Annotated in this window: 46 protein-coding genes (1 of these 46 only partly in view); 29 read left to right on the plus strand and 17 right to left on the minus strand. The window is 71.1% G+C overall.

The features are described from left to right. Positions 1-217: 217 nt before the first annotated feature. From ACWDEW_RS31670 to ACWDEW_RS31685, 4 genes are all read right to left on the minus strand, one after another. Positions 218-475 carry a HypC/HybG/HupF family hydrogenase formation chaperone gene (locus tag ACWDEW_RS31670; protein ID WP_399122826.1) on the minus strand — a complete coding sequence of 86 codons (258 nt, stop codon included), beginning with the start codon at positions 473-475 and terminating at the stop codon, positions 218-220. A gap of 6 nt (positions 476-481) precedes the next feature. Next, positions 482-2,770, minus strand: coding sequence for a carbamoyltransferase HypF (gene hypF, locus ACWDEW_RS31675; RefSeq protein ID WP_450517264.1), 2,289 nt, complete (start codon positions 2,768-2,770; stop codon positions 482-484). Then, complete coding sequence (locus tag ACWDEW_RS31680; protein WP_450517266.1) at positions 2,767-3,276, minus strand: hydrogenase maturation protease; 510 nt, start codon at positions 3,274-3,276, stop codon at positions 2,767-2,769. Before ACWDEW_RS31680 ends, hypF begins: the two co-directional genes overlap by 4 nt. 72 nt (positions 3,277-3,348) lie before the next feature. Further along, positions 3,349-4,179, minus strand: coding sequence for a universal stress protein (locus tag ACWDEW_RS31685; RefSeq protein WP_450517268.1), 831 nt, complete (start codon positions 4,177-4,179; stop codon positions 3,349-3,351). A gap of 166 nt (positions 4,180-4,345) precedes the next feature. Here ACWDEW_RS31685 and ACWDEW_RS31690 point away from each other — a divergent pair, with 166 nt between their 5' ends. After that, positions 4,346-5,248, plus strand: coding sequence for a universal stress protein (locus ACWDEW_RS31690; RefSeq protein ID WP_450517270.1), 903 nt, complete (start codon positions 4,346-4,348; stop codon positions 5,246-5,248). Positions 5,249-5,263: 15 nt separating this feature from the next. Beyond that, positions 5,264-7,951 carry a pyruvate, phosphate dikinase gene (ppdK, locus tag ACWDEW_RS31695; protein ID WP_450517272.1) on the plus strand — a complete coding sequence of 896 codons (2,688 nt, stop codon included), beginning with the start codon at positions 5,264-5,266 and terminating at the stop codon, positions 7,949-7,951. Between the two features lie 105 nt (positions 7,952-8,056). Here the strand turns inward: ppdK and ACWDEW_RS31700 are convergent, their stop codons facing one another. The 5 genes from ACWDEW_RS31700 to ACWDEW_RS31720 form a co-directional block, all read right to left on the minus strand. Beyond that, on the minus strand, positions 8,057-9,580 hold the full coding sequence (locus ACWDEW_RS31700) for a pyridoxal phosphate-dependent decarboxylase family protein (protein WP_450517274.1): 1,524 nt from the start codon (positions 9,578-9,580) through the stop codon (positions 8,057-8,059). A 123-nt stretch (positions 9,581-9,703) separates the two neighbouring features. Then, positions 9,704-11,290 carry an acetolactate synthase large subunit gene (locus ACWDEW_RS31705; protein ID WP_450517276.1) on the minus strand — a complete coding sequence of 529 codons (1,587 nt, stop codon included), beginning with the start codon at positions 11,288-11,290 and terminating at the stop codon, positions 9,704-9,706. Between the two features lie 4 nt (positions 11,291-11,294). Continuing rightward, on the minus strand, positions 11,295-12,668 hold the full coding sequence (locus ACWDEW_RS31710; protein WP_450517278.1) for an FAD-binding oxidoreductase: 1,374 nt from the start codon (positions 12,666-12,668) through the stop codon (positions 11,295-11,297). Between the two features lie 143 nt (positions 12,669-12,811). Continuing rightward, entirely contained in the window at positions 12,812-14,404 is a 1,593-nt protein-coding gene (locus ACWDEW_RS31715) for an oleate hydratase (RefSeq protein ID WP_450517279.1), read from the minus strand. 241 nt (positions 14,405-14,645) lie between these two features. Beyond that, positions 14,646-16,130, minus strand: a complete 1,485-nt coding sequence (locus ACWDEW_RS31720) for an anion permease (protein WP_450517281.1) — start codon at positions 16,128-16,130, stop codon at positions 14,646-14,648. Positions 16,131-16,443: 313 nt separating this feature from the next. Between ACWDEW_RS31720 and ACWDEW_RS31725 the strand changes: the two genes are divergently transcribed. The 8 genes from ACWDEW_RS31725 (at position 16,444) to ACWDEW_RS31760 (ending at position 25,399) form a co-directional block, all read left to right on the plus strand. Next, positions 16,444-17,922 carry an APC family permease gene (locus ACWDEW_RS31725; RefSeq protein ID WP_450517283.1) on the plus strand — a complete coding sequence of 493 codons (1,479 nt, stop codon included), beginning with the start codon at positions 16,444-16,446 and terminating at the stop codon, positions 17,920-17,922. Positions 17,923-17,976: 54 nt separating this feature from the next. Beyond that, positions 17,977-19,197 (plus strand): arginine deiminase, encoded by a 1,221-nt coding sequence (locus ACWDEW_RS31730; protein WP_450517284.1) that lies wholly within the window; start codon positions 17,977-17,979, stop codon positions 19,195-19,197. Between the two features lie 21 nt (positions 19,198-19,218). Then, positions 19,219-20,220, plus strand: coding sequence for an ornithine carbamoyltransferase (gene argF, locus ACWDEW_RS31735; protein ID WP_450517286.1), 1,002 nt, complete (start codon positions 19,219-19,221; stop codon positions 20,218-20,220). A 3-nt stretch (positions 20,221-20,223) separates the two neighbouring features. Beyond that, positions 20,224-21,147, plus strand: coding sequence for a carbamate kinase (locus ACWDEW_RS31740; protein ID WP_450517288.1), 924 nt, complete (start codon positions 20,224-20,226; stop codon positions 21,145-21,147). Between the two features lie 148 nt (positions 21,148-21,295). Beyond that, positions 21,296-23,554: a formate C-acetyltransferase gene (gene pflB, locus ACWDEW_RS31745; protein WP_450517289.1), complete on the plus strand. Its 2,259-nt coding sequence runs from the start codon at positions 21,296-21,298 to the stop codon at positions 23,552-23,554. Next, entirely contained in the window at positions 23,551-24,297 is a 747-nt protein-coding gene (pflA, locus tag ACWDEW_RS31750) for a pyruvate formate-lyase-activating protein (RefSeq protein ID WP_450517291.1), read from the plus strand. Before pflB ends, pflA begins: the two co-directional genes overlap by 4 nt. A 389-nt stretch (positions 24,298-24,686) precedes the next feature. After that, positions 24,687-24,860, plus strand: coding sequence for a hypothetical protein (locus tag ACWDEW_RS31755; protein WP_019068289.1), 174 nt, complete (start codon positions 24,687-24,689; stop codon positions 24,858-24,860). Between the two features lie 56 nt (positions 24,861-24,916). Further along, positions 24,917-25,399: an N-acetyltransferase family protein gene (locus tag ACWDEW_RS31760; protein WP_450517293.1), complete on the plus strand. Its 483-nt coding sequence runs from the start codon at positions 24,917-24,919 to the stop codon at positions 25,397-25,399. Between the two features lie 17 nt (positions 25,400-25,416). Here ACWDEW_RS31760 and ACWDEW_RS31765 read toward each other — a convergent pair whose 3' ends face one another. Further along, positions 25,417-26,760: an amidase gene (locus ACWDEW_RS31765; RefSeq protein ID WP_450517295.1), complete on the minus strand. Its 1,344-nt coding sequence runs from the start codon at positions 26,758-26,760 to the stop codon at positions 25,417-25,419. A 257-nt stretch (positions 26,761-27,017) separates the two neighbouring features. Here ACWDEW_RS31765 and ACWDEW_RS31770 point away from each other — a divergent pair, with 257 nt between their 5' ends. After that, positions 27,018-28,874, plus strand: a complete 1,857-nt coding sequence (locus tag ACWDEW_RS31770; protein ID WP_450517297.1) for a family 20 glycosylhydrolase — start codon at positions 27,018-27,020, stop codon at positions 28,872-28,874. 18 nt (positions 28,875-28,892) lie between these two features. Next, positions 28,893-30,440 (plus strand): alpha-L-fucosidase, encoded by a 1,548-nt coding sequence (locus tag ACWDEW_RS31775; RefSeq protein WP_450517299.1) that lies wholly within the window; start codon positions 28,893-28,895, stop codon positions 30,438-30,440. 10 nt (positions 30,441-30,450) lie between these two features. Here the strand turns inward: ACWDEW_RS31775 and ACWDEW_RS31780 are convergent, their stop codons facing one another. Continuing rightward, entirely contained in the window at positions 30,451-31,356 is a 906-nt protein-coding gene (locus tag ACWDEW_RS31780; RefSeq protein WP_450517301.1) for a helix-turn-helix domain-containing protein, read from the minus strand. 159 nt (positions 31,357-31,515) lie between these two features. Then, a complete protein-coding gene (locus ACWDEW_RS31785; RefSeq protein WP_043259451.1) occupies positions 31,516-31,767 on the minus strand; it encodes a DUF397 domain-containing protein in 252 nt (83 codons plus the stop codon). 210 nt (positions 31,768-31,977) lie between these two features. On the opposite strand from ACWDEW_RS31785, the gene ACWDEW_RS31790 reads away from it, so the two are divergent. Beyond that, entirely contained in the window at positions 31,978-32,526 is a 549-nt protein-coding gene (locus ACWDEW_RS31790; RefSeq protein WP_450517303.1) for an ATP-binding protein, read from the plus strand. 65 nt (positions 32,527-32,591) lie between these two features. On the opposite strand, the gene ACWDEW_RS31795 is transcribed toward ACWDEW_RS31790, so the two are convergent. Beyond that, positions 32,592-33,395 carry an SAM-dependent methyltransferase gene (locus ACWDEW_RS31795; RefSeq protein ID WP_450517305.1) on the minus strand — a complete coding sequence of 268 codons (804 nt, stop codon included), beginning with the start codon at positions 33,393-33,395 and terminating at the stop codon, positions 32,592-32,594. A gap of 70 nt (positions 33,396-33,465) precedes the next feature. Then, positions 33,466-34,473 carry a LacI family DNA-binding transcriptional regulator gene (locus ACWDEW_RS31800; RefSeq protein WP_450517430.1) on the minus strand — a complete coding sequence of 336 codons (1,008 nt, stop codon included), beginning with the start codon at positions 34,471-34,473 and terminating at the stop codon, positions 33,466-33,468. Positions 34,474-34,743: 270 nt separating this feature from the next. Between ACWDEW_RS31800 and ACWDEW_RS31805 the strand changes: the two genes are divergently transcribed. The 6 genes from ACWDEW_RS31805 to ACWDEW_RS31830 all read left to right on the plus strand — a co-directional run bounded on the left by ACWDEW_RS31805 (position 34,744) and on the right by ACWDEW_RS31830 (position 44,216). Beyond that, positions 34,744-36,036: an ABC transporter substrate-binding protein gene (locus tag ACWDEW_RS31805; RefSeq protein WP_450517306.1), complete on the plus strand. Its 1,293-nt coding sequence runs from the start codon at positions 34,744-34,746 to the stop codon at positions 36,034-36,036. Between the two features lie 6 nt (positions 36,037-36,042). Then, entirely contained in the window at positions 36,043-36,936 is an 894-nt protein-coding gene (locus tag ACWDEW_RS31810; protein ID WP_450517308.1) for a carbohydrate ABC transporter permease, read from the plus strand. Next, on the plus strand, positions 36,933-37,835 hold the full coding sequence (locus ACWDEW_RS31815; protein WP_450517310.1) for a carbohydrate ABC transporter permease: 903 nt from the start codon (positions 36,933-36,935) through the stop codon (positions 37,833-37,835). Before ACWDEW_RS31810 ends, ACWDEW_RS31815 begins: the two co-directional genes overlap by 4 nt. 64 nt (positions 37,836-37,899) lie before the next feature. After that, on the plus strand, positions 37,900-39,144 hold the full coding sequence (locus tag ACWDEW_RS31820; RefSeq protein ID WP_450517432.1) for a glycoside hydrolase 5 family protein: 1,245 nt from the start codon (positions 37,900-37,902) through the stop codon (positions 39,142-39,144). Beyond that, positions 39,141-41,159, plus strand: coding sequence for an endo-beta-N-acetylglucosaminidase (locus ACWDEW_RS31825; RefSeq protein ID WP_450517312.1), 2,019 nt, complete (start codon positions 39,141-39,143; stop codon positions 41,157-41,159). The genes ACWDEW_RS31820 and ACWDEW_RS31825 overlap by 4 nt, the downstream gene beginning before the upstream one ends. A gap of 42 nt (positions 41,160-41,201) precedes the next feature. Continuing rightward, on the plus strand, positions 41,202-44,216 hold the full coding sequence (locus ACWDEW_RS31830; RefSeq protein WP_450517314.1) for an alpha-mannosidase: 3,015 nt from the start codon (positions 41,202-41,204) through the stop codon (positions 44,214-44,216). A gap of 156 nt (positions 44,217-44,372) precedes the next feature. Here ACWDEW_RS31830 and ACWDEW_RS31835 read toward each other — a convergent pair whose 3' ends face one another. Next, a complete protein-coding gene (locus tag ACWDEW_RS31835) occupies positions 44,373-45,131 on the minus strand; it encodes a nuclear transport factor 2 family protein (RefSeq protein ID WP_450517316.1) in 759 nt (252 codons plus the stop codon). 96 nt (positions 45,132-45,227) lie between these two features. Here ACWDEW_RS31835 and ACWDEW_RS31840 point away from each other — a divergent pair, with 96 nt between their 5' ends. After that, positions 45,228-46,121, plus strand: a complete 894-nt coding sequence (locus ACWDEW_RS31840) for a helix-turn-helix domain-containing protein (protein ID WP_450517318.1) — start codon at positions 45,228-45,230, stop codon at positions 46,119-46,121. A 79-nt stretch (positions 46,122-46,200) separates the two neighbouring features. Here the strand turns inward: ACWDEW_RS31840 and ACWDEW_RS31845 are convergent, their stop codons facing one another. Next, entirely contained in the window at positions 46,201-46,902 is a 702-nt protein-coding gene (locus tag ACWDEW_RS31845; protein WP_093623645.1) for a FadR/GntR family transcriptional regulator, read from the minus strand. 163 nt (positions 46,903-47,065) lie between these two features. On the opposite strand from ACWDEW_RS31845, the gene ACWDEW_RS31850 reads away from it, so the two are divergent. The 8 genes from ACWDEW_RS31850 to ACWDEW_RS31885 are packed head-to-tail and all read left to right on the plus strand — an operon-like array spanning position 47,066 to position 54,957. After that, entirely contained in the window at positions 47,066-48,139 is a 1,074-nt protein-coding gene (locus ACWDEW_RS31850; RefSeq protein WP_450517320.1) for a sugar ABC transporter substrate-binding protein, read from the plus strand. After that, the gene (locus tag ACWDEW_RS31855) at positions 48,136-49,641 is read left to right on the plus strand and encodes a sugar ABC transporter ATP-binding protein (protein WP_450517322.1); all 1,506 of its coding nucleotides are present in this window, start codon (positions 48,136-48,138) and stop codon (positions 49,639-49,641) included. The genes ACWDEW_RS31850 and ACWDEW_RS31855 overlap by 4 nt, the downstream gene beginning before the upstream one ends. Beyond that, entirely contained in the window at positions 49,634-50,662 is a 1,029-nt protein-coding gene (locus tag ACWDEW_RS31860; protein ID WP_262057082.1) for an ABC transporter permease, read from the plus strand. Before ACWDEW_RS31855 ends, ACWDEW_RS31860 begins: the two co-directional genes overlap by 8 nt. A 60-nt stretch (positions 50,663-50,722) precedes the next feature. Continuing rightward, entirely contained in the window at positions 50,723-52,072 is a 1,350-nt protein-coding gene (locus ACWDEW_RS31865) for an L-fuconate dehydratase (protein WP_450517324.1), read from the plus strand. Then, entirely contained in the window at positions 52,069-52,824 is a 756-nt protein-coding gene (locus tag ACWDEW_RS31870) for an SDR family NAD(P)-dependent oxidoreductase (RefSeq protein WP_450517326.1), read from the plus strand. Before ACWDEW_RS31865 ends, ACWDEW_RS31870 begins: the two co-directional genes overlap by 4 nt. Then, positions 52,821-53,810, plus strand: a complete 990-nt coding sequence (locus ACWDEW_RS31875) for an aldo/keto reductase (RefSeq protein ID WP_450517328.1) — start codon at positions 52,821-52,823, stop codon at positions 53,808-53,810. The genes ACWDEW_RS31870 and ACWDEW_RS31875 overlap by 4 nt, the downstream gene beginning before the upstream one ends. Next, entirely contained in the window at positions 53,807-54,121 is a 315-nt protein-coding gene (locus ACWDEW_RS31880) for an L-rhamnose mutarotase (RefSeq protein ID WP_450517330.1), read from the plus strand. Before ACWDEW_RS31875 ends, ACWDEW_RS31880 begins: the two co-directional genes overlap by 4 nt. Further along, positions 54,118-54,957 carry an amidohydrolase family protein gene (locus ACWDEW_RS31885; protein WP_450517331.1) on the plus strand — a complete coding sequence of 280 codons (840 nt, stop codon included), beginning with the start codon at positions 54,118-54,120 and terminating at the stop codon, positions 54,955-54,957. The genes ACWDEW_RS31880 and ACWDEW_RS31885 overlap by 4 nt, the downstream gene beginning before the upstream one ends. Here the strand turns inward: ACWDEW_RS31885 and ACWDEW_RS31890 are convergent. Then, positions 54,945-56,372 (minus strand): lipase maturation factor family protein, encoded by a 1,428-nt coding sequence (locus ACWDEW_RS31890; protein WP_450517333.1) that lies wholly within the window; start codon positions 56,370-56,372, stop codon positions 54,945-54,947. The two genes, ACWDEW_RS31885 and ACWDEW_RS31890, sit on opposite strands and share 13 nt — an antisense overlap. Positions 56,373-56,507: 135 nt before the next feature. On the opposite strand from ACWDEW_RS31890, the gene ACWDEW_RS31895 reads away from it, so the two are divergent. Continuing rightward, a protein-coding gene (locus ACWDEW_RS31895) for a DUF6777 domain-containing protein (RefSeq protein WP_450517334.1) crosses the window boundary here: on the plus strand, positions 56,508-57,671 show its 5' portion. It continues 198 nt past the right edge of the window; 1,164 of the gene's 1,362 nt are visible here — the first part of the coding sequence; its start codon is at positions 56,508-56,510; the stop codon falls past the right edge of the window.

A 57,671-nucleotide genomic window follows, 5' to 3' on the forward strand; every position in this document is an offset into this window, starting at 1 on the left:
GCGGGCTCGAAACAACCCGCAGTTCTCCGGCTCCATCCAGCGGAGCGCTGGCGCGCGGAACGGCGCGACCGGCCACGGACGGCCCGCGGGCTCGAAACAACCCGCAGTTCTCCGGCTCCATCCAGCGGAGCGCTGGCGCGGGGAGCGGCGCGACCGGCCACGGACGGCCCGCGGCCTCGAAACGACCCGCAGTTCCCCCGCCGCACCCAGCCGTGCGCTACGGCAGCGGCTCCCCCAGCTCCCCCTCCACCGCCCCCGCCATCGCCCGCAACACATCAAGCGTGCGCCGCGCCTCCACCTCGTCGACCTGCGTGATCGCGAAACCGACATGCACGATGACGTACGACCCCACCTCCGCCTCGGGCGTACAGCTGAGGCACACCTCGCGCCGGATGCCGCCGAAGTCGACCGTGGACATCCGCAGCCCCGCGTCGTCGTGGATCTCCAGGATCCGTCCCGGTATGCCCAGGCACATGCGCGTTCACCTCTCCCCGGCCAGCCGCGCGGCCGCGACCGCCGCCTGGCCGTAGCTGATTCCGCCGTCCCCGACCGGGACCTGACCGCCGACGAGCACGCGCAGTCCCTGCGCGTGCAGCCGGCGTTTCACCTCGGTCAGCAGCCGCCGGTTGACGAAGCAGCCGCCGCCGAGACAGACGGTGTGCGGTGCGCCCTCGGCCACCGCCCGTGCCACCAGCTCCGCGGTGACCAGCCCGAGCGTCACATGGAACGCGGCGGCCAGCCGGGCCACCGGCTCCCCGTCGGCCTGCCGTTCCAGCAGGTCGGTGAGGGTGGGCGCGGGGTCGTACACCCACAGGCCCTGCGCCCGTACGACACGGTGGGCGAGCGGTACGGCGTGCTCGTCGCCCGCCGCCGCTTCGAGCAGGACGGCGGCCTCGCCCTCGTAGCTCACCCGGTCGGACACACCGAGCAGCGCGGCTACCGTGTCGAAGAGCCGACCGGCGCTGGACGTGAGCGGACAGTTGACGTCCCGGGCGACCATGGCCCGCACGATGTCCACCTCCGCCGGATCGAGCCGGTCGGTGAAGGACCGGGTGAGCCACGAGTAGGGGAGCGGGGTGCCCAGGGTCTCCCCGCCGAGGAGCCGCCCGAGGGCCGTGCGGGCGGGACGGCGTACCGCCGCGTCGCCACCGGGCAGCGGCGCGGTCGCGAACCTGCCCACGCGGCGGTAGCCGCTCAGACCGGCGACGAGGATCTCGCCGCCCCACAGCGTGCCGTCGTCGCCGAGCCCGAGCCCGTCGTAGGCGACCCCGAGGAACGGACCCCGCACCCCGTGCTCGGCCGCGCAGGCGGCCACGTGCGCGTGATGGTGCTGCACCGGGACTCGGCGCACCTGCTGTGCCTGCGCCCACTGCGTGGACAGATAGCCGGGATGCAGATCGTGCGCGAGGACGACCGGCTCGATACCGGTGAGCCGCTTGAGGTGCTCGTACGACGCCAGGAACGCCTCGTGGGTCGCCAGGTCCGCCAAGTCGCCCGTGTGCGGCCCGAGATGGGCCCGCCCGTCGGCGGCCAGCGTGAACGTGTGCTTCAGCTGCGCGCCGACCCCGGCGACCGGTTCGCACACGTTCAGCGGCAGCGGGGACGGGGCCAGGCCGCGGGCCCGGCGGACCGTGATGCGGGTGCGGCCGGCGCACTGCACCACCGAGTCGTCGTAGCGGGAGCGGATCGGCCGGTCGTGGGTGAGGAAGCCGTCGGCGACACGGGCCAGGGTGCGCCGGGCCTCGTCGTCCTCGATGGTGATCGGCTCGTCGCCGAGGTTGCCGCTGGTGACCACCAGCGGCCGGTTCAGCTCGTCGAGCAGGAGGTGGTGCAGGCCGGTGGTGGGCAGGAACAGTCCGATGTGGTGGAGCCCGGGATGCACCTCGGGCGCGAGCGGGTCGGCGCCGTTCCGCTCGCGGCGGGCGAGGAGGACCACCGGCCGTTCCGGAGAGGTCAGGATGCCCCGCTCGGTGGCGCCGATCCGCGCCAGCCGGGCCGCCGCGCCGAGGTCCCCGACCATCACGGCGAACGGCTTCGCCGGGCGGTGCTTGCGCCGCCGCAGCTCCGCCACGGCCGCCGGATCGCCCGCGTCGCACACCAGCTGGTAGCCGCCGAGCCCCTTCAGCGCGACGATCCCGCCCCCGGCGACGGTCTTGACCGCCGACCGCAGGGCCGCCTCACCACGCAGTTCCTCCCAGGCCAGTTCGGGACCGCACACGGGACAGGCGATGGGCTCGGCGTGGAAGCGCCGATCCGCCGGGTCGGCGTATTCGGCCGCGCAGTCGGGGCACATCGGGAAGCGGTTCATGGTCGTGCGGATCCGGTCGTACGGCAGGTCCTCGATGATCGTGGCCCGTGGTCCGCAGTCCGTGCAGTTGATGAAGGGGTAGCGGTGCCGGCGGTTCATGGGATCGCGCAGTTCGTGCAGACAGGCCGCGCAGATCGCCGCGTCCGGCGGGACCTCGCGCGCCGTGCGACCGGTGGGCGCGGGCGCGCTGTGCCGGACGTGGAAGCCGGGACGGTACGCCGACTGCCGCGTGGCGTCGGCCAGTTGGACCCTGCGCACCCGTGCCAGGACCGGGGCGGTGGCCCGCAGCCGGGCAGCGAACTCGGCGATGGCGGGTGGCGGTCCGGCGACCTCGCCCTCCACGTGCCCGTCGACGTTGGCGACCCAGCCGTCGAGGCCGAGTTCGGCCGCCGTGCGGTACACGAACGGCCGGAAGCCGACGCCCTGGACGGTGCCGTCCACGCGGAATCGCCGCATCATCATGACCGCCGCCCCTCGGCCGTCGCGTTCCGCTGCCGTACGAGCTCGTCCCCCACGGCTGTCACGAGCGGGTCCACGGCGGCCTCGACGGCGGGGGAGAGACCGGTGCCGAACGAACCGTCGGCGCCCTCCACGGCGTAGACCACCAGGTGGTCCGGCAGGAGGCCGAGGACCCGGGCCAGTTCGACGGCCTCGCCGAGACCCAGCCCGTGCGAACTGGTCGTCTGCGGCCGGTCGAGGCGTCCCGCGTCGAGTTCGAGCCGGTGGACGCGGCCGGGAGTCGCCGGGTGTGCGTGGGCGGCGTCGACGACCACGGCGAGCGCGGCGCCCTCCCACAGCCCGATCAGCCGGCCGGGGTCGCCGTCGCAGGCCGCGAACACGGTGTCCGGCGGAAACGAACCGTCCCCGGCCCGCTCCCGGAGCCGTTCGACCACGGCCCAGCCGACGCCGTCGTCGCGCCGGAACTCGTTCCCGACCCCGATCACGGCGATGCGCGTACGCGTCCTCATGGCTTTCACCGTGCGCCACCGCGGCCCGGCTCCACAGGGGCCGAACGACCCATCCGCCGGGGCCGACCCGCCTTAGGCCGGAACGACGGCGACGGGGCAGCGCGCGTGCCGCAGCAGGGTCAGTGCGGTGGTGCCCGGGGCGATGTGCCGGCCGAGCACCACCAGTCCGGACGTCTCGGAGGCGTGGGCCAGGGCCTCGGCCGGCGGGAACAGCAGCACGTCCGCCCGGACCTCGACGTCCGGGTACTTGCCGCGCCACGGCCGCAGCGCGTCGGACAGCAGGTCCTCCTCGTGGTCCTCGCGGGCGGCCCGCTCCTGCTCCGACAGCGGGAGGAGCGAGGCGGCGGCGCTCGCGGGAAGTGCCCAGGCGTGCACCGCGTGCAGCCGGACACCGTGCAGCCGGGCCGCCTCGAAGGCGAAGGCGAGCGCGCCGCCGGACGGGTCCCGGGCGTCGACCCCCACGGTCACGGCGTCCGTGTGACCGGGCACGTCGAGCCCCGCGAGGGTCCCGGGCACCAGCACGAGGGGTCCGGCGCACCCGGTGGCCAGCTCCGCCGCGGTCGAGCCCAGGGGCATCCGGGCGTGCTGGCTCTCGCCACGCAGACCGAGCACGACCAGTTCCGCCCGCGCGCTCGCCGCCCGCAGCTCGGGGACGGGCGCCCCGGCCAGGCTCACCGCCCGGACGGTCAACGACGGGTGGCGGGCGGTGAGTTCGGCGACCACGTGGTCCGCCACCGTGTCCGGGCGGTAGGGCCAGTGCTCCACCGGGTCGAGGTTCTCCGGCGGTGCCACATGCACCACCCGCAGCGGCAGTCCGCGCCGCAGCGCCTCGCGTGCGGCCCAGTCCGCGGCGACACGGCTGCGTGCCGACCGGTCGACTCCGGCGATGATCACTCGTTCCATGGTGTGCCGCCTTCCAGGTCCGTGGCCCCTCCACCATGACGGTCCGGGGCGGGCGTGTGCTGGGGCCGAACGGACCTCGGGTGGAGACCTGGCGGCCCATACCTGCGGCCGGAGCGCGGGACGACCCTGGAGGGGAGGAGCTGACCGAGCGCAGGAGGTGCGGACCATGCTTCCGCCCGTCATCGCCGGAGTCGACGGTTCCGCGGAGAGTCTCGCCGCGGCCGACTGGGCCGCCCGGGAGGCGGCACGCCGCCACCTGCCGTTGCGGCTCGTGCACGTCTGGAACTGGCATCCGCGCCAGGAGGACGGCGAACCCGTCACGGCCGCCCAGCGGCAGCAGGCGGGCCGCGTCCTGCGACAGGCCAGGGCGAGGTGCCATGCCGTCGCCCCGGAGGTCCGCCCGTACGAGGAGCAGGTGGGGGGTCCCGCGACCGCCGCCCTGCTCAGGGCGGCCGAGGAGGCGGAGCTGCTGGTGCTGGGCTCACGCGGCCTGAGCGGGTTCACCGGGCTCCTTGTGGGCTCGGTCGCGCAGGGCGTGGTGGCTCGCGCCACGCATCCCGTGGTGCTCGTGCGGGCGGACGAGAAGGCCGCCGACGAGCACCTTCCGGCGGGCGACGGACGCGGCTCCGTCCTGACCGGCTACCGGGACGTGGTCCTGGGCGTCGACCTCGGCGATCCCTGCGACGCGGTGATCGAGTTCGCCTTCGAGGCGGCCCGGGTGCGCGGCGCCCGGCTCCGCGCCGTCCACGCCTGGCGGCCGCCGTCCCCGCTGGGGCTCGGCCCCGGCGAGATCGGCCTGGTGAGCGGCCCGCAGCGAGCCGAGGAATGGCACGGCTTCCTGTCCGCCGTACTCCAGGTGTGGAGCGACAAGTACCCCGGCGTCGAGGTCGCCGAGACGGTCGCGGAGGGCCGGGCACAGTCCGCGCTGCTCCGGGCCGCCTCCGAGGCGGGCCTCCTCGTCGTCGGCCGGCACCTCACCGACCGGCCGGCGGGACCGCGCATCGGCCCCGTCACCCATACCGCCATCCATCACGTCGGCTGCCCCGTGGCCGTCGTACCCCACGAGTGAGAGGCCCGAGTCCTGATGACTGCGCCGACCAAGTACGTGTACGAGTTCGCCGAAGGCAGCCGTGAGATGGCCGCCCTGCTGGGCGGCAAGGGCGCCGGCCTGGCCGAGATGACCCGGCTCGGGCTGCCCGTGCCGCCCGGATTCACCGTCACCACCGAGGCCTGCAAGGTCTACCTGAAGACGGGTGAGGAGCCGCCCGAGCTGGCCATCGAGACGGCACGCGCGCTGGCCGGACTGGAACGGACGATGGGCCGCACCCTCGGCGCCCCCGACGATCCGCTGCTGGTGTCCGTCCGCTCGGGCGCCCGCTTCTCCATGCCCGGCATGATGGAGACGATCCTCGACATCGGCCTCAACGACCGTTCCGTCACCGGGATCGCCAAGGCGTCCGGGCAGGAGCGGTTCGCCTGGGACTCCTACCGGCGGCTCATCCAGATGTTCGGCCACACCGTGATGGGCGTCGACGGCGACCTGTTCGAGGAGGCCATCGCCGCGCACAAGGCACGCCGTGAGGTGACCGGCGACCACGACCTCGACACCGCCGAACTCGCCCTGATCACCGAGGAGTTCAAGGCCATCATCCGCAAGGAGACCGGCGAGGACTTCCCGCAGGACCCGGCCGAGCAGCTGACCCGCGCCATCCGCGCGGTCTTCGACTCCTGGAACGGCGAACGCGCCCGCGTCTACCGTCACCGCGAACACATCTCCGAGGACCTCGGCACCGCCGTCAACGTCCAGGCGATGGTCTTCGGCAACCTCGGCGACGACTCCGGCACCGGCGTCACCTTCACCCGCGACCCCGCCACCGGCGAACGCGGCATGTACGGCGACTACCTGCCCGACGCGCAGGGCGAGGACGTCGTCGCGGGAGTCCGCGACGCACTGCCCCTGATCGAACTGAAGCGGCTCAACCCGCGCGGGTACGTCCAGCTCAGCGATCACCTGCGCACCCTGGAGCAGCACTACCGCGACCTGTGCGACGTCGAGTTCACCGTCGAGCGCGGCAAGCTGTGGATCCTGCAGACCCGCGTCGGCAAGCGCACCGCCGAGGCCGCCTTCCGCATCGCCCACGACCTGCGCGAGGAGGGCACGATCGACTCGGACGAGGCCCTGGTCCGCGTCGACGGCACCGAACTGACCCGTCTGATGTTCCCCCGCTTCGACACCACCCCGGCCGACGTGCCCCTGGCCCACGGTGTCCCCGCCTCCCCGGGCGCGGCCGTGGGCGTCGTGGTCTTCGACTCCGCCGAGGCGGTGCGACGCGCCGCGGCCGGCGAGGCCACGGTCCTCGTCCGCCGGGAGACCACCCCCGACGACCTCCCCGGCATGATCGCCGCACAGGCCGTCCTGACCAGCCGCGGCGGCAAGACCAGCCACGCGGCCGTCGTCGCCCGCGGCATGGGCAAGGTCTGCGTGTGCGGCGCCGAAGCCCTCACCGTCGACCCGACGGCCCGTCAGTTCACCACGGAATCCGGCGTGTTGGTGCACGAGGGGGACACCGTCTCCGTCGACGGCACCGCGGGCACCGTCCACCTCGGCGCGCTCCCGCTGACCGCCTCCGACGTCGGCCGCGCCCTGGAGACCGGCACCGCGAGCGGCCCGCTGACGGAAGCCGTCCTGGGCGCCCTCACCCACGCCGACTCCGTACGACGCCTCGAAGTGCGGGCCAACGCCGACACTCCCGAGGACGCGGTACGCGCCCGCAGTCTGGGCGCACAGGGCATCGGACTGTGCCGCACCGAGCACATGTTCCTCGGCGAGCGCAGGGCGCTGGTCGAGGCGATGATCCTGGCCCGCGACGACACTGCCCGCCAGGAGGCCCTGGCCGCTCTGCTGCCGCTCCAGCGCGAGGACTTCACCGGCATCCTCACGGCGATGGACGGACTGCCGGTGACCATCCGGCTCATCGACCCGCCGCTGCACGAATTCCTGCCCGACCGCACCGAGTTGGCCGTACGCCTGGCCCGCGAGGAGCACCCGGACCCGCACGACCGCGAACTCCTCGCCGCCGTCGAGCGGATGCACGAGCAGAACCCGATGCTCGGCCTGCGCGGTGTCCGGCTCGGCCTGGCCGTGCCCGGACTGATGGCCATGCAGGTGCGGGCGATCGCCGAGGCCGTGGTCGCGCGACTGCGGGCCGGCGGCCGGCCGCGCGCCGAGATCATGATCCCGCTCGTCGGGACGGTCGAGGAACTGCGGCTGGCGCGCACCGAGGCGGAAGCGGTCCTCGCCGAGGTCCAGGAGGAGACCGGCACGACCCTCGACTGCCCGATCGGCACGATGATCGAACTGCCGCGCGCCGCGCTCATCGCCGGCCGAATCGCCGAGTACGCGGACTTCTTCTCCTTCGGCACCAACGACCTGACCCAGACCACCTGGGGCCTGTCCCGCGACGACGCCGAGGCCTCCTTCTTCCCGCTGTACCTGGAGAAGGGCGTCTTCACCGTGTCGCCGTTCGACACGATCGACCAGGAGGGCGTGGGCCGACTCGTGGAACTGGCCGTCGAGGCGGGCCGCGGCGTCAACTCCCGCCTGGAGACCGGGGTCTGCGGCGAACACGGCGGTGACCCGGAGTCCATCCACTTCTTCCACCGGGTGGGCCTGGACTACGTCTCCTGCTCGCCGTTCCGCATCCCGGCGGCACGGCTGGAGGCGGGGCGCGCTGCGCTCATGGACATCACCGGGGGCAGCGACAGCAGGTGAGCCGGTGGGTCGGCCAGGAAGGCAGTGCGAGCACAGGTCTCTCCGGTCGGTCGAGGAGCGTCGCAGCTTCACGACCGCGGGGCCTGTGCTCGCCTCGCCATGCGGTCATCGGTGTCGCGGTGGCCGACCGGTCCCGGGGGCGGAGTGCTCGGCCTCGGCGGCGTGGAGGACTTCGCCGATCAGCAGGTCGAGGTCGTCGACGGTGGTGCGGTAGTTGCACAGGGCGGCGCGCAGGACGGTGCGGCCGTGCACGGCGACGGTGGCGAGGTAGGCCCGTCCACCGTCCTGGACGCGCCGGGCGATCCGGGTGTGCAGGCCGTCCGGGTCGCCCCCGTCGGGGTCGGTGACCCGGAAGCAGGCGACCGGCCACGGCCCGCCGGCCAGCAGGTGGAGCCGGGGCTCGGCGGTGATCCGCTCGCGCAACACCCCGGCGAGGGTCAGGTAGTGCTCGATGAGCCCGGTGACGCCGTCGCGGCCCAGGTGGCGCAGGGTGGCCCACAGGCCGAGAGCGCGGGTGCCGGGACGGGTCAGCTCGATCGTCGCGTGCGACAGCCAGGGCAGGGCGTCCGGTTCTCCGGCGGTGAGGTACGAGGCCTGGTGGGCGAAGGCCGTGTGCAGGTGCTCGGGGTCCGGGACGAGCAGCGCTCCGCATCCCACCGGCACGCTGAGCGTCTTGTGCGGGTCCACGGTCAGTGAATCGACACCGCCGACGCCCGTGTACCGGGCTGCCAGGGTGGGCACGGCGGCGCCGAGTCCGCCCCAGGCTCCGTCCGCGTGGTGCCACATCCCCGTGCTCCGGCACAGCTCTGTGACCGGTTCGAGCGGATCCACGGCGCCGGTGGCGGTGGTGCCCAGCGTGGTGACGGTGCAGAAGGGCAGCAGGCCGGCGTCCAGGTCGGCGGCGACCGCGGTGCGCAGCGCGACGGGGTCCAGGCGGTCGTCCGGGTCGGTGGCGACGGGGCGCAGCCGGTGGGCGGGCAGGCCGATGCAGGTGGCCGCCTTGGCGACGGACATGTGTGCCTGGTCGCTGCAGTAGACGGTGAGGCGGGCGTGGTCGCGGTCGAAGGCGGGGCCGTCGGCGGAGCCGCGCCGGGTCAGGAACCAGGTGCGGGCGGTGGCCAGGGCGAGCAGGTTGGCCATCGAGCCGCCGCTGGTCAGGACCCCGCCCGCGCTCTCGGGCAGTCCCGCCAGGCCGGCGAGCATGCGCACGGTGCCGCGTTCCAGGTCCATCAGGGCGTTCTCGCCCATGCCGCAGGTCGCGTTGACGGCACAGGCCAGCAGATCGGCGACGATCCCGGCGGGCGCGGGCGGCGAGTTGACCCAGGCGAAGAACGCGGGGTGTCCGTTCCCGGTCGGGTACGGTGCGATCTCGTCGCGGACGAAGTCCAGCACCTCACCGAACTCGCCGCCCCGCTGCGGCAGTTCTCCGGTACGCAACCGGGACCGCACCTGCGGAGGCAGGGGACGGGTGACCGGTCCCAGCGGCAGTTCGCTCAGATATCGGGCGGCCCACTCGGCCGCCGCGACGAGTTCGTCCCGCAGCACCTTCGCGTGGACCGCGGGCGGCTCCGGGGAGGGGCCGAACCGGCCGAGTCGGGACGGAGCTTGGTCGTGCAAATGCTGAGCCATGGTGGCGTGTGGGGCCTTTCGTTCGTCACAGGACCCCCTGGTCGGCGGAGCGAGGGCCATGATCGTAACGAGCGGACCGTATCGGCCGACACGTGCACCGGGCACGACTTGCCGCCGCTCAGTTCAGAACAGCGCCGGCACAGCCGCCTCGATCAGATGCGGCCCCGGCTCGGCGAGGGCCTCGCGCAACCGGTCCGTGAACTCCTCGGCGGTGGTCGCGCGCGACGCCGGTACGCCCATGCCCCGGGCGAGGGCGACGAAGTCGAGGCCGGGCCGGGTCAGGTCGAGCAGATCGCGGTGGGCGGGCCCGTCGGCACGCGTACCGAGGCGCTGGGACTCCATGCCGAGGATCGCGTAGGAGCCGTTGGCGAAGATCACGGTCGTGATGTCGAGCCCCTCGCGGGCATGGGTCCACAGCGCGGAGAGGGTGTACATGGCGCTGCCGTCGGCCTCCAGACACAGCACCGGCCGGTCCGGGCGGGCGATCGCCGCGCCGGCGGCGAGCGGCAGGCCCTGGCCGATGGCCCCGCCGGTGAGGGTGAGCCAGTCGTGGCGCGGTGCGCCCGCCGTGGCCCCGGGGAGCCAGAGGCCGGAGGTGTTGGCCTCGTCCACCACGATCACCCCCTCGGGCAGCACCGCCCCGAGGGCCGTCGCGGCGGTCTCGGCGGTCAGCGCGCCGGCCGGCGGATCCGGCCGTACGGCGGTCCGGAGTACGGCGGGGGTGTGCGCGGCGAGGGCGTCCGCCAGGTCGCCCAGGGCCGCCGGAATGTCGTCGGCCGTCGTGGCCAGGGTGTGGACCTGGCAGTCGTCCGGCGTCAGCACACCGGGCAGGCCCGGGTGGGCGAAGAACGACACCGGGGCGCGGGCACCCACCAGCACCAGGTGCCGTACGCCGTCGAGTTGGGCCGTCGCGCCCTCGGCGAGGTACCCGAGCCGCTCCACGGCGGGCAGGCCCGCGCCGCGTTCCAGGCGGGCCGGGAACGTCTCGCACAGCAGCCGGGCACCGGTGGCGGCGGCGATCCGGCCTGCCGTGCTGAGCGCCGGTTCACGGGTGGCGGCCCCGCCGAGGAGCAGGGCGGCCGGCTCGCCGGTGCGCAGGACCGCGGCCACGGTGGCGACGGTCCGTTCCGCAACGGCGGCAGGAGGCAACGGCGTGACAGGCGGCGCGAGTCGGGCCCCGTCCGACCAGGACACGTCGGCGGGCAGCAGCAGGGTGGCCACCTGCCCCGGAGCACCGGTCGCGGCGGCCACCGCCTCCGCCGCGTCGCCGCCGGCCGTGGCGGGGTCGGAGCAGCGGCGGACCCAGCCGGAGACGGTGCGGGCCAGCGCGTCGACGTCCGACTCCAGCGGCGCGTCGTACTTCTTGTGGAAGGTCGCGTGGTCCCCGACCAGGTTCACCACCGGGGTGGCGGCCCGGCGGGCGTTGTGGAGGTTGGCCAGGCCGTTGCCGAGCCCCGGGCCGAGATGGAGCAGGGTGGCGGCGGGGCGGCCGGTCATCCGGCCGTAGCCGTCGGCCGCTCCGGTGGCCACGCCTTCGAAGAGACACGGCACGGCGCGCAGGGCGGGCTCGTCGTCCAGGGCGGCGACGAAGTGCAGTTCGGAGGTACCGGGGTTGGCGAAGCACACCTCGACCCCGGAGTCCCGGAGAGTGCGGGCAACGGCATGGGCACCGTTCACGGCGATTCCGCCCTTCATGCGGTCGGTCTTCATACGGTCAGTCGAAGAGGACGCCGGGGTTGAGGATCCCGTCGGGGTCGAAGGCGTGCTTGATCCGGCGCATCAGCTCCACCTTGGCGGGGTCCTCCAGTTCCAGGAAGTGCCGCTTCTTCGCCGTACCGATGCCGTGCTCACCGGAGATCGCCCCGCCGAGGTCCGTGCCCGCCCGGAACAGCCGCCGCAGGACCTCGTCCCGCCGCTTTTCGTCCGGCTGGAAGACCGCGAGGTGCACGTTGCCGTCCCCCGCGTGCCCGCAGCCGGTGATGATCGATCCGCTGTCCCCGGCGATCACGTCCGCCGCGGCGAGCAGCCGGGGCAGGGAAGCGCGGGGTACCACGATGTCCACGATGTCGTCGGCGCCGGCCGCCTTGGAGGCCCAGAACGCCCGCTCCCGGGCCTCGATCAGCTGGCGCGCCGCCGCTGTGGGCAGCACGTAGACGTCGGTCGCGCCCAGGTCGAGCAACTGCCCGCCGAGCGACTCCACGTCGGCTTCGATCCGCTCGGCCGACTGCCCTTCGAGGACCACGACCAGATAGGCGAGTGCCGTGTCGCGGACCTGTTGCGGGATGCCGAGCCCGAGGTCCTGCTGGGCGGTCATCGCCGCCATCGTGAGCATGTCGACGTACTCCAGGGCCAGCGGATCCAGGCCCTGGGCCAGCAGGCGAGGCACCGCACGGGCGATCTCCTCGGCCGTCGCGAAGGGTGCCAGCACCGTCGCGCCGTGCCCGGCGCGGGGTTTCAGGCGCAGCACCGCCTCGGTGACGAGAGCGAGGGTGCCCTCGGAGCCGACGAGGAGTTGGGTCAGGTCGTAGCCGGTGCTCGTCTTGACGTATTTCCCGCCGCTGCGCACGATCGCGCCGGAGGCGAGGACCGCCTCGACACCGAGCACATGGTGGCGGGTGACGCCGTGCCGGACGGCGTGCATGCCGCCGGCGTTGGTGGCGACGGTGCCGCCCACCGACGCGCTCGGCTCACCCGGGCGTACCGGGTAGCAGAGCCCGAACTCGGCTGCGTGGTCGTCGAGTTCGGTCAGGGTGACACCCGGCTGCACCACCGCTACGTGATTGTCGGCGTCGATCTCCACCACGTGGTTCATCCGCTCGAAGGACACGACGATTCCGTCCGTGGCGGGCACGCAGGCACCGCACAGCCCGGTGCCGGAACCCCGTGCCGTCACGGGCACCCGCTGCGTGGCGGCGACCGCCAGGATCTCGGAGACCTCGGCGGTCGCCGCGGGTCGCACCACGTACCTCGGCCGCCGGGCCGCGACGGCCAGCGACTCGTCGTGCCCGTACTCCTCGGGAACGTGGTCCTCCATGAGCAGGTGCTCCGGCCCCACCACCTTCGCCAGGAGCGATCCGGTGTCGGTCATGATCCGGTTCCCTTCGTTGGGTTTCCCGCCCCGGCCTCCGCGCGCGGGCCGACGGCGCGCTCACCAGAATGTGGGCATGGCGGTGGACACGGGGAAAGGTCAACCAGCCCCAATGCAGGGCCAGTTGACCTATCCGCTCGCACTCAGGCCAGCGCGGACCTGAGCACGTCGAAGGCCGTCGTCGGGTCGGCCAGGGCGTGGTAGATGCCGGGTATCCCGCGCTCGTCGAGGCCGAGCAGGCCGTAGACGGCGTGCATGGCGCCGCGCACGGAGTACTCGACGGTGAAGACCACGTCCTCGGGGATCTCCGTGAACTGGCCCAGGAAGGCGAAGTTGGCGGAGCCGCGCGGGATCACCAGGGGCCGGTCGTGGACGGTGCGCGGGGCGAACTGACTGGTGATGTAGGGCATCATCACCGGGATCACGGTCGTGGTCGCCGCGACATGGTCCTCGATGTCCGACATCCCGAGGTGGCCGAGGAGTTCGGTGAGGATCTCCCGGCCCGTGGCCTTCGCCATCGGCTTGCCGACGAAGTCGCCGTCCCGGTCGGTGAACAGGCCGTAGCCCCACAGGGTGCGGACGTTCTCGGGCTGGCCCTCGAAGTGCGGGGCGTGCGGAACGACGACGGACATCAGCCAGTTGGAGTCCTTGAAGGTCATCAGGGCGCCCGTACCGGGGAGGTTGCCGGACAGTTCCTCGATGCGGTGCAGGAGCAGCGGGTCGCGCATGGTGAGGGTGAAGGACTCCCACTTGGCCTCGTCCACGTTGCCGTTGAAGGCGGTGGGACGGCCGAAGTCGTCGGCCTTGGCGGCGATGGTCTCCCAGAGCCGCCAGCCGCCGTCCCGCTTGTCGCGGACGAGTTCCGGCGCGCTGTCGTCGGTGCCGTGGGCGGCGTCGGCGGTCATCGAGCCCAGGGTGAGGAACGCGTAGTCGTCGGCGGTGAGTTCGTACGTCTCCGGTTGCCCGTCGCGTTCGACGTGCAGACGGCGAGCGCGCCGTACGCCCTCTGCGTCGGTGGTGAAGTCGACGTCGGTGACCCGCACGCCGTACTCGAAGACCACGCCGCGGGCCTCAAGCCAGGTGCGCAGTGGCCGGATGATCGAGTCGAACTGGTTGAGGCGTGTGCGGCGCACCCCGGCGAGGGTGTGCATGCGCGGGAACTCCTGCATGAAGCGCAGGAGATAGCGCTTCAGCTCGATGGCGCTGTGCCAGTTCTGGAAGGCGAAGGTGGTGCGCCACATCGTCCAGAAATTGGTGGCGAAGAAGTGCGGGGAGAAGAAGTCCTCGATCCTGCGGGCGCCGATGACCGCTTCGGGCAGCACCAGCAGGCGGGTCAGTTCCAGGCGGTCGCGGGTGTCGAGGCCGTAGTCGGCGGCGTCGAGGATCGTGGTGCCCCGGCCGATCAGGCGGGCCTTGGCGTCGGTGGGCCACTTGGCGTTGAACTCGGTGATCTCCTCGCGCACCGACACCGTCTCGTCGGTGAGGGTGGGAATCGTCTCCAGGAGGTTCCACAGGCAGGTGTAGGCCTCCTCCTCCAGCATCCGTCCGCCCCGGGTGACGTAGCCGGCGGGCTCGCCGCTGCCGTCCATCGAGCCGCCGGCGACGGGGAGTTCCTCCAGGACGTGGATGTGCTCGCCGGGGAAGTCCGCGTCACGGACGAGGAAGGCGGCGGCCGCGAGGGAGGCGATGCCGCCGCCGACGAGGTAGGCGTGGGATGCGTGCGGAGCGTCTGCCATGACGTCCCTCCGTTCTGCCGCCCGGGTTGCACGGGCGGTCGACAGTGTTCAGGACCCTGCGTGCCGGACACGGTGTGGGGCGCAGAGCGGGGCCGGGTCGGTCGGGGCGAGCGTGGCGGCCTTGGTCTTGAGTCAACTCACGGGGTGATCGACCGGGCAGGGGCCGGAGGTCCCTGCCCATCGGCGGATGGTCCCGGTCCTGGTGTTCCTCTGGGGCCGATAGGCGGATGGGGGAGCGGCCTCACCAGCGGCCGAGGACCTTCAGCCACACGGCGCCCACACCCATCCAGATGGCGATGTTGGCGCCCGCGGCGATCAGCCCGGTGCGCCACCATTCGCCGAGGGTGACGTACCCGCCGCCGAAGAGGACGGGCGCCGGGCCGGAGGCGTAGTGGGTCAGGCCGCCGTACAGGGAGCTGATGAAGCCGAGCACCAGGGCGGCCATCACGGGCGGTGCGCCGGTGGCGATCGCGGCCGAGAGGAAGGCGGCGTACATGGCCGCCACGTGCGCGGTGTTGGAGGCGAAGAGGTAGTGGGAGAAGAGGTAGACCAGCGTCAGGATCACGAACGCCGGCTGCCAGCCCACCCCGTCGGTGGCCTTGGTCATGGTGTCGCTGAACCAGCCGATCACCCCGAGCTCCTGGAGCTGACCGGCCATCATGACCAGGACGGAGAACCACACCAGCGTCGTCCAGGCCGACTTTTCCGCGACCAGGTCGCCCCAGGTCAGTACGCCGGTGACGAGCAGCAGGGCCACGCCGGTGAAGGCGGAGACGGTGGCCGACAGGTCCCAGACCTGGCCGCCCACCGACCACAGCAGGAGCAGCAGGACGAAGACCCCTGCCATGGTCCACTCCTGGCGGGACATCAGGCCGAGTTCGGCGAGCTGGGCGCGTGCCTGGTCCGGAGCCTCCGGCGTGGCACGCACGGTGGGCGGGAACACGCGGTACAGCAGCGCCGGGAGCACCAGCAGGGCGACCAGACCCGGAACGATTGCCGCCAGGGCCCAGGAGGTCCAGGTGAGGTGGACGCCGTGGTCCGCGGCGAGCTTCTGCACCAGGGGGTTGGCGGCCATGGAGGTCAGGAACATGGCGCTGGTGACCGTGTTGATCTGCATGGCGGTGACGGTGAGGTAGGCGCCCAGTGTGCGGCGGCTCTCGTCCCCGGGGTGCGAGCCGGCGTTGGTGCTCAGCGAGCGGATGACCGGCTGGATGACACCGCCGGAGCGGGCGGTGTTGCTGGGCGTGGCCGGGGCCAGCACCAGGTCGGTCAGGGTGATGCCGTAGGCGAGTCCCAGGCTGCTGCGGCCCAGGGCGCGGACGAACAGCAGGGCGATACGGCGGCCGAGGCCGGTCTTGGTGAAGCCGAGGGAGATGAAGAACGCGGCGACGATCAGCCAGATCGTCGGCTCGGAGAAGCCGCCGAGCGCGACGTCCGGTTCCAGGGTGCCGGTGATCATCGTGACCGTGAGGCCGACCAGGGCGACCGCGCCCAGCGGCAGCGGCTGCAGGATCAGGCCCAGCACGGTGGCCGTGAAGACGGCCAGGACCGCCCACCCGCCGGACTTGATTCCGTCGGGCTGCGGCAGGAGGTAGACGACCAGGCCCGCCAGGACCGGGACGATCCACTTCAGCGCCGTTCCCACGGTCACTGTCCTGGGCGGGGTGACGCTCTTGCCGGGCGCCGCCCCGGTGGGCGATCCCTCGGAGTCTTTGAAGGGAGCCATCTTCTCCATCCCACGGGTAGGGTCCGGCGCTCCTTGGGGTCCTCGGCCGGAACGGGGTCGATCTTGTGGGTCCACGCTGAGGGAGCCGGGTGCGGCCGGGCATCGGGCGACCGGCCCTGCTCCTGGGGGCCGAACGGCACCTGCCGACTCCAGCAGGCGAATGGCGGGCCGGCCGCTGGGCCGGTCGGGCCGTGCCGGTGGGGACCAATGGTCCCGGGTGGGGATATTCGGCCACTGATCGCCGGCGCCGGGGCCGAGAAGGATCGTGAGTGGATCGACCGGTCCGTAACGACCCCGCACAGGGAGCACAACCATGCCCAGGACCAAGCGAAGTGACGGCGCGTCACTTCCCAAGGCGGCACTCGGCCTCTCCGGTGCGAGCGCGCTCGTGGTCGGCACCATCATCGGGACCGGGGTGTTCGCGCTCCCCTCGGCCCTCGCGCCGTACGGGCCGATCTCGCTCGTGGCGTTCGGCGTCGTCACGCTCGGCGCGCTCGCGCTGGCGGTGACCTTCGGGGCGCTGTCGAAGCGCGTCCCGGCGAGCGGCGGACCGTACGTCTACGCCCGTGAGGCCTTCGGCGAGTTCGCCGGATTCCTCAACGCCTGGTCGTACTGGATCACCGCCTGGGCGGGCAACGCCGCGATCGTGGTGGCCTGGGTCGGCTATGTCGAGGTGTTCGTCAACACCGGCCACAAGACGGCCATTTCGATCCTCATAGCCCTGATCGGGCTCTGGATACCCGCCGCGATCAACCTCACCGGCGTACGGAACATGGGCGCCTTCCAGGTGTTCACCACCGTGCTGAAGTTCGTCCCGCTGTTCTTCATGGCCACCATCGGACTGCTGTTCATCGACCCGCACAACTTCGGTTCGTTCAACGCGAGCGGCCAGTCGGCCATGGGCGCCATCTCGGCCGCCGCACCCATCGCGCTGTTCAGCTACATCGGCCTGGAGGCCGCCTCGGTGGTCGCCGGACGGGTCCGCGAGCCGGGCCGCAACGTGCCGCGCGCCACGGTCTACGGCACCCTCGCCTGCGCCGTCATCTACATCCTCGGCACCCTCGCGGTCTTCGGTACCGTCTCGCACGGCCGACTCGGCGCCTCCACCGCCCCGTTCACCGACGCCGCCAACAACATCCTCGGCGGCACCTGGGCCGGCGACACCGTCGCCGTGGCCGCCATCGTCTCCGGCATCGGCGCCCTCAACGGCTGGACCATGCTGTGCGCCGAGATGCCGTACGCCGCCGCCCGCGACGGACTCTTCCCCGGCGCCTTCGCCAAGCTGCGTGGCGAGAACGGCGTTCCCGTCTTCGGCATCGTCGCCTCGACGGTCCTCGCCTCGCTGATCACCGTGTTCAGCTACACGCGCTTCGAGGACGTGTTCACCAAGATCGTGCTGCTGAGCGTGCTCACGGCCGTGATCCCGTACCTGTTCTCCGCCGCCGCCCAGCTGTACTGGCTGGTCGTGCGCGGACGCGAGAACATCGCCGGCCGACGGCTGGCCCGCGACGTCACCGTCTCGGTCCTGGCGATGGCCTTCTCGTACTGGGCGATCCAGGGGAGTGGCTACCAGACCGTGTACTACGGCCTGTTCGTCCTGCTGCTCGGCCTGCCGGTGTACATCTGGCTGAAGCGCGGCCAAGGGGTCTACGGCGAGGAGCCGACCCGCGAGCCGCTCGCCGGGGGTCGGGCCCCCGAGACCGTCACACCGCCGGTCAAGCGGATCTCCCGTGGACTGCCCACCACCCGCACCGGCGGCCTCCGGAGGAATCCGCTCCGGCACCGCGACTGACCGCGCCACCCCGCATCGGCCCCGCACGGGTACGACCACAGGAGCAGCCCCGCCATGAACACCACCACCTTCCACGTCGACTCCGAGGTCGGCCGCCTCCGCCAGGTGATCCTGCACCGCCCCGGCCTGGAACTCTCCCGGCTGACCCCGCGCAACGTCGACGCCCTGCTCTTCGACGACATCCTGTGGGCCAAGCGTGCCCGCGAGGAGCACGACGCCTTCGCCCAGGTCCTGCGCGACCACGGGGCCCGCGTCCACTACTTCGCCGACCTGCTGGCCCAGGCCCTCGACGTTCCGGAAGCCCGGGACTGGCTGCTGGAGCGGGTCTTCACCCCGGCCACCGTCGGCCCCGCGCTCATGGACCCCCTGCGGGAGCTGTGCGTCGACCTCGACGGAGAGACGCTCGCCGGCCGCCTCATCGGCGGAATCCTCAAGAGCGACCTGCCGCTCGCCACCCCGCACAGCCTGGTCTGGAACGCGCTCGACGCCGAGGACTTCGCGCTGACCCCGCTGCCCAACCACCTCTTCCCGCGCGACAACTCCTGCTGGATGTACGACCGCCTGTCGGTCAACCCGATGGCCAGGACCGCCCGGCGCCGCGAAAGCCTGCACGCCGAGGCCATCTACCGCTTCCACCCGATGTTCGCCGGCACCGTCACCACGCCCCTCCTGGACGGCGAGGTCGGCACCCTGGAGGGCGGCGACGTGCACGTCCTGGGCAATGGCGCCGTCATGGTCGGCATGGGGGAGCGCACCACCGCCCAGGCTGTCGAGAACCTGGCCGCCCGGCTGTTCGCCACCGGCACGGCGAACCGTCTGATCGCCGTGCAACTCCCCGCCGCCCGTGCCTACATGCACCTCGACACCGTGCTCACCATGGTCGACCGCGACGCCTTCACCGTCTATCCGGGCCTCGCGGACTCCCTGCGCTCGTGGACGCTCACGCCCAGCGGCACCCGCGGGACCGGCTTCGAGGTCACCCCGAATTCCGACCTCGCCGGCGCCCTGGCCGAGGCCCTGGACCTGGACAAGGTCCGGATGCTGTCCGCGCCGCAGGACATCCGCGGCGCCGAGCGCGAGCAGTGGGACGACGGCAGCAACTTCCTCGCCCTCGCCCCCGGCGTGATCGTCGGCTACGAGCGCAACGTCACCACCAACACCTACCTCCGCAAGCAGGGCATCGAGATCGTCACCATCGCCGGCGCCGAACTCGGCCGCGGCCGGGGCGGACCGCGCTGCATGAGCTGCCCGGTCGAACGAGACCCGGCCGCTTGACCCGACAGGGGGACCACCACCATGACCGTCGACCTGCGAGGCCGCTCCTACCTGAGCGAACTCGACTTCACCGCCCCCGAGATCCACCACCTTCTCGACCTGGCCGCCGACCTCAAGGCCGCCAGGCGCACCGGCACCGAGCGGCCCCGGCTGACCGGTCGCAAGCTCGCGCTGATCTTCGAGAAGACCTCCACCCGCACCCGCTGCGCCTTCGAGGTCGCCGCCGCCGACCAGGGCGCCCGCACCACCTACCTCGGCCCCGGCGACACCCACATCGGCGCCAAGGAGTCCCTAGCCGACACCGCCCGGGTGCTGGGCCGCATGTTCGACGCCATCGAGTACCGCGGCTCCGACCAGGCCCTCGTCGCCGAGCTCGCCACCTACTCCGGCGTCCCCGTCTACAACGGTCTGACCGACACCGCGCACCCCACCCAGAGCCTGTGCGACGTCCTGACCATGGACGAGCACAGCCCCAAGCCCCTGCCCGACATCGCCTACTGCTATCTCGGCGACGCCCGCAACAACATGGGCAACTCGCTGCTGTCCATGGGCGCGCTGCTCGGCATGGACGTACGGATCGCCGCTCCCAGGGCGTTGTGGCCGACGCCCGAACTGGTCACAGTCTGCCGTGAGTTGGGCGCGAACAGCGGAGCCCGGATCACTCTCACCGAGGATGTCGACACCGCTGTACAGGGGGCCGACTTCCTCCACACGGACGTATGGGTCTCCATGGGCGAACCGGCCGACTCCTGGCGGCAGCGGATCGAGCTGCTCCTCCCGTACCAGGTGAACGAGAAGACGCTGGCCGCCACCGGCAACCCGGACGTCAAGTTCATGCACTGTCTGCCGGCCCTGCACGACCGGCGTACCCACCTCGGCCAGGACCTCTTCGACACCTACGGCCTCGACGGCCTGGAGGTCACCGACGCCGTGTTCTCGTCCCCCGCGTCGATCGTCTTCGACCAGGCGGAGAACCGCCTGCACACCATCAAGGCCGTACTCGTCGCCACCCTGGAGGACTGAGCCATGCGCATCGTCATCGCCCTCGGCGGCAACGCCCTGCTGCACCGCGGCGAACGCCCCGACGCGGCCGTCCAGGAGGCCAACATCGACCGCGTGACCAATGCGATCGCGGCCCTCGCCCACGACCACGAGATCGTCGTCACCCACGGCAACGGCCCCCAGATCGGCCTGCTCGCCGCGGAGACCGCAGCCGACCCCGCCCTCAGCGCCCCCTACCCGCTCGACCTGCTCGGCGCCCAGACCCAGGGCATGATCGGCTCCCTGCTGGCGCGCACCCTGCACGACGCCCTGCCCGGACAGCGGATCGCCGCGCTGGTCACACACACCCTCGTCCGGGCCGACGACCCGGCCTTCGAGCACCCCACGAAGTTCGTCGGCCAGGTGTACCCGCACGACGTCGCGTCCGCGCTCGCCCGCAAACGCGGCTGGCACATCGGCGCCGACTCCACCGGCTGGCGTCGCGTGGTCCCCTCCCCGGCGCCCGAGCGGATCCTGGAGACCGACACGATCTACGACCTGCTGAGCGGCGGCACGCTCGTCATCTGCGCGGGCGGCGGAGGCGTCCCCGTCACCGCGGACAACGACACCGGCGCGCTGACCGGGGCGGAAGCCGTCGTCGACAAGGACCTCACGGCAGCCCTGCTCGCCGAGCATCTGAAGGCCGACTTCCTGCTCATCCTCACGGACGTGCCCTGCGTGTACGAGGGCTACGGCACCCCCGACCAGCGGCCCGTCCTCGGCGCCACCCCCGAGCAGCTGCGCGACGGCGAATTCCCGGACGGCTCCATGGGACCGAAGACCGAGGCCGCCGCCCGCTTCGTGGAACGCACCGGCGGGCTGGCCGCGATCGGGGCCCTGGACGCGGCGTACGAGATCGTCCACGGCAGGTCGGGCACCCTCGTCCGCCCCGACCTGCCCGTCGTCTGAGCGTGTCCCGCCGGAGGAGGGCCGTTCGGCCCCATCTGGGGGTCGGACGGCCAAGGTCAGGCCCCTGACCGGCCCTCCCGTCGGCAGAGGAGCCACACGAGTATCGGTGGTGAGGCATTCCAGTGCGAAGCAAGGGAGAGAACCGGCGATGACCATCACAGCGACAGCCCGAACACGCGTGTCCGAGGCATGGCGCGGCTTCGCCGGCACATCCTGGCGCGAGCGGGTCGACGTGCGCGACTTCATCCAGGCCAACTACACCCCGTACGAAGGCGACGCCACGTTCCTCGCCGGCGCCACCGACCGCACGCGGGCGGTCTGGGAGAAGGTCAGCGCCCTGTTCCCGGAGGAGCGCAGCCGGGGCATCCTCGACGTCGACACCAGGACCCCCTCCACGATCACCTCGCACGCCCCCGGATACATCGACCGCGAACGGGAGCTGATCGTCGGCCTGCAGACCGACGCCCCGCTGAAGCGCGCGATCATGCCCAACGGCGGCCTGCGCATGGTCGAGAACGGCCTCAGGGCGTACGGCTACGAGGCCGACCCCTTCGTCACGAGCGTCTTCGGCACCTACCGCAAGACCCACAACGAGGGTGTCTTCGACGCCTACACCCCCGAAATGCGCGCCGCCCGCAAGGCCGGCATCATCACCGGACTGCCCGACGCCTACGGCCGCGGCCGGATCATCGGCGACTACCGGCGCGTCGCGCTCTACGGCACGGACCGGCTGATCGAGGCCAAGCGCGCGGAGCGGGCCAAGCTCGACGCCTGCGCGTCCGTCGCCGACATCATCCGGGATCGGGAGGAACTCGCGGAGCAGATAAAGGCCTTGGGCGAACTGACCCGGATGGCCGCCACGTACGGCTGCGACGTCTCCCGCCCCGCCGCCACCGCCCGCGAGGCCGTCCAGTGGCTCTACCTCGGCTACCTCGCCGCCGTGAAGGAGCAGAACGGCGCCGCGATGTCGCTCGGCCGCACCTCCACCTTCCTCGACGTCTACCTCCAACGGGACCTGGCGGAAGGTGTGTTGGACGAATCCGGGGCCCAGGAACTGATCGACGACTTCGTGATCAAGCTGCGGATCGTACGCTTCCTGCGCACGCCCGAGTACGACGCCCTGTTCTCCGGCGACCCAACCTGGGTGACGGAGTCCATCGGCGGCATCGGCACCGACGGCCGCCCCCTGGTCACCCGCACATCCTTCCGCTTCCTCCAGACCCTCTACAACCTCGGCCCCGCACCCGAACCCAACCTGACGGTCCTGTGGTCGCCGCAACTCCCCTTCGCCTTCAAGGAGTTCTGCGCCCAGGTGTCCATCGACACCAGTGCCGTCCAGTACGAGTCGGACGATCTGATGCGCCCGCGCACCGGCGACGACACCGCGATCGCCTGCTGCGTCTCCGCGATGGAGGTCGGCAAGCAGATGCAGTTCTTCGGCGCCCGCGTCAACCTCGCGAAGGCGCTGCTGTACGCCGTCAACGGCGGCCGGGACGAGATGACCGGCGACCAGGTCGCGACCCCGACGCCCCCGCTGACCGGGGAGTACCTGGACTACGAGGAGCTGTCGGCGGCGTACGACCACGTCCTGGACTGGCTGGCCAGGACCTACGTCAACGCGCTCAACGTCATCCACTACATGCACGACAAGTACGCCTACGAGCGCATCGAGATGGCGCTGCACGACTACGCGGTGCACCGCTTCATGGCCTGCGGCATCGCCGGCCTGTCGGTCGCCGCCGACAGCCTGTCCGCCGTCAAGTACGCACGGGTGAAGGTGTTCCGGGACGCCACCGGCCTCGCCGTCGACTTCCGCACCGAGGGCGACTTCCCGGCGTACGGCAACAACGACGACCGCGCCGACAGCATCGCCGTAGGACTGGTGGAGTCCTTCATGGCTAAGGTGCGCCAGTACCCCACCTACCGGGACGCCGAGCACACCCAGTCGGTGCTGACGATCACCTCGAACGTGGTCTACGGCAAGCACACCGGCAACACCCCCGACGGCCGCCGTACCGGACAGCCCTTCGCCCCCGGCGCCAACCCGATGAACGGCCGTGACCGGCACGGCGTCGCCGCCTCCGCCCTCTCGGTGGCCAAGCTGCCGTACGAACAGGCCCGTGACGGCATCTCGTTGACGACGACGATCACGCCCGAGGGACTGGGGCACGCACCCGACGAGCGTGCCGGGCACCTGGTGGGCATCCTCGACGCCTACATGTCGGCGGGCGGCTTCCACATGAACGTCAACGTCCTTGACCGTGCGACGCTGGAAGACGCGATGGAACACCCGGAGAACTACCCGGACTTGACCATCCGGGTGTCCGGCTACGCCGTCAACTTCGTCCGCCTGACCCGTGAGCAGCAGCTCGACGTGATCAGCCGCACCTTCCACGGATCGCTGTGAGCACCGTGCGCACCGCGACCACCGGCCGGATCCACTCCTGGGACCTGTCCACCGGCGTGGACGGCCCCGGGACCCGGTTCGTCCTCTTCGTCTCCGGCTGCCCGCTGCGCTGCCTGTACTGCGCCAACCCGGACACCTGGCACATGCGCGACGGCCAGGAGATGAGCGTCGACGCGGTCATGGAGGAGATCGGGAAGTTCCGCGACTTCATCACCACGGCCGGTGGCGGGGTCACCGTCACCGGCGGCGAACCACTGCTGCAGCCCGCGTTCACCGCCGAGATCCTGCGCCGCTGCAAGGAGGCCGGCCTGCACACCGCGCTCGACACCTCCGGCTTCCTCGGCGTCCGCGCCACCGACGAACTCCTCGCCGCCACCGACCTGGTGCTCCTCGACATCAAGTCCTTCGACGTCAACGCCTACCGGAAGCTGACCGGCGGCGAACTCGCCCCCACGCTCAACTTCGCCACCCGCCTCGACCGGCTCGGCGTCCCGATGTGGATCAGGTATGTCCTGGTCCCCGGCTGGACCGACGACCTGGCGTCCGTCGACACCCTGGCCCGCTTCGTGTCCGGTCTCGACGCGGTCGAGCGGGTCGACGTCCTGCCGTTCCACAAGCTGGGCGCCGCGAAGTACGAGGCTCTCGGTGTGCCCTTTCCGCTGCAGGACAACCCGGTGCCCGCCCCGGCCCTGGTCGAGAGCGTCCGCGCATGCTTCAGGGAGCACGGAGTCCGGGCCCATTGATCGCCGGTGCCCGGGGCCGAGCGCGTTCGTCGATCAGCCGTCACACTGGTCGAAAGGTGAGAAATGTGCACGGGCCCCGGCAGCCCGATGTGTCCGGGCCGCTCGGACCCGGTGGCTGAGCGTTGCTAATTTTTACTCCATGTTTTCAGCCCCATCGAGCGGCGGCCCGCTCATTTGGTTAGTCTGGGGCGGACGGGCAGCAACAAGGGGTCCCACCCACACCCATGGTCCGTCCCGGGGCAGGCCGTTCACAACGGCCTGCTCTCACACGAGTAACCGGCGCCACCGCGTCCGAACTGCCTTCAACCCACACCCGAGCGGGCCTCAGGTACCGGACCGGAGAACGGCCGGTATGCCCCGAGGGTGACCCGACACATAAGGAGTGCGCGGTGACACCGGAGAAGACGAATCGCGAGCAACGCCCCAAGGAACCGACGGAGCGTGCGGGCCACCGGTCCGACGAGCTCGGCAGCCTGGCCGTGTGGGCACGGTCCGCCCCCATCCGACTCGCGGGCTACGAGGACGACCTCGCCGAGCCCCACATCCTGCCCAGCGTGGACTGACCCCCCGAGGGACCCATCGCGATCGCCGACGGCATGGGCGTGCGAAAATCACGCCCATGCCGATCAGGGAAGCCGCGGCCGAAGACTGGCCGCGGATCTGGCCTTTCTGGCACCGGATCGTCGCCGCCGGCGACACCTACACCTGGGCCCGGGACACCTCCGAGGAGGCGGCCCGGGCCTTGTGGACGTCTCCGCCCAAGCGGGTGTACGTCGCCGAGGACGAGAGCGGGACGATCGTCGGCTCGGCCTTCGTCACCCCGAACTACGGCGGCCCCGCGGACCGCATCGCCAACGCCGGCTTCATGGTCGACCCCGACCACGGCGGCCGGGGCATCGGCCGCGCCCTCGCCGAACACATCCTCACCGCCGCCCGGGAACAGGGCTTCCGGGGCATGGTCTTCAACGCGGTCGTCGAGACCAACCCCGCCGTCAGACTCTGGCGCTCCCTCGGCTTCACGATCCTGGGCACGGTGCCGGACGCCTTCGACCATCCCCGGGACGGCCGCGTCGGCCTGCACATCATGTACCGCGCCCTGTAGCCCTCCGGCAGGAACCCTCAGCCGAGCGGCGCGGTCCGCACCCACGGGCGCAGCTGCTCCAGCTGCTCCGCGAGCTCCAGCAGCGCCGCCTCCGACCCCGGCCGCCCCACCAGCTGTACGGCGCAGGGCGCGCCCGAGGGCAGCGTGCCGAACGGGACCGACATCGCGGGCCAGCCGGTGAGGTTCCACGGGGGAGTCATCGGCGAGTAGTTGGTGTTGGCGAGCACGTTCCGCAGCCAGCCCCGCTCGTGCCACGGCCCGGCCTTGGGGGAGCGGCGGGCCAGCGCCGCCGTCAGCAGGATGTCGTGCTCGGCGAAGAACGGTGTGAGCCGCTCCCGCAGCTGCTCCCGACTCCTCCCGGTACGGACGCTCTTCACGAACCGCCGCCCGATCGCCGCGTGCACCCGGGTCCGCCGCGCCAGCCTCCTCGGGTCGAGCCCCGCCGCGTCCACCGAGGTGCCCGCCGTCCAGTGTGCGAGCGAGGTGGTGCTCAGGGACAGCGGATACGGCGGATCGGCGCGGTGCAGTGTGTGCCCCGCCTTGGCCAGCAGCCCGGCCGCCTCCCGCACGGCGGTCGTATACGGCTTGCCGACGGCGACTCCGGCGAGCGGGCTGCGCACGGACACGGCCACCTTGCGGGGAACGGGCTCGCCGGGAGGTACGACCTCGATGTCCGCGATGACCGAAAACATCAGCCGGGCGTCCTCGACGGTCGTCGCGAGGGGGCCGTTTTCGGACATTCCAAACCAGTCGCCGTCGCCGATGCCGGCCGGGACGACCCCGAAGCCCGGCTTGATGGTGACCAGACCGCAGTTGGCCGCCGGGATGCGCAGGGAGCCCATGCCGTCGTTGCCGAGCGCGATCGGCACCATCCCGGCCGCGACCGCCGCCGCGCTGCCGCCCGAGGAACCCCCTGCGGTGCGGGTGGTGTCCCACGGGTTGCGGGCGGTGCCGTGGACGCCCTCGGTGGTGCCGAAGACGCACAGTTCGGGCACGTTCGTCAGCCCCACGACCACCGCTCCCGCCGCCCGCAGCCGGGCCACGGTGACATGGTCGTGGTCGGCGGGGGTGTCCGGGGTCGCGGCGGAGCCGACCCGGGTGGCCTCGCCGGTCACGGCGAGGTTGTCCTTCACGGCCACCGGCACGCCCGCGAGCGGCAGTTCGGCCAGATCGGCCCGTGCGCCCACCGCGTCGGCCTCCGCGAGCGCGGCCTCTGCCCGCACCACCCGGAACGCGCCGATCCGCCCGTCGAGCCGCTCGATCCGGGCCAGATGCTCGGCCACCACCTCGCGGGGCGTGGCCCGCTTCTCGCGTACGGCGGCGGAGATCTCGGCGGCGGTACGGCCGATCCAGCTGGTCACGGGAGCGCTCCTTCAATCTACTGGCGAGTACGTAGGGAGAACTGTGCCTCGGCAAGGGCGTCTCGTCGAGAGGCGACGGGCCTTGGACATTCGCTCCCGTCTTCTTGGACTTTTCACGAGCCGACGTCGGGCGGGCGGCGAGGGACCTGCTGGTCATCCGATCAATGGCTCAACTTGGCCGCTCCCAGCACCCGTTGACAGCCTCCGACCACAGTCCAATCATCAGTCGTCCGATCAATCGCGACCGGTGGAGTGTCATGGCTGAGCGAGGGAAGAGACGGTTCCGGCTGGTCGGATTCGCGGCGGTGTTCGCGCTGCTCACGGCACCCGCGGCGCCTGCGGTCGCGGCCCAGCGGCAGACGGCACCCCCGGTGACCGTGCCCGCTCTCTCCAACTGGACGCCTGAGCCCGGGAGTTACGACTTCGGGGCCGGGACCCGGCTGGTGGCCGGCAGCGCGAGCGAACTAAGGGTCGCCGACACCCTCGCCGCCGACCTGAGGGCCGCGGGCCACGGAACCGTGCCCGTCGTGCGAGGCGGCGCCGCCCGCCCCGGTGACATCGTGATCGACGTCCGGCCGACACAGGGCTCGTTGGGCGCGGAGGGCTACGAACTCCAGGCGGGCGGACGGCTGTCGGTCACGGGCGCGACCGAGACCGGCGCCTTCTACGGCACCCGCACCCTCCTCCAACTCCTCGCCCAGGGTGACCACATACCGGCCGGACGCACGGTCGACGTACCCCGGTACAAGGAGCGCGGAGTCGGCGTCTGTGCCTGCTACATCCACATCTCCCTGCCCTGGCTGGAGAACCTGGTGCGCGAGATGGCGTACCACAAGCTCAACCAGCTACTCCTGGAAATCAAGGTGAAGAGCGACGCGCACCCCGAGGCCAACACCTGGGGCTACTACACCAAGGACGAGCTGCGCGGCCTCGTCGCCCTCGGCGACAAGTACCACGTCGAGATCATTCCCGAGATCAACTCCCCGGGCCACATGGACCCGTGGATAGAGAACCGCCCCGACCTCCAGCTCACCGACTCCGACGGCAACAAGCAACCCGCCCGGCTGGACGTCACACAGCAGGCGGCCTTCGACTACTACACGAGCCTGATGGACGAGTACGCGCAGGTCTTCACCGCACCGTCCTGGCACATGGGCGCCGACGAGTACATGCTCGGCTCCGACTACTCCAAGTACCCGCAGATGCTGCGGTACGCCCAGGAGAAGTACGGCGCCGACGCCACCCCGCAGGACGCCTACATCGACTTCATCAACCGCGTGCAGGCCTACGCCGCGAGCAAGGGCAAGAAGCTGCGCATCTGGAACGACGGGCTCACCGGCGCCAACACCGTGCCGGTGGCCGCGGGCACGACGGTCGAGCACTGGCTGAACGTCCAGACGAAGCCGAGCCAACTCATCGCCCAGGGCTACCCGTTGATGAACGCGGCCTACTCCCTCTACCTGGTGCGCGGTGGCTTCCACAGCGACACCGAGTCGCTGTACGACCAGAGCTGGGACCCGCGCAGCTTCGAGGGCGAGAAGCTCACCTCCAGCACCGGCGTCACCGGGGCGAAGATCAGCCTCTGGCCCGACAACGGGCGCGGCGAGACCGAGAACGAGGTCGCCGCCGACACCGAGCCCGCGCTGCGCCACCTCGCGCAGGCGACCTGGGGCGACCCGCATCCCGACGCGACCTACGCCCAATTCACCGCGCGGGGCACGGCGGTCGGGCACGCCCCCGGATGGCGGGACCTGACCCGGGTACCGGTCGCGGACGGGACGTACACCTTCCGGACGGCCGGTGCCTCCTTCGACGCCACCGTGCAGCGCACGGCCGACGGCTACGCGACGGTGCGGACCGCCGGCGGCTGCCTGGAGATACAGGGCGGGAAGCTCACCCTCAACGTGCCTCTCCAGCCCGGAGTGGTGGCCTCCCCGCAGCCCTGCGACACCGCGAACACCATGCAGCGCTGGGAGTTGGCGTCCGTGCCGGGCGGCTACCGGTTCGTGAACGCCATCACACAGATGGCGCTGAGCGTCGCCGACGACGGCCGGCTCGCCCAGTACCCGCCGGACCAACACCGGCCCGCCGTCTGGCACTTGACCGCCCACTGACCGGAGGAGTCCCACCCCATGGCCCTCTCCAGACGTCTCTTCGTCCTCTCCGCCACCGCGCTCGCCGCGACCGGCACCGCCACGACCCCCGCCCTCGCGACGCCCCCACCCCCGTCCGACTCCCGCTACCGCATCCCCGTCAGCGCGGACGACACCGAAGCCGACCTGGTCCGCAAGGCCTCCCGAGTCCGGCCCACCGCACGGCAGGTGGCCTGGCAGCAGCTGGAGCGGACGGCGTTCCTGCACTTCGGTGTGAACACCTTCACCGGTCTGGAGTGGGGGACCGGCGACGAGGACCCGAACGTCTTCCAGCCGACGGGACTCGACACCGACCAGTGGGCCCGCGCCCTGCGCGACGGCGGCTTCAAGCTCGCCATCCTCACCGTCAAGCACCACGACGGCTTCGTCCTCTACCCCTCCCGCTACACCAACCACACCGTGGCCTCCAGCAGTTGGCGTGCCGGGCAGGGCGACGTACTGCGGTCCTTCGCCGACTCCATGCGACGGTACGGCCTCAAGGCCGGCGTCTACCTCTCGCCCGCCGACGAGAACCAGTACCTCCACGGCGTCTACGCCAACGGCAGCGCACGCGCCACGCGCACGATCCCCACCCTCGGCGAGGGCGACGACCGGACACCGGACGCCTTCTACACGCTGGACGCGACCGACTACGGCGCCCACATGCTCAACACCCTCTACGAAGTGCTGACCGAGTACGGCCCGATCGACGAGGTCTGGTTCGACGGCGCCCAGGGCCGCATCCCGCCGGGCCACGTCGAGGCCTACGACTGGGACAGCTGGTACACCCTGGTCAGATCACTCGCCCCGGACGCGGCGATCGCCGTGACCGGCCCCGACGTGCGCTGGGTCGGCAACGAGGGCGGCACGGCGCGGGAGGACGAGTGGAGTGTCCTCCCGGTCAAGGAGGAGCAGTACGGCCGTACGGACTGGGCGCTGTCCTACGACACCCCCGACGAGGGCGGTCGCGGCGCGCTCGTGGCGGCGCTGCCGAACACCGACTACCTCCAGTGGTGGCCGGCCGAGTGCGATGTGTCGATCCACGACGGCTGGTTCTACCACCCGGGCCAACTCCCCAAGAGCGTCGACGAGTTGCTCGACATCTACTTCGGTTCCGTGGGCCGCAACGCGGTCCTGCTGCTCAATGTGCCGCCGGACACCGACGGCCTGCTGGCGGACCCGGACGTGGCACGGCTGCGCGAGTTCCGTGAGCGCGTGGACCGCGAACTGCCCGAGGACCTGGCACGCGGAGCCCGGACGGCCACATCACCGGGGCGGGTCACCGTCGACCTCGGCACGCAACGCGAGGTGGACCGCGTCCGGTTGGCGGAGGACGTGCGGCGCTACGGCCAGCAGGTCGAGGCCTTCGTCGTCGAGGCGTACGTCGACGGGAGCTGGACCGAGGTGACTCGGGCCGGGACGATCGGCGCCAGTCGCATCCTGCTGCTGCCCGCGCCCGTACGCGCCCGGCGCTGGCGGGTCCGCGTGACGGCGGCCCGGGACACCGTACGGATCGCGGAGTTCGGGCTGTACCGCTCGCGGGTCTGAAGGCCGGGGCTCACCTGTCCTTGAGGAGCTTCTCCAGGAAGACCACCGACTCGGGGCCGGGCAGCGCCACCAGGCTCAGCCGGTCCATGACCGCGAGATAGCGGTCGACCTCCTCCGCCTTGTCCAAGTACAGGGCGGAGGTGAGCTGTTCGAGATAGACGATGTCCGGCAGGTCCGGGACCGGGAAGCGCAGCACGGTGATCGGACCGCCGGCCGCCGCATGGCCGCCCACCTCGAAGGGCAGCACCTGGAGCGTGATGTTCGGCCGGGCGGCCATCTCGACGAGATGCCGGAGCTGGTCGCGCATCACCTCGGGCCCGCCGAGCGGCCTGCGCAGGGCCGCCTCGTCCACCACGACCCACAGTCTCGGCGCTCCGGGGCGGGTCAGCAACTCCTGGCGGGTCATGCGGAGTTCGACGCGGCGCTGGATCGAGTCCGGGGAGTCCGCGGGCCGGCCGAGCCGGATGACGGCCTCGGCGTACCCGGCGGTCTGCAACAGACCAGGGATGAACTGGACTTCGTAGGTGCGGATGAGGGAGGTGGCCTCCTCCAGCCCCAGGTGCTGCTCGAACCAGGCCGGGAAGGAGTCGCCGTAGGCGCGCCACCAGCCGGGTTCGTTGGCGCGGCGGGCCGAGTCCAGGAACTCCTGGCGGGCCTCCGGCTCATGGAGGCCGTACAGCGTCAACAGGTCCGCCACGTCCCGCTCTTTGAAGCCGACGCGGCCCAACTCCATCCGGCAGAGCTTGGCGTCCGAGGCGCGTATGGCCGAAGCGGCCGTGTCCCGGGTGATGTTGAGGGACTCGCGCAGGCGGCGCAGCCGGGTGCCCAGCATGATGCGCTGGACCGTCGGACCACCGCGCTGAAGGCTCAGCACGTCCGTACCCAGGGGGGCGTGTTCGGGTTGAGCTGCAGTCATGTTCATCCCCTCGGCGGTCGCGCCGATACTGCCCGCAAGTTTTCGGGGCTCAAAAGAGGATCGTAGCACCGAGGTTCCGGATAACTGCGGGGAGTGAAGGAGCCGGAAGGTGCCGGCCTGTGTCCGGCGCCTTCCGGCCATCCGCGGGTCTGCCTGACTTCAGCGGCCGGGGAGTAGGCCGTCGAAGTCGCCGTCCTTCACACCGCGGACGAACGCGGAGATCTCGGCGCTGGTGTAGACGAGTGCCGGACCTTCGGGATGGCGCGAGTTGCGCACGGCGATGTGACCGTCCGAGAGCGCGGCCAACTCCACGCAGTTGCCCTCGGGGTTGCTGTGGTGGCTCTTGCGCCACTCCGCGCCGCTCAGCAGGGTCGCCGACATGCCGTTCGCGTGTTCTGTCTGAGGCCTCATCGCTCCCCCGGAAGATCGGATGCAATTGCATCTTCAATTGCATCCCTTGGTGATGCAGAGGACGATAGCCCTCGGGGGAACCGCTCGCAAGATCATCTGCAATTGCAGCGGTAATTGCCGATGCACTTGCGTTCGCAGGGTCAGTCGGAGGAGCATGTTCCGGACAGGTGTAGTGCGCGCAGTTGTTCTCTTGGGGTCTCAGGGGTCGCGATGTCCGCAGAGCAAGTCGTACGGCCGGTCGACTCCCTGCGGATCGAGGGCACTTGGCAGTGGCTGTGCCGAGCCGTCGACGAGGTGGGCCGACCCGCACCCGGGCAGACCGTCACCCTGGTCCCCGCCGCCGGCGACGGCGCCAACCCGGCTCTCTGTTCCGTCCTTGTCGTGCCCCCGATGCCTCAATCGGCACACGTGGCACGGGACTTCACCCGCGCCGCGCTGGCCGACCGGGCCGGGGACGACCTCGTCGACGACATGGCGGTCACCGTGTCGGAACTGGTGAGCAACGCGCTGCGCTACGGCCGGGCGCCCAACTCACCGCTGGAGCCGCAGCCTTCACTCTGGCTCGCGGTGTGGGACCGGCTGCCGTACGCGGTGTGCGCGGTCACCGACGACAGCGACCGCATACCCGTGGAGGGGCACCCCGACGAGTTCGCGGAGTCCGGGCGCGGCCTTCAGGTGGTCTCCGCGCTCAGCGACTCCTGGGGCTGGAACCTGCGGGCGGGCGGCGGCAAGACGGTGTGGGCGCTGTTCCGGCTCTGACACGACGGACAAGCAGAGAAGCGGGGTACCGGCCCAACGCCGGTACCCCGCTTCTGTGTTGCCGCTCAGACCTTGCGGCCGACGCCGCAGATCGTGTCCACGTCGGACGGGTCACGGCCCACGTCGACGGGCTCGGGCCGCCACCGCGAGATGGGGACGATGCCGGGCTCGACCGCTTCGAGACCGTCGAAGAAGGCCGTCACCCGCGCGGGGCTGCGCAGGAAGTAGGAGCTGGCGGAGTTGGCGTTGTACACCGAGATCGCCTGGTTGAGCGCCGGGTTGGTGTCGGTGCCGTCGGTCAGCGCGAGATAGCTGCCCGGGGGCAGCGCGTCGAGGAAGCGGGCCACGACGGCCTCGGGCTCGTCCGAGTCCGGGATCTGGCCCAGGATGCCCAGCATCGTCAGCGCGATCGGCTTGCTGAAGTCCAGTGTCCGGGCCGCGGCTTCGAGAATCGTCTCGGGATCGCGCACATCGGCCTCGACGTAGGCGCAGGCGCCTTCGGGCGTGCTGGTGAGCAGCGCCTGCGCGTGCACCAGCACCAGCGGGTCGTTGTCGACGTACACGATCCGGCTCTCGGGCGCGATGCGCTGCGCGACCTCGTGGGTGTTGTCGACGGTCGGCAGGCCGGTCCCGATGTCGAGGAACTGGCGGATGCCCGCCTCTGCGGCGAGATAGCGCACGGCCCTTACCAGGAAGCCTCGTTGGAGGCGGGCGAGCAGGGCGATGTCCGGGAACATCTTGATGATCATTTCGCCGGCTTCCCGGTCGGCGGCGTAGTTGTCCTTGCCGCCCAGGAGGAAGTTCCACACGCGGGCGGAGTGCGGCCGGTCGAGCTGGAGCCGGTCGGCCAGCGGGTCTTCGGAGGTCATGGGCAAAGCCTCACACGAAGTACCCGTCGGTGTCCGGCGATTCGGGCCCGAACCGGGAGACACGGCACTTTCACACCCGGGCCGGTCCCGTACTGTCCCGCTCGATCAGCTGCGGCACCGGCACCCGCACGGTGCGCGCCGGTCCGCCGTCCAGCAGCGCGGTCAACTCCTGGGCGGCCGTACGGCCGAACTCCACACTGTCCCGGGACAGCGCCGACAGCCAGGGCCGGACCATCCGGCACAGCGCCGAGTCCTCCCAGGCGACCACCGACACGTCCCCCGGTACGGAGAAGCCGAGTTCGGTCGCCGCGGCCACCCCGGCGACGGCCATCACGTCGTTGTCGTAGATCAACGCCGTTGGGGGAGAAGCGACTTCGAGGACCCGGCGGGTGACGGCGGCGCCCGCCGCGTCCGAGTAGTCGGTCGTCACCGAGTGCACCTCGGTGAGCCCGCGGCGCGCGGCCTCGGCGCGCAGGGCGCGGATCCGGCGCTCGGTGTGCGCGAGGCCCGGCAGACCCGCGATGTGCGCGATACGGCGGTGGCCGCGCGCGGACAACTCGTCGACCACCGACGCCATCGCGCCCGCGTCGTCCGCCCACACCGTCGACAGACCGGGATGCCGTTCGTCCGGCGCACCGCCGATCACCACGGCGGGCAGGCCCAGTTCGTCGAGGAGATCGGGCCGCGGGTCGGCGGTGCGCGGGTCGGCCACCAGGACGCCGTCCACCCGGTGTTCGGCCCACCAGCGCCGGTACACCGCGCACTCGTCGTCGACGTCCTCGGCCATCTGGAAGAGCAGCCCGAGATGACGCTCGGCCAGTATCTCCTGGATACCCGAGACGAGTTGGAGGAAGAAGGAGTCGACGCCGAGGGTGTCCGCGGGCCGGGCCAGTACGAAACCGACCGTCGCCGCACCCTCCCCGGACAGCGCCCGCGCGGCCGTGCTCGGCCGCCAGCCGAGCTGTTCCGCGACCCGGCGCACCCGGTCGCGGGTGACCTCGGAGACGCCGGGCCGGCCGTTGAGCGCGAAGGAGACCGCGCTCTCGGACACACCGGCGCGCTGCGCGATGTCCTTCATCGTCGGCCGACGCGCGGGTGACCGCTTGCCTGACAAGACCGCTCTCCATTCCCTCGGTGCCGTGCACTAATGCGCTTGAGCCAGCACACCCTAAAGCGCATTAGTGATCCACCGCAAGAATGCGAACACACCGCGCTGAGCTGGGACGTTGGCCGGATCGGGCCAACTAATGAATTTAGCTGAGCGGAATCCATTGACGCGCCCCGCGAACACCGTGCAAGGTCTGCCCCGGCACGATTGGCCAACCCCACTGCAAAGGAGCGACCCGCCGTGCGCATCTCCCGCAGAGCCTTCGCCGCCGCTGCCGCCGCCGTAGTCCTCATGCCGCTGAGCGCCTGCGGTTCCGGAGGAGACGACGGCGGCTCGACCGACGCCTCGGGCAAGGTCGAGGGCGACATCACCTTCCAGACCTGGAACCTCCGCGCCAACTTCAAGTCCTACTTCGAGGGCGTGATCTCCGGCTTCGAGAAGCAGTACCCCGGCACCCATGTGAAGTGGATCGACCAGCCCGCCGAGGGCTACGCCGACAAGATCAGCGCCGACGCCGCCGGCGGCACCCTGCCCGACGTCGTCAACGTCTCCCCGGACCTGGTCGCCCCGCTCGCCAAGGCGGGCCTCGCGATGGACCTCGACAAGGCGGCCGCCAAGTACAAGAGCGAGTACCTGCCCGGGGCTTGGGCCAGCCACCGGATACCGGGCATGTCCGGGACCTACGCCTTCCCCTGGTACCTCAACACCGGCCCGCTCTTCTACAACAAGTCGCTGTTCAAGCAGGCCGGCCTCGACCCCGACCAGCCACCGAAGACGTACGACGAACTCTTCGCCCAGGCACTCCAGTTGGCGAAGAAGACCGACGGAAAGGTCGCCACCCTCGCCAACGTCCCCACCGTCGAGGACTTCGGCCGCTACGGCGTCGAGCTCATGAACAAGGCCGGCACCGCCTTCGCCTTCAACGACGCCAAGGGCATCGAACTCCTCACCAAGTACAAGGAGTTGTACGACGCGAAGGCCCTCGACCCGCAGGCGCTCACCGCCACCCCCGAGTCCTCCGGCAAGAAGTTCCTCACCGGGGCCGTCGCGATGAACCCCGGCAGCGCCCTGGACCTCGACAACTTCAAGAAGCAGGCGCCCAGCCTGTACAAGAACATCGGCATCACCGACCAGATCACCAGCACCGGCCACGTCAACATGTACGTCATGGGCGTGATGGTCAACTCCAAGACCAAGCACACCCCCGCCGCCGTGGCCTTCGCGCACTACGTCACCGACGCCCAGCAGCAGATGTCGTTCGCGAAGAAGGTCGCCATCTTCCCGAGCACCGCGGGCTCCCTCGACGACCCGTACTTCACCAAGGAGGACGGCACCGACGAGACCCGGGTGCGCATCGCCGCCGCCAAGTCCCTGAAAAACGCGGTGAATTACACGCCGGTGCTGTTCAGCGAGCAGATGAAGACCGCGCTGCGCAACGAGGTGGCCAAGGCCCTGCAGGGGAAGGAGAGCCCCCAGACGGCTCTTGACAACGCTGTCAAGCAGTGCAACACGCTCCTCCAGCAGCAGGGGTAGTCCACGATGGCCCTCTCCACCGTCTCCCGGGTGCGGCGCCAACTGCCCACCAGCCCCTGGCTGTTCGCCGCCCCCGGGCTGCTGATCACGGGCGCCTTCATCCTCTATCCGTTCGGCTCCACGCTGGCCAACGCCTTCACCGACCGGCGCACCCTGCTCCCGGGCCACTTCGTGGGCTTCGCCAACTTCCGCGAGCTGTGGCACGACGACATGTTCTGGACCGGCCTGCGCAACAGCACCCTGTACATCCTCGGGGTGGTCCCCGCGCTCGTCGTACTCCCGCTGCTGCTCGCCCTGTTGGTGCAGAAGAACATCCCCGGCATCACCTTCTTCCGGTCCGCCTTCTACACCCCGGTCGTCGCGTCGATCGTCGTGGTCGGCCTGATCTGGGTGTGGCTGCTGGACGAACGCGGTCTGGTCAACTCGCTGTTGGAGACGATCGGCGTCGGCCGGATCGGCTTCCTCAGCGACCAGTGGCTGTTGCTGCTGAGCGCCATGGCCGTCACGGTCTGGAAGGGCCTCGGCTACTACATGATCATTTATCTGGCCGCGCTGGCCAACGTGCCACGGGAACTGCACGAGGCGGCGTCCGTAGACGGCGCGGGCGCGGTACGCCGCTTCTTCACGGTCACCGTGCCCGCCGTCCGCTCCACCATGGTCCTCGTCGGGGCGCTGTCCTCGGTGGCCGCCTTCAAGGTGTTCTCCGAGGTCTATCTGATGGCGGGCCCCAGCGGCGGCCCGGCCGGCGAGGACACCACCCTCGTGATGCTCGTCCAGCGCACCGGCACCGGCCTGACCGGCCGGGTCGGCTACGCCTCAGCGCTCTCGGTCGTCGTCTTCGTCGTCACCGTCGCGCTGATGCTCCTCGTGCTGCGCGCCGACCGGAAGGAGGACGCTTGAGCGTCATCGAGCGCACAAGGCCCGTCCAGACAAAGGCGGTTCGCGAACCCCGCGTCACCGACGAGCACGGCCGCCGTATCCGGGTCTGGGAACTCGCCCTGCGCTACACGCTGTTGCTGGCCGTCCTCGCCATCACGGTCGGCCCCTTCCTCTGGCAGCTCTCCACCTCGCTCAGGGGCCCGACCGAGGACATCTACAGCTCGCCGCCGACCTTCCTGCCCGAACACCCGACCCTGCACAACTACAAGCGGGTCGCCGACACCATCCCCGTCTGGGACTACGCCTTCAACTCGCTGAAGGTCGCCTCCGCCAACGTCGTGACGAACTGCGTCGGTTCGGCCCTCGCGGGCTACGCGCTCGCCCGGCTGCGCTACCGGGGCCGCCGGGTGGCCACCCTCGTCTTCATCCTCGCGATGCTCGTGCCGGTGGAGGGCATCATCATCGCCCAGTTCACCACCATGCGGGAGCTGGGCCTGAACAACACCCTGATCGGGGTGGTCCTCCCGGGCTGCATCGGCGCGATGAACGTCCTGCTGATGCGCAACGCCTTCCTCAACCTGCCGTACGAGATCGAGGAGGCGGCCTACGTCGACGGCGCCAACGTCTGGCAGCGGTTCCTGCGGATCGCGCTGCCGTCCGTGAAGGGCACGATCGCCGTCGTCGCGATCTTCGCCTTCATGGGCGCCTGGGACGACTTCCTGTGGCCGCTCATCGTGCTCAGCGACCCGTCCAAGTTCACGCTCACCATCGGCCTCAACTATCTGCACGGCACCTTCGCCAACGACGAACGGCTCGTAGCGGCCGGCACGGTGATCGCCGTGGCCCCGCTGATCGCCCTCTTCGCCTGCCTCCAGCGGTACTTCTTCCGGGGCGTGGGCGAAGGCGCGGTGAAGGGCTGACGTCTCCTTGCCTTCAGATACGCACTACAGAACCAGGATCCCGATGTCTTCTGCGTCTTCTGCCGTGCGCTTCGGCGTCAACTACACACCCAGTCAAGGGTGGTTCCACCACTGGCTCGACTTCGACCTCGACTCCGTACGCGCCGACCTCGACTCGATCGCCGAGCTGGGCCTCGACCACATCCGGGTCTTCCCGCTGTGGCCGTACTTCCAGCCCAACCGCACCCTGATCCGCCCGAAGGCCGTGGAACAGCTCGTGCGGCTCGCCGACGCGGCCGGTGAGCGCGGGCTCGACGTCAACGTGGACGGTCTGCAAGGGCACGTGAGCAGTTTCGACTACCTGCCGGCCTGGACCCGCACCTGGCACCGGCGCAACCTCTTCACCGACCCGGACGTCCTCGACGGCCAGGCCGCCTACCTGCGCACCCTCGCCGCCGCGCTCGCCGACCGCCCGAACTTCATCGGCATGACCCTCGGCAACGAGGTCAACCAGTTCTCGGCGGGCCCGCATCCGGACCCCGACCGGGCGACCGAGGAGCAGATCGACGCCTGGCTGGCGCGGATGCTCGCCGCCTGTGCGGAGGGCGCGCCCGGCAAGCCGCATCTGCACGCCGAGTACGACGCGACCTGGTACCAGGACGACATGCCGTTCACCCCGGCCCAGGCCGCCCGCCGGGGCGCGATGACGGCCGTGCACTCCTGGGTCTTCAACGGCACCGCCCAGCGCCATGGCCGTACCTCCGTGCCCAGCGAGCATCACGCCGCGTATCTCGTCGAGTTGAGCAAGGCCTGGGCCGACGAACCCCATCGCCCCGTCTGGCTCCAGGAGGTCGGCGCGCCCCAGCCGCTCGTCCCCGCCGAGCACGCGGCCGACTTCGCCTCCGCGACCATCGCCAACGCCCTTGACTGCCCCGATCTCTGGGGCGTCACCTGGTGGTGCTCGCACGACGTGTCCCGCGACCTCGCCGACTTCCCCGAACTCGAATACGGGCTGGGTCTGTTGACCAACGACCGGCAGGCCAAGGACATCGCGCTCGTGCTGGCCGAGGCGGCCCGCGAGCCCACCTACGCGCCCGCCACCCGCACCACGGCGCTCGTCGTGCCCGCCGATCCGTCCGTCCGCTCGGTCTGCGGTCCCGGCGGGCCGGTCTTCGGCGCCTACTTCCGACTCGTCGCCGACGGAGCCCGACCGGCGACCGTCCTCGACGTGCGCGCGGACGACAAGGAACACCTCGCCGCGCGCGGCATCACCGAAGTCGTCACTCCGGACCAGGTACTCCCCACCCCACAAGGAGACACCAGCTCGTGAACCCCACCAGACGCACCGTCCTGCTGGCGGCCGGCGCGGCGACCCTGCTGCCGCAACTGCCTCTGCCCGCCTACGCGTCAGGGCAGGCGGCGGCCACCGCGACCCAGCCGTACGCCAGTTACTGGTACCCGGACTCCCTGCCCTCCGGCACCCCGGGCACCGGCATCACCTGGAACAGCCTGAAGACCTGGACCGCGGCCTCGGACACGGACCTCGCCTTCAACGCCGCCGCCGTGCCGCTCGCCGCGCGCTTCACCCCTACGCCCGCGAACAGCACCGCCCGCTCAGGCCAGGCCCGTATCCAGTCGCTGGTCTCCTTCGGGCCGACGTCGAGCAACCCCTCCCAGGGCGCGGCCACCGCCGACTACTACGCGCTCACCCACTGGTCCTACCTCGACGAACTCGTCTTCTGGGGCGGCTCCTCCGGCGAAGGCATCATCCTCGCCCCGAACGCGCCGATCGTGGACGCCGCCCACCGGCACGGCGTACCCGTCCTCGGCAACATCTTCCTGCCGCCCGTCGCCTACGGCGGACAGCTCCAGTGGACCCGCGACCTGGTGCAGAAGGATGCCGCCGGGCACTATCCGCTCGCCGCCCAACTCGTCGCGGTGGCCGCCGCGTACGGCTTCGACGGCTGGTTCGTCAACGCCGAGACCAGCGGCGGGAACACCGCGCTCGGCACCGACATGCAGGGCTTCGTCGGCGAGTTGAAGTCCCTCGCCGCCGCGCAGGGGCAACGCGTCACCTGGTACGACGCGATGACCGTGAACGGGACGGTCAGCTGGCAGGGCGCGCTGAACACCTCGAACCAGGCGTTCTTCCAGGCCGCGAACGACATGTTCATCGACTTCCGGTGGAGTACGAGCACCCTGGCCGCCTCCGGCACGAAGGCCGACGGACTGGGCCGCAGCCGCTACGAGCTGTGGGCGGGCGTCGACGTCGAGTCCAACGGGTCGAACACGTCCGTGAGTTGGGACGCGATGGTGCCGACGACCAAGGCGCACATCACGTCCATCGGCTTCTACCGGCCCGAGTGGACCCGCAACCACCTTCCCGCGACCCGCGCCCCGGGCGACTTCCACGCCGCCGACGACCGCTTCTGGACCGGGCGTTCACTCGACCCGTCGAGCCCGGACAGCACCGACCCCTGGCGGGCACCGGCGGTGTCGGTCGCCGACCGGTCCACGGTGGGCGGCGCGCTGCCGTTCGCGAGTGTCTTCAACACCGGGCACGGACTGCGCTGGTACGAGGACGGCGCGGTCACCTCGGACGCGCAGTGGAACCACCTCGGACTCCAGGACCGGCTGCCGTCCCGCCGCTGGGCGGTGCGCACGACGGGCCAACGGCCCACTGTCATCTTCGACTTCGCGGACGCGTGGCGCGGTGGCAGCAGTGTGCTGGTCTCCGGCGCACTGGACGCGCCGACGACCCTGGACCTGTACGCCACCCAGCTGCCGATCACCGATGACACAGTGGTCGACCTGACCTTCCGCACCGACACCGGCGGCGCGAACGTCGAACTGGCCGTCGCCACCGCCGAACCGGCCACGGCGGGGGCGACACCGCCGTACACGTATCTGCCGGTGGCTGCCTCGGGCAGCGGCTGGCAGACGGTGACGGTGCCGCTCACCGGACTGTCCGGCACACTGCATGCCCTCGGTGTACGGCTCACCGCCACCGCGGGGCCGGTGAACTGGCGGCTCGGTGGACTCGCCGTGCGCGATGCCGACGAGTCGCCGACGCCCGCCTCTCCCGCCGACTTCCTCATCAGCGCGGCCACCGGCGGCGACCTGCGCTTCGCCTGGGACCCCGCACCCGGCGCCGTACGCCACTACACGCTGCACCGGCTGCTGCCCGACGGCACCCGGCGATTCCTCGGCGGCACCTGTCAGTGCGCCTTCTACGTCGGCGGGCTGACGGCCGAACAGGGCGAGCAGCAGGCGTGGTTCGAACTGCGCGCGACAGGGGAGCTCTACACAGCGTCGGCCCCCGTGACCGTCGCGTACGCCTGGTAACACCCGTAGTCCCACCCGCAACCGAGCCACGGAGCACCCCACATGCATGACGACCGCAGCCTGGTCGAAGCCCGCCTCAAGCGTGTTCTCGAAGAGCGCATCCGTCCCGCCGTGTACCCCGAGTCAGTGCCGCTGGAGGTGGCCGTCTGGCACGCGCCCGACGAGCCGGTGCCGGTGGCCGAGGGGCTCGCGGGCACACCCGAACCGATCGAGGTGGGCGCCCGGTGGGGAGCTCCCTGGGGGACCAGCTGGTTCCGTGTCACCGGGACCGTCCCCCAGGAGTGGGCCGGGAAGACCGTCGAGGCGCTGCTCGACCTCGGCTTCGACGAGAACATGCCCGGCTTCCAGTGCGAGGGCCTCGTCTACCGGCCCGACGGCACCCCCGTGAAGGGTCTCAACCCGCGCAACCAGTGGGTCCGGATCGGCGCCCCCGTCGCCGGCGGCGAGGAGGTGCGGCTGTACGTCGAGGCCGCGTCCAACCCGGTGGTGATGGACTACCACCCCTTCGTGCCGACGCAGTTGGGCGACAAGGAGACCGCCGGGAGCGAGCCGCAGTACACGCTCACCCGCATGGACCTCGCGGTCCTCGACGAGAACGTGTGGAATCTCGTCCTCGATCTGGAGGTCGCCGGTGAACTGATGGCTGAACTGCCGGCGGACTCGGCGCGCCGCTGGGACCTCCTGCGGGCCATCGACAAGGCACTGGACGCCGTCGACCTCCAGGACGTCAACGGCACGGCGGAGCGCGCCCGTTCACAGCTGACGGCAGTCCTGTCGACGCCCGCCGTCCCGTCCGCGCACCGCATCAGCGCCATCGGGCACGCGCACATCGACTCGGCGTGGCTGTGGCCGCTGCGCGAGACGGTCCGCAAGGTGGCCCGGACGACGTCCAACATGACGGCCCTGCTGGAGGACGAACCCGACTTCATCTTCGCCATGTCCCAGGCCCAGCAGTGGGCCTGGGTGAAGGAGCACCGGCCCGAGGTGTGGGCGCGGGTCAAGAAGGCGGTGGCGGACGGGCGGTTCGTGCCGGCCGGCGGCATGTGGGTGGAGTCCGACACCAACATGCCGGGCTCGGAGGCGATGGCCCGTCAGTTCGTGCACGGGAAGCGGTTCTTCCTCGACGAGTTCGGCATCGAGAACGAGGAGGCATGGCTGCCCGACACCTTCGGCTTCGCCGCCGGACTCCCGCAGATCATCAAGGCCGCCGGCTCCAAGTGGCTGCTGACCCAGAAGATCTCCTGGTCGCAGACGAACAAGTTCCCGCACCACACCTTCCGTTGGGAGGGCATCGACGGCACCCGGATCTTCACCCACTTCCCGCCCGTCGACACCTACAACTGCTCCATGCAGGGCCGCGAAATCGCCCACGCGGCACGCAACTTCAAGGACAAGGGAGTCGCCCGCCACTCCCTGGCGCCCACCGGCTGGGGCGACGGAGGTGGTGGTACCACCCGCGAGATGGTCGCCAAGGCGGCCCGGCTGCGCGATCTCGAAGGCTCCGCGACCGTGGCCTGGGAGACGCCGAAGGAGTTCTTCGAGAAGGCCGAGGCCGAGTACCCCGAACCCCCGGTCTGGGTCGGCGAGTTGTACCTCGAACTGCACCGCGCCACCCTCACCAGCCAGGCCAAGACCAAGCAGGGCAACCGGCGCAGCGAACACCTCCTGCGCGAGGCCGAGCTGTGGGCCGCCACGGCCGCCGTACGGACCGGATTCCCTTACCCCTACGAGGACTTGGACCGGATCTGGAAGACGGTGCTGCTGCACCAGTTCCACGACATCCTCCCCGGCTCCTCCATCGCCTGGGTGCACCGCGAGGCCCGGAAGACGTACGAGGGACTGGCCGCAGAGCTGAACGCCGTCATCGACGCGGCCCAGCGCGCGCTGGCGGGGGAGGGGACACGGGAGCTGGTGTTCAACTCGGCGCCCCACACCCGCGACGGCGTGCTCGCCGGCGGTGCCCAAGTGCCGGCGGTGGAGGGCGGGTCGGCACTCGCGTCCCGGGTCGGCGGCGGACACGTCCTGGAGAACGGCCTGCTCCGCATCGAGATCGACGCCCGCGGACTCGTCGTCTCCGCCTACGACATCGAGGCCGACCGCGAGACCATCGCCCCCGGCCGGGCCGCCAACCTGCTCCAACTCCACCCGGACTTCCCGAACATGTGGGACGCCTGGGACGTCGACGAGTTCTACCGCAACACGGTCACGGACCTCACGGAGGCGGACGAGGTCGTCGCCGACGGGGACGCGGTGCGGATCGTCCGGTCCTTCGGCGCGTCCCGGGTCACCCAACTGCTGTCCCTCGCACGGGGGGAGCGGCGGTTGCTCATCGACACCGAGGTCGACTGGCACGAGACGGAGAAGTTCCTCAAGCTCGCCTTCCCGCTCGACGTGCACGCGGAACGGTACGCGTCCGAGACGCAGTTCGGGCACTTCCACCGCCCCACGCACACCAACACCTCATGGGAGGCAGCCAAGTTCGAGGCCTGCAACCACCGCTTCGTCCACCTGGAGGAACCCGGCTGGGGCGTCGCGGTCGTCAATGACTCGACGTACGGCCACGACGTGACCCGTACGGTCCGCACCGACGGCGATGCCGGTACGACCACCACGCTCCGCGCCTCCCTCCTCCGCGCCCCGCGCTTCCCGGACCCCGAGACGGACCAGGGCGTCCACCGTTTCCGGCACGCGCTGGTGCCGGGCGCGGGCATCGGGGACGCGGTGCGCGAGGGCTGGCGGATCAATCTGCCGGAGCGGCGGGTCACGGGCGGGCAGGAGGTCGCTCCGCTGGTGGGCGTGGACCGGGACTCGGTCGTCGTCACGGCGGTGAAGCTGGCGGACGACGGGAGCGGGGATGTCGTGGTCCGGTTCCACGAAGCCCACGGGGGACGGGCCAGGGCGACGCTGACGGTCGGCTTCCCCTTCGACTCCGTGGAGGTCACCGACCTGCTGGAACGTCCGTCGGCGGATGCCGGAGAGGTGACCCGAGAGGGAGAGCAACTGGCCCTGAGGCTACGGCCGTTCGAGCTGGTGACGCTGCGGTTCCGGCGGGCCTGAGCGCCTGAAGGGGCGAGGGAGCGCGGATTCCGCCGCAACCCCTCCGCCCGGCGCGCAGGCCGGGCGGAGGGGGACGGTCGGGCGGTGGCGGCCCTCACCGCCTCGCGGATCGGGTCCGCGGCCTTCCCGGGGTGCGCGACACATACGCGCCGGACCTCAGAACAGACCGTTGGAGTGCGGCAGCTCGGCCGGGACGGGAGCGATGACGTCCCAGTGCTCGACGATCCTGCCGTCGGCGACCCGGAACAGGTCCCAGTAGGCGACCGGTACCCCGAACTCGCCCTCCGACTGCAGGAGTACGAGGTCGCCCTCGGCCACGACCTTGTGGACGTTCTTGTAGACCAGGTTCCTGCCCTGCTCGGCCCACTTGGCCGCGGCGGCGCCGAAGCCGTCCAGACCGTCGGCCGCCTCCGGGTTGTGCTGGTGGTAGGTCTCGGTGGAGATGTAGTCGGTGAGCACGGAGTAGTCGGCACCCTCGAGGACCCTCTCCGCGAACTCGGCGACCAACTCGCGGTTGGACTCGGTCCGTGCCAGGTCGGCGGGCTCGGCCGGGCCGTCGGTCTGCGTACGCCCGGACGCAGTCGTCGTCACGACCGGCGTCAGCGCGTCCCAGTGCTCGGCGAGCCTGCCGTCGGCGTTCACCCGGAACAGGTCGAAGGCGACCAGGGGCTCGGGGCCGAAGCCGTGGTACGTGCCGTGGAGCGCCACCAGGTCGCCGTCGGCGATCACCCGTGCGCCCTCGTAGCGAAAACCGTCCGGCAGACCGGCGACCAGCTGCCGCAGCGCCTCCGGGCCGTCCGCCGCGAGGCTGCTGTGCTGACGGTAGTCATCGGCCACCCAGCGGTCCACCGCGCTCGGGTCCTTGTCGCCGAACAGCTCGCCGGCCGCCTTGAGGACGATCTCCTTGTTGCTCATGGCACCTCTCCTGTCTGTGGTTTCCGGCGGCGCCCTGCCCGCCGGACTGCCTCCACTCTCGCGCCCGGCTCGCCCAGGCGCACGGTAGAGTCAGGCATGGCTACGGTCGAAATGGGACACGTCTCGGTGATCGAGCGGGGCTACCGCAACCCGCTCCGGCCGGACCTGCTGATGGAGGTGCTCACCTTCACGGACCTCGCTCGTCGGCTGCCGGGAGCGGAGTTCAGACGCGTGCACCGGCTCGACTTCCACCACCTCACCTTCGTCCACAGCGGCGAGGCGACCGGCATGGTCGATTTCGTCGACGTGCCGCTCCGGCCGGGGACCCTGCTGTACATCCGGCCGGGTCAGGTACAGCGCCTGCCCATGACGTCCGGCGATGATCCGGCGGACCTGGATGCCACCGTCGTCCTGTTCACCCCGGACTTCCCGCCCCGGTTTCCCGCCACCGTGCGGCTGACGGACGACGCCTTCGGCCCGGCCCACTGGCTGCTCGGAGCGGACGACCGCGACCGGCTCCGGCGCGCCCTGACCGATCTCGCGGCCGAGTACGCCGACCTCCCCCGACAGGACCCCGAGATCACGAAGGAGCTGCTGCGCCAACTCCTCGCGGCCCTGCTGCTGCGCATCGCGCGTCTGCCCGCCTCCGACGGCCGTGCAGGGGTGTCCGTGGAGGAGTCGTACCGTCGCTTCCGGCAGGAACTGGAGCGGTCCTTCGCGGTCCTGCGCCAGGCCCACGACTACGCCGCGCGGCTCGGCTATTCCCTCAAGACGCTCAACCGCGCCTGTCAGCGGGCCACCGGCCACACCGCGAAGCAACTCGTCGACGCCCGGGTCCTGTTGGAGGCCAAACGCCAGCTGGCCCATACCGACCTGCCTGTCGCGGCCATCAGTCAGCGGCTCGGCTTCACCGAACCCACCAACTTCAGCAAGTTCTTCACCCGCGTGACCGGACTGACCCCGGGCGCCTTCCGCGACACCCAGCGCTGACCGGGCGAACCGCCGCTGCCGGCCGGCGGCAGCGGTTGGCCCGGGCGCCAGGACCGCGCCGACTCCTGAACTCCCGCCCCTACGAGCCGAGTTGCGACCGCAGCCACTCCTCGACCTCGCCCACGTGTGAGGCCGCCGCCGCCCGGGCCGCCTCCGGGTCGCGGGCCACCAACGCCCGGTGGATGGCGGCGTGTTCGCGGCGGGTGCGGGTGAAGGCGCCCTCTTCCTGGTAGCCGCGCCAGACCCGGGCACGGAACGTCCGGGACGAGAGGCCTTCCAGGATCGCGGCCATGGTGTCGTTGCCCGCGGCGGCGGCGATCTCGCGGTGGAAGGCGAGGTCGTGGGCGAGGATCTCCTCGGGATCGTCGGTCGCGTTCATCGCGGTGAGGTGCTTCTCCACCTCGGCCAGCTGGTCCGGGGTGATGCGGGCGGCGGCCAGGGCGGTCGCCGTCGACTCCAGGATGCGGCGGACCTCCAGCAGCTCGACCAGACGCGGCCCGCGGGAGAGGTCGGCGACGACACCGAAGGTCTCCAGCAGGTCGCCGGCCTCCAGCTGGGTGACGTAGATGCCCGAACCGTGCCGGGCCTCCAGCACGCCCAGCACCGTGAGCGCGCGGATCGCCTCGCGCATCGAGCTGCGGGAGATGCCCAGCTGGGCCGCGAGATCGCGCTCGGTGGGCAGCCGCTGGCCCGGCTCCAGGCGCCCCTCACCGATCAACGCCTTGATCGAGTCGATGGCGCGCTGCGTCACGGTGCCCTTCGGCGGAGCCGTCTCGTCCACGCAATCCTCCACTCACCGGGTGCGCCGCAGTCTAACCGCTCAGGTGGTCCGACCACTATGGCGGAAATCCCGGAAAAACTGCCTCTGCAGGGTGTTGTTTCGGGGAAGTGGTCTGATAAATATGCGGTCATCTGCTCGGACACGCTCAACGAGGAGCCATCGAATGCTCGGCAGGACAGTGGGGATACGCAGCAGGTTGCGCATGGTCGGTGCGGTGGCCGCGGTCACCGGTACCGCGCTCGTGCTCACCGCGTGCGGCAGCACCAAGGACACCGGCGCGAGCAGCGCCGGCGGCAGCGGCGGTACCGGCAAGGTGGGGGTGATCCTGCCCCTGCTGACCTCGCCGTTCTGGCAGTCGTACAACGACTACGTGCCGAAGATGGCGAAGTCCGAGGGCGTCGACGCGCTGAAGACGGTCAACTCCAACAGTGACCCCTCGCAGCAGATCACCGACATCAACAACGAGCTGAACCAGGGCGTCAAGGGCCTGGTCGTCGCCCCGCTGGACAGCGCCGCCATCGAAGCCGGCCTCGACCAGGCGGACCGCAAGGGCGTACCGGTCGTCGCCGTCGACGTGGCGCCCGACAAGGGCAAGGTCGCGATGGTCGTGCGCGCCGACAACGTCGCCTACGGCGAGAAGGCCTGCGAATACCTCGGAGCGCACATCACCAGCGGCAAGGTCGTGCAGATCATGGGCGACCTGGCGTCCGTCAACGGCCGTGACCGGTCGGAGGCGTTCAGGGCCTGCGTCAAGAAGAAGTACCCCAAGCTGAAGGTCCTGGAGATCCCCGCCAAGTGGGAGTCCGACACCGCGGCCTCCAAGCTCGACACGCTCCTCAACGCCAACCCGGACATCAAGGGCATCTACATGCAGGCGGGCGGCGTCTACCTCGCGCCCACCCTCCAGACCCTCAAGTCCAAGGGCATGCTGAAGACGGCGGGCCAGGCCGGGCACATCACGATCGTCTCGAACGACGGCATCCCGCAGGAGTTCGACGCGATCCGCAAGGGCGAGATCGACGCCACCGTCTCCCAACCGGCCGACGCCTACGCCAAATACGGCATGTACTACATCAAGGCCGCGATGCAGGGGAAGACCTTCAAGCCCGGCCCCACCGACCACGACTCCACGATCGTCAAGCTGCCCAGCGGCATCCTGGAGGACCAGCTGCCCGCGCCCCTGGTCACCAAGGACAACGTCGACGACCCCAAGCTCTGGGGCAACACGGTCAAATGAGCAGCCCACTGACCACCCCGCTGGTGGAGGCGACGGGAATCGTCAAGCGGTACGGCCCCACCGTCGCCCTCGCCGACGGCCAACTCACCGTGCTGCCCGGCGAGTCCCACGCCCTCGTCGGCCGCAACGGCGCCGGCAAGTCCACCCTGGTCACCGTCCTCACCGGACTCCAGGCCCCCGACGAGGGCACGGTCCGCTTCGACGGCGAACCCGCGCCCCCGCTCGCCGACCGGGACGCCTGGCGCGCCAAGGTGGCCTGCGTCTATCAACGTCCCACCGTGGTACCCGAGTTGACGGTCGCGGAGAACCTCTTCATCAACCGTCAGCCGACCTCCCGCGGCGGAGTCATCAGCTGGCGCAGGCTGCGCTCCGAGGCCGCCGAACTCCTCGACACCTGGGACGTGCGCGTCGACCCCGAGGCGCGCACCGCCGACCTCAAGGTCGAGGACCGCCAAATGGTGGAGATCGCCCGGGCGTTGAGCTTCGGCGCCCGGTTCATCGTCCTCGACGAACCGACCGCCCAGCTCGACAACCGGGAGATCGAACGGCTCTTCTCCCGCATGCGGGCGCTCCAGGAGTCCGGTGTCACCTTCCTGTTCATCTCGCACCACCTCCAGGAGGTGTACGAGGTGTGCCAGACCGTCACCGTGCTGCGCGACGCCCGCTGGATCACCACCGCACCGGTCGCCGACCTCCCGCGCCGCGCCCTGGTGGAGGCGATGGCGGGGGAGTCGATTGCCGAACTGGAGGTGCAACTAAGGGAGTTGGACGACACGTCACCCGTTCTCCTCGACGCACGCGGGCTCACCTCCGAGTCGTACGAGAACGTCGACCTCACCGTCCGCCGCGGCGAGGTCGTCGGTCTCGCCGGGTCGAGTGGCAGCGGCAAGATCGAGCTGGCCGAGTCCTTCACCGGGCTGTACACGCCGACCGGCGGGACCGCTCAACTCGACGGCGAGAAGCTGCCGTTCGGTGATGTGCAGGCCGCGCTCAAGGCCGGTGTCGGATGCGTCCCGCGTGACCGCCACGGCCAAGGACTGGTCTTCAGCATGTCCATCGGCGACAACGCCACCATGACGGTCCTGGACCGGCTCGGCCGGTTCGGCTTCGTCGGCACCGACCGCAAACGCGGCTTCGCCACCGAGCTGATCGACCGGCTCGACATCCACGCCGAGGGCCCCGACCAGCCCGTGTCGGACCTGTCGGGCGGCAACGCGCAGAAGGTCGTCATGGCTCGCGCGCTGGCCTCCGACCCGAGGCTGCTGGTCCTCATCAACCCCACCGCGGGCGTCGACGTGAAGTCCAAGGAGTCACTGCTCGCCCGCATGGACAGCGCCCGCGACGACGGCACCGCCGTGCTCGTCGTCTCCGACGAACTCGACGACCTGCGGCGCTGCGACCGCGTCCTCGTCCTCTTCCACGGCCGTGTCGTCGCCGAGCACCCGGCGGGCTGGCGCGACCACGAGCTGATCGCCTCCATCGAAGGAGTGGACCATGGCTGACACCAAGGCGGCCCCGCCGCTCGCCGCCCCACGCGCCACCGGGGCGGCCTCGGCCCGCACGGTCCTGCTCCGCCGGGCCCGTGAACTCGCGCTCGTACCGGCCCTGTTGGTGCTCCTGGTGCTCGGCGCGATCGTCAACGACTCGTTCCTCACCGAACGGAACCTGATCTCCATCCTGGGCGCCTCCGCCGCGCTCGCGATGGTGGTCCTCGCCGAGTCGCTGATCCTGATCACCGGCAAGATCGACCTCTCGCTGGAGTCCGTGGTCGGCATCGCGCCCGCCATCGGCGCCCTGCTGGTCCTGCCGTCGGCCGAGTCCGGCTGGGGCACGGAGTGGTCGGCGCCGCTCGCCCTCGTCGCGATCCTCGTCGTGGGCGGGATCATCGGCGCCTTCAACGGCATCCTCGTGGTGAAGTTCAAGCTCAACGCCTTCATCGTCACCCTCGCCATGCTGATCGTGCTCCGCGGGCTGCTGGTCGGTGCCACCAAGGGCAAGACCCTGTTCGGCATGCCCGACTCCTTCTTCACCCTGGCCACCAGCACCTTCCTCAGCGTCCCCATGTCGGTGTGGCTGGCCGCGGTCTGTTTCGCGGTCGCCGGGTTCGTGCTGAAGTACCACCGCGTCGGCCGCGCCCTGTACGCGATCGGCGGCAACCAGGAAGCGGCCCGCGCGGCCGGCATCCGCGTCGACCGGATGCTCCTCGGGGTGTCCATCGTGGCCGGCGTGCTCGCCTCGGTGGGCGGGATCATGCAGACCGGCTACGTCGGCGCGATCAGCGCCAACCAGGGCAACAACATGATCTTCACCGTGATGGCGGCGGCGGTCATCGGCGGCATCAGCCTCGACGGCGGCAAGGGCACCATGTTCGGCGCCCTGACCGGCGTACTCCTCCTGGGAGTCGTGCAGAACCTGCTCACACTCGCCCAGGTCCCGTCCTTCTGGATCCAGGCCATCTACGGCGGGATCATCCTGGTCGCCCTCATGATCGCCCGCATCACCACCGGCCGCGCCCAGGACTGACCCCCCGGCTTCCGGCACCCGCACGGCACCGGATCCCTGAACCCGACCGAAAGGCCTTCCGTGTCACCGATCCCCGGCCCTCCCGCTCGCGTCACCGCGGTCGACACCTACGACATCCGTTTTCCCACCTCGCGCGAACTCGACGGTTCCGACGCGATGAACCCGGACCCCGACTACTCGGCGGCCTACGTCGTCCTGCGCACCGACGCGGCCGACGGGCACGAGGGACACGGGTTCAGCTTCACCATCGGGCGGGGCAACGAAGTCCAGGTCGCCGCGATCCACGCGCTGCGGGACCATGTGATCGGCCGGTCGGTCGACGAACTCTGTGCGGACCCGGGGACGTTGAACCGCGACCTGATCGGCGACAGCCAACTCCGCTGGCTGGGGCCCGAGAAGGGCGTGATGCACATGGCGATCGGCGCCGTCGTCAACGCGGCCTGGGACCTCACCGCCAAACGCGCGGGCAAGCCCCTGTGGCAGCTCCTGGCCGACGCCGACCCCGAATGGCTCGTCAGCCAGATCGACTTCAGGTACATCACCGACGCGCTCACCCCGGAGGAGGCCCTGGACATCCTGCGGCGCGGCCGGGCGGGCGCCGAGGAGCGCCGAACCCGCCTTCTGGAGCGGGGATTTCCCGCCTACACCACCTCCGCCGGCTGGCTCGGCTACGACGACGAGAAGCTCACCCGGCTCGCCGTGCAGGCCGTCCGGGACGGCTTCCGGCAGATCAAGCTGAAGGTCGGCGCCGACCTCGACGACGACATCCGGCGCTGCCGCGTGGCCCGTTCGGCCGTCGGCCCCGACATCCGGATGGCGATCGACGCCAACCAGCGCTGGAACGTGGACGAGGCGATCCGCTGGACCAAGGCCCTCACCGAGTTCGACCCGTACTGGATCGAGGAACCCACCAGCCCCGACGACGTCCTCGGCCACGCCGCCATCCGCGCCGCCGTGGCCCCGGTGAAGGTCGCCACCGGCGAACACGTCCAGAACCGCGTCGTGTTCAAGCAGCTGCTCCAGGCCGGCGCCCTCGACATCCTCCAGATAGACGCGGCCCGTGTCGGCGGAGTCAACGAGAACCTCGCGATCCTGCTGCTCGCCGCCAAGTTCGGAGTGCCCGTCTGCCCGCACGCGGGCGGTGTCGGACTGTGCGAACTCGTCCAGCACCTCTCGATGTTCGACTACCTCGCCGTGTCCGGCACCACCGACGACCGCGTCATCGAGTACGTGGATCATCTGCACGACCACTTCCTCGATCCGGTGGTGATCCGCGAAGGTCACTACATGGCACCCAGCACACCCGGCTTCTCGGCCACCATGCGGCCCGAGTCCATCGCGCGCTACACGTTCCCCGGCGGCACCTTCTGGGCCGCCGACCTCGACAGCCAGAAGGGGCACGCGGCATGACCGACTTCGAGGGGCTCAGGGCCCTGGTCACCGGCGGCGCCTCCGGCATCGGCCGCGCCACCGCCGAACTCCTCGCCGAGCGCGGCGCCCAGGTCGCCGTCCTCGACCTGGACCCGAGCGGTGTCGAGAAGCCGCTGCTCGGCTACCGCGCCGACGTCACCGACGACGCCTCCGTTCGACAGGCCGTGGCATCCGCGGTCGCCGACCTCGGCGGACTCGACATCGTCGTGAACAACGCGGGCATCGGCGCCCAGGGCACCGTCGAGGACAACGACGACGACGAGTGGCACCGCGTCCTGGACGTCAACGTCGTCGGCATGGTCCGCGTCACCCGCGCCGCGCTCCCGCATCTGCGCGAGTCCTCCCACGCGGCGATCGTCAACACCTGCTCCATCGCCGCCACCGCCGGACTGCCCCAACGCGCCCTCTACAGCGCCACCAAGGGCGCCGTGCAGTCCCTCACCCTCGCCATGGCCGCCGACCACCTCCGCGAAGGCGTCCGCGTCAACTGCGTCAACCCCGGTACGGCGGACACCCCCTGGGTCGGACGCCTCCTCGACTCGGCCGCCGACCCGGCCGCCGAACGCGCCGCCCTGGCCGCCCGCCAGCCCTCCGGCCGGCTCGTCTCGGCGGCCGAAGTCGCGGGCGCCATCGCCTACTTGGCGAGCCCGCTGTCCGGCGCCACCACCGGCACCTCGCTCGCCGTGGACGGCGGTATGCAGGGCCTGCGGCTGAGGCCGGTGGGCCCGTGAGCACGCTCGGCAGCAGCGGGGTCGAGGTGGGCGGGCTCGGTCTGGGCGCCGCCCCGCTGGGCAACCTGTTCACCGAGGTCGACGACGAGCAGGCGTACCGGGCAGTCAACGCGGCCTGGCAGCAGGGCATTCGCTACTTCGACACGGCACCCCACTACGGCATCGGCCTGTCCGAGCGGCGCCTCGGCGCCGCGCTGCGCGACCGTCCGCGCGCTCAGTACACGATCTCCACCAAGGTCGGCCGCCGCCTCGACCCCGTGGAGACGGTGACAGGGGACGACCTCGCCGACGGCTTCGCCGTGCCCGCCACCAGCCGCCGCGTCTGGGACTTCACCGCCGACGGGATCCGGCGCACCCTGGACGCCAGCCTGGAACGGCTCGGCCTCGACCGCGTCGACATCGTCTACCTGCACGACCCCGACGACCACGCCGACCAGGTCTTCCGCGAGGGCTATCCCGCCCTGGAGAAGCTCCGCGCCGAGGGCGTCGTCGGCGCCATCGGCGCGGGCATGAACCAGGCCGGGATGCTCACCCGCTTCGTCCAGGAAACGGACGTGGACGTGGTGCTGTGCGCGGGCCGCTACACCCTGCTCGACCAGAGTGCCCTCACCGAACTGCTCCCGTCCGCCGTCGCCCGCGGCAAGTCGGTCGTCATCGGCGGCGCCTTCAACTCCGGCCTGCTCGCGGACCCGAAGCCGGACGCGACCTACAACTACGCCCACGCACCGGCCGAGTTGCTGGACCGGGCGCTGCGCATGAAGGAGGCGGCCGAGCGGCACGGCACGACCCTGCGCGCCGCCGCCCTGGCGTTCTGCGCCGCGCACCCGGCCGTGGCGAGCGTCCTGGTCGGCGCCCGCTCGGAGGCCGAAGTCCGGGACTGCGCCGAGCAGTTCGCGGCCAAGGTGCCGGACGCGTTCTGGCAGGAGCTGCGGGACACGGGGCTGCTGCCCGCCGACGCCCCGGTCCCGGCCGAGGAGCCGTCATGAGAGTGGCCCTCCACACCAAGGTGCGCGCCGATCGCATCGACGCGTACGAGAGCGCCCACCGCGAGGTCCCCAAGGAACTCACGGCCGCGATCCGGGCCGCCGGCGCCACCTCCTGGACGATCTGGCGCAGCGGCACCGACCTCTTCCACGTCCTGGAGTGCGACGACTACGCCCGCCTGCTGGCCGAACTGGACCAGCTCCCGGTGAACGTCGCCTGGCAGGCCCGCATGGCCCAACTCCTGGACGTGGTGCACGACTACACGAGCGAGGGCGCCGACGCCGGCCTGCCCGTCGTATGGGAGCTGCCATGACCGTCGACGCCCACCACCACGTCTGGGACCTCTCCGTCCGCGACCAGGACTGGATCACCGGCCCCGCACTCCAGCCGATCCGCCGCGACTTCAGCGTCACCGACCTCGAACCCGAGGCGCGCGCGGCCGGCGTCGACCGGACCGTCCTCGTCCAGACGATCACCGTCGCCGAGGAGACCCCGGAGTTCCTCGCGCTCGCCGACACGCACGACCTCGTCGCCGGAGTCGTCGGCTGGACCGACCTCACCCGCCCCGACATCGCCGACGAACTGGCCCGCCTGCGCGAACTCCCCGGCGGCCACTACCTGAAGGGCATCCGCCACCAGGTACAGGGCGAACCCGACCCGAACTGGCTGCTGCGCCCCGACGTACGCCGCGGCCTCGCCGCCGTGGCCGACGCGGGACTCGTCTACGACCTGCTGGTGCTGCCCCACCAGTTCCCGGCCAGTGTCCAGGCAGCCGCATCCCTGCCCCGACTCACTTTCGTACTCGATCACTTGGGTAAACCACCCGTCGCCTCGGGCCGGCTGGAGCCGTGGGAGTCGGCCCTGCGCTCCCTCGCCGCGCTCCCCAACACCCACTGCAAACTGTCCGGCCTGGTCACGGAGGCCGACTGGAAGACCTGGAGCACCCAGGACCTGCGCCCCTACACGGACGTCGCGCTCGACGCCTTCGGGCCGGGCCGGCTGATGTTCGGCTCCGACTGGCCGGTGTGCACCCTGGCGGCGAGCTACGGCGAAGTCGCCGCCGCCACAGGTGAGTTGACCGAAGGGCTCGGCGCGGCGGAACGCGCCGAGATCTTCGAGGGAACGGCGACCCGCGTCTACGGCCTCTGAACCTCCTTCGCCAGCCTGGTCGGCGGGAAGTACTCCCGCACGAACGTCCGCTCCCAGCACGCGCCCGTCTCCCTCAACTCCCACCAGGTTGTGTAGTGGTAGCGGAAGAGACGGGCCCGGACATGGCGTGGGGGCGCGTCCGGCGCGAACGGCGAGCGGCGCAGCAGTCGTAGCGTGTCCCGGTCGTTCTCCAGGAGCCGTTCCACCAGGGCGCCGAACCACGGCTCGGCGTAGCCGGGGGAGAGCGCCGCGAACCACATCATCCAGTCCAGGCGCAGATGGTACGGCGCGAACTGGCGCGGCCAGTGGTGCGGTTGGCCCGGCTTGCCCCTGAACTCGTACTCCCGCCAGTCGGAGTCCTCGCGGGGTACGGAGTCCGCCGTGCCCTCGATCACCACCTCGTGGCGGATGCGGCTGACGTTGCCGAACGCGCCGTAGGTGTTGACCAGATGGAGCGGGTCGAAGGAACGGTTCATGGCCTGGTGGCGGGAGAGCATGTTGCGGACCGGGCGGCGGCTGAGCCACAGCAGCAGGGCGGCGACGGCCAGGACCACGACCTCGTACCAGAGGGGCGGTGGGCCGGGGGTGGGTGACGGCGCCGCGCGGGGGAGTCGGACGGCCGAGAGGGCCAGCGCGATGGTGATCCAGTTCAGCCAGGCGAAGTTGCCGGACAGGACCAGCCACAGCTGGGTGGCGATCATCAGGGTCGCGGCGGCCGTCGCGACCGGCTGCGGGGTGAACAGCAGGACGGGCACGACGAGTTGGGTGAGGTGGTTGGCGGCGACCTCGATCCGGTGCAACGAGCGGGGGAGGTGGTGGAAGAACCAGCTCAGCGGGCCCGGCATCGGCTGTGTCTCGTGGTGGAAGTCCAGGCAGGTCAGCTTCCGCCAGCACGCGTCGCCGCGCAGCTTGATCAGGCCCGCGCCGAACTCGACCCGGAACAGGATCCAGCGCAGCAGGATCAGCACGACGATGGGTGGCGCCACCTCGTCGTTGCCGAGGAGGACGGCCAGGAAGCCGACCTCCAGCAGCAGCGACTCCCAGCCGAACCCGTACCAGGTCTGGCCGACGTTGACGATCGACAGATACAGCGCCCACGGCAGCAGCCACAGCAACATTCCGCCCCAGAGCGGGAGTTGGGAGTCGAGCCCGACCGCGAGTGCGAGCGACACAGCACAGCCCGTCCACGCGCAGAGCGCGAAGAAGCGGTCGGTGTAGTGGAGTTGGAAGAGACTAGGGGCCCGCCCGAACGGCATCCGGCGGACGAACCGGGGGACCGGCAGCATGCCCCGCTCGCCGATCAGCGCGCGGAACTGCAAGGCCGCCGTGAGGAACGCGACCAGATAGACACCGGCCAGGGCCCGCTGGAAGACCAGTCGGCTCAGCCAGTAGTCGGGTGCGGTGAACCATCCCACGACCGTGCGCTCCTCCCTCCATCGTCACACCTCGGCAGGTCGTCACTCTGTGTCTTCCATGCCTCCGGTTGCGTAACCCATGCGAGTGAAGCAGACAATAGTGGCGAATCACCCGGCTTGAGGCGGGAGAACACGGTGCGCACATCGACCGGAACCATCGCCACGGCCTGCGCGCTCTCGGCGGCGCTCCTCGTCGCCGGCTGCGGCGGCGCCCACGGCATGAGATCGAGCGGCGAGGCCGCGAAGGCGAGCGGCGAGGTCTTCCTGCAGCCCGTCGCGGCTCAGGGCCCCGACCCCTTCACGGACTCCACGGCCACCGCGCCGAGTACCCCGCCGCGGGTCACCCGAACGCCGCAGCCGATGCCCACGGTCTCGACGCCCACGGCGCCGGCTTCCCCGTCCGCCGGCCGCACCCGGACCATCTCCGGCGCCACACCCGGCCTCTACGGCGGCACGGCGCGCACCGGCAGCTGTGATGTCGAGCGGCAGATCGCCTATCTCACCCGGGACCAGGCCAAGGCCGGTGCCTTCGCGCAGGCCGAGGGGATCTCCCGGAGCGCGATTCCCGGCTATCTGCGCGGGCTGACCTCGGTCGTGCTGCGCGCCGACACCCAGGTCACCAACCACGGGTTCCGGGACGCGCGGGTGACCGGTTTCCAGTCGGTCCTCCAGGCCGGTACCGCCGTCCTCGTCGACAACCGGGGCGTGCCCCGCGTGCGCTGCGCCTGCGGCAACCCGCTCAAGGCGGGCGTGGCGGGCGGGAACTCCGGCGGCAGCGGACGGGGCTGGTCCGGGTACCGGCCCGCCGAGGTGGTCGTGGTGACACCGGCACCGCAGGTGATCACCGACATCACGATCGTCGACGTCGTGGACAGCACCTGGATCGAACGGCCCCTCGGTCATCGCGGACCGCACCACGACCACGTCGTACGGCCGCCGGTCCATGTGCCGCCGACACGGCCCGGCACCACCCCCGCCCCGCACGGAAGCAAGTCTCCGCGCCCTCACGGCAGCCACTCCAGCACTCCGACCGGGGGAACCGGCACCCCGTCCAGTGGGACGAGCTCTTCGCCGAGCCCTTCGTCGAGCGCCTCGCCGGGCTCCTCGCCGAGCGCCGCTCCGAGCACGTCCCCGAGCGTCCCTCCGAGCGCCTCGCCGGGCGACGGGAGCGCGTCCCCCGGTGACGGCCGGAGTACCGCCCCGGGCAAGTCCACCCCCGGCTGCGTGACGACCCCGACCGTCACCGTCGCCCCGGGCGTGGCCGGCGGAACGGCGGCCCGGGTACCCGCCCCGGGTGTC

The sequence above is a fragment of the Streptomyces sp. NPDC001100 genome (assembly GCF_053598575.1).

Coding starts and splice junctions, on each gene's coding strand:
- ACWDEW_RS31670 (WP_399122826.1), bottom strand. CDS start 475: ATGTGCCTGGGCATACCGGGACGGATCCTGGAGATCCACGACGACGCG.
- hypF (WP_450517264.1), bottom strand. CDS start 2,770: ATGATGATGCGGCGATTCCGCGTGGACGGCACCGTCCAGGGCGTCGGC.
- ACWDEW_RS31680 (WP_450517266.1), bottom strand. CDS start 3,276: ATGAGGACGCGTACGCGCATCGCCGTGATCGGGGTCGGGAACGAGTTC.
- ACWDEW_RS31685 (WP_450517268.1), bottom strand. CDS start 4,179: ATGGAACGAGTGATCATCGCCGGAGTCGACCGGTCGGCACGCAGCCGT.
- ACWDEW_RS31690 (WP_450517270.1), top strand. CDS start 4,346: ATGCTTCCGCCCGTCATCGCCGGAGTCGACGGTTCCGCGGAGAGTCTC.
- ppdK (WP_450517272.1), top strand. CDS start 5,264: ATGACTGCGCCGACCAAGTACGTGTACGAGTTCGCCGAAGGCAGCCGT.
- ACWDEW_RS31700 (WP_450517274.1), bottom strand. CDS start 9,580: ATGGCTCAGCATTTGCACGACCAAGCTCCGTCCCGACTCGGCCGGTTC.
- ACWDEW_RS31705 (WP_450517276.1), bottom strand. CDS start 11,290: ATGAAGACCGACCGCATGAAGGGCGGAATCGCCGTGAACGGTGCCCAT.
- ACWDEW_RS31710 (WP_450517278.1), bottom strand. CDS start 12,668: ATGACCGACACCGGATCGCTCCTGGCGAAGGTGGTGGGGCCGGAGCAC.
- ACWDEW_RS31715 (WP_450517279.1), bottom strand. CDS start 14,404: ATGGCAGACGCTCCGCACGCATCCCACGCCTACCTCGTCGGCGGCGGC.
- ACWDEW_RS31720 (WP_450517281.1), bottom strand. CDS start 16,130: ATGGCTCCCTTCAAAGACTCCGAGGGATCGCCCACCGGGGCGGCGCCC.
- ACWDEW_RS31725 (WP_450517283.1), top strand. CDS start 16,444: ATGCCCAGGACCAAGCGAAGTGACGGCGCGTCACTTCCCAAGGCGGCA.
- ACWDEW_RS31730 (WP_450517284.1), top strand. CDS start 17,977: ATGAACACCACCACCTTCCACGTCGACTCCGAGGTCGGCCGCCTCCGC.
- argF (WP_450517286.1), top strand. CDS start 19,219: ATGACCGTCGACCTGCGAGGCCGCTCCTACCTGAGCGAACTCGACTTC.
- ACWDEW_RS31740 (WP_450517288.1), top strand. CDS start 20,224: ATGCGCATCGTCATCGCCCTCGGCGGCAACGCCCTGCTGCACCGCGGC.
- pflB (WP_450517289.1), top strand. CDS start 21,296: ATGACCATCACAGCGACAGCCCGAACACGCGTGTCCGAGGCATGGCGC.
- ACWDEW_RS31760 (WP_450517293.1), top strand. CDS start 24,917: ATGCCGATCAGGGAAGCCGCGGCCGAAGACTGGCCGCGGATCTGGCCT.
- ACWDEW_RS31770 (WP_450517297.1), top strand. CDS start 27,018: ATGGCTGAGCGAGGGAAGAGACGGTTCCGGCTGGTCGGATTCGCGGCG.
- ACWDEW_RS31775 (WP_450517299.1), top strand. CDS start 28,893: ATGGCCCTCTCCAGACGTCTCTTCGTCCTCTCCGCCACCGCGCTCGCC.
- ACWDEW_RS31780 (WP_450517301.1), bottom strand. CDS start 31,356: ATGACTGCAGCTCAACCCGAACACGCCCCCCTGGGTACGGACGTGCTG.
- ACWDEW_RS31785 (WP_043259451.1), bottom strand. CDS start 31,767: ATGAGGCCTCAGACAGAACACGCGAACGGCATGTCGGCGACCCTGCTG.
- ACWDEW_RS31790 (WP_450517303.1), top strand. CDS start 31,978: ATGTCCGCAGAGCAAGTCGTACGGCCGGTCGACTCCCTGCGGATCGAG.
- ACWDEW_RS31795 (WP_450517305.1), bottom strand. CDS start 33,395: ATGACCTCCGAAGACCCGCTGGCCGACCGGCTCCAGCTCGACCGGCCG.
- ACWDEW_RS31800 (WP_450517430.1), bottom strand. CDS start 34,473: ATGAAGGACATCGCGCAGCGCGCCGGTGTGTCCGAGAGCGCGGTCTCC.
- ACWDEW_RS31810 (WP_450517308.1), top strand. CDS start 36,043: ATGGCCCTCTCCACCGTCTCCCGGGTGCGGCGCCAACTGCCCACCAGC.
- ACWDEW_RS31830 (WP_450517314.1), top strand. CDS start 41,202: ATGCATGACGACCGCAGCCTGGTCGAAGCCCGCCTCAAGCGTGTTCTC.
- ACWDEW_RS31835 (WP_450517316.1), bottom strand. CDS start 45,131: ATGAGCAACAAGGAGATCGTCCTCAAGGCGGCCGGCGAGCTGTTCGGC.
- ACWDEW_RS31840 (WP_450517318.1), top strand. CDS start 45,228: ATGGCTACGGTCGAAATGGGACACGTCTCGGTGATCGAGCGGGGCTAC.
- ACWDEW_RS31850 (WP_450517320.1), top strand. CDS start 47,066: ATGCTCGGCAGGACAGTGGGGATACGCAGCAGGTTGCGCATGGTCGGT.
- ACWDEW_RS31855 (WP_450517322.1), top strand. CDS start 48,136: ATGAGCAGCCCACTGACCACCCCGCTGGTGGAGGCGACGGGAATCGTC.
- ACWDEW_RS31860 (WP_262057082.1), top strand. CDS start 49,634: ATGGCTGACACCAAGGCGGCCCCGCCGCTCGCCGCCCCACGCGCCACC.
- ACWDEW_RS31870 (WP_450517326.1), top strand. CDS start 52,069: ATGACCGACTTCGAGGGGCTCAGGGCCCTGGTCACCGGCGGCGCCTCC.
- ACWDEW_RS31880 (WP_450517330.1), top strand. CDS start 53,807: ATGAGAGTGGCCCTCCACACCAAGGTGCGCGCCGATCGCATCGACGCG.
- ACWDEW_RS31885 (WP_450517331.1), top strand. CDS start 54,118: ATGACCGTCGACGCCCACCACCACGTCTGGGACCTCTCCGTCCGCGAC.